45 protein-coding genes, 5 tRNA genes and 3 rRNA genes (2 of these 53 cut by a window edge) are annotated in these 56,804 nt (G+C 68.5%); 30 read left to right on the top strand and 23 right to left on the bottom strand.

Annotation, left to right across the window (positions count from 1 at the left end; all coding sequences use genetic code 11):
* Nucleotides 1-31, top strand: partial view of a DNA/RNA nuclease SfsA gene (gene sfsA, locus ACXAFN_RS06655; protein WP_474987267.1) — the final stretch only. Its footprint begins 731 nt before the window's first position; only the last 31 of its 762 coding nucleotides appear in the window; the start codon falls outside the window, past its left edge; its stop codon occupies nt 29-31.
* Between the two features lie 25 nt (nt 32-56).
* Here sfsA and ACXAFN_RS06650 read toward each other — a convergent pair whose 3' ends face one another.
* The 6 genes from ACXAFN_RS06650 to ACXAFN_RS06625 form a co-directional block, all read right to left on the bottom strand.
* Entirely contained in the window at nt 57-503 is a 447-nt protein-coding gene (locus ACXAFN_RS06650; protein WP_474987266.1) for a DUF4426 domain-containing protein, read from the bottom strand.
* Nucleotides 504-540: 37 nt separating this feature from the next.
* The gene (gene metW, locus ACXAFN_RS06645; RefSeq protein WP_474987485.1) at nt 541-1,134 is read right to left on the bottom strand and encodes a methionine biosynthesis protein MetW; all 594 of its coding nucleotides are present in this window, start codon (nt 1,132-1,134) and stop codon (nt 541-543) included.
* Nucleotides 1,134-2,291 carry a homoserine O-succinyltransferase MetX gene (gene metX / locus ACXAFN_RS06640; RefSeq protein ID WP_474987264.1) on the bottom strand — a complete coding sequence of 386 codons (1,158 nt, stop codon included), beginning with the start codon at nt 2,289-2,291 and terminating at the stop codon, nt 1,134-1,136. The genes metW and metX overlap by 1 nt, the downstream gene beginning before the upstream one ends.
* Nucleotides 2,292-2,400: 109 nt before the next feature.
* The gene (locus ACXAFN_RS06635) at nt 2,401-2,994 is read right to left on the bottom strand and encodes a YggT family protein (RefSeq protein ID WP_474987262.1); all 594 of its coding nucleotides are present in this window, start codon (nt 2,992-2,994) and stop codon (nt 2,401-2,403) included.
* Between the two features lie 34 nt (nt 2,995-3,028).
* Complete coding sequence (proC, locus tag ACXAFN_RS06630; protein ID WP_474987261.1) at nt 3,029-3,853, bottom strand: pyrroline-5-carboxylate reductase; 825 nt, start codon at nt 3,851-3,853, stop codon at nt 3,029-3,031.
* A gap of 52 nt (nt 3,854-3,905) precedes the next feature.
* Nucleotides 3,906-4,613 carry a YggS family pyridoxal phosphate-dependent enzyme gene (locus ACXAFN_RS06625; RefSeq protein WP_474987259.1) on the bottom strand — a complete coding sequence of 236 codons (708 nt, stop codon included), beginning with the start codon at nt 4,611-4,613 and terminating at the stop codon, nt 3,906-3,908.
* Between the two features lie 55 nt (nt 4,614-4,668).
* On the opposite strand from ACXAFN_RS06625, the gene ACXAFN_RS06620 reads away from it, so the two are divergent.
* Together ACXAFN_RS06620 and ACXAFN_RS06615 are read left to right on the top strand one after the other, a co-directional pair.
* Complete coding sequence (locus tag ACXAFN_RS06620; protein ID WP_474987257.1) at nt 4,669-5,703, top strand: type IV pilus twitching motility protein PilT; 1,035 nt, start codon at nt 4,669-4,671, stop codon at nt 5,701-5,703.
* A gap of 26 nt (nt 5,704-5,729) precedes the next feature.
* Nucleotides 5,730-6,872, top strand: coding sequence for a PilT/PilU family type 4a pilus ATPase (locus ACXAFN_RS06615; protein WP_474987255.1), 1,143 nt, complete (start codon nt 5,730-5,732; stop codon nt 6,870-6,872).
* 286 nt (nt 6,873-7,158) lie between these two features.
* Here the strand turns inward: ACXAFN_RS06615 and ACXAFN_RS06610 are convergent, their stop codons facing one another.
* Nucleotides 7,159-8,289 carry an anhydro-N-acetylmuramic acid kinase gene (locus ACXAFN_RS06610; protein ID WP_474987253.1) on the bottom strand — a complete coding sequence of 377 codons (1,131 nt, stop codon included), beginning with the start codon at nt 8,287-8,289 and terminating at the stop codon, nt 7,159-7,161.
* A 112-nt stretch (nt 8,290-8,401) separates the two neighbouring features.
* On the opposite strand from ACXAFN_RS06610, the gene tyrS reads away from it, so the two are divergent.
* The 6 genes from tyrS to rrf all read left to right on the top strand — a co-directional run bounded on the left by tyrS (nt 8,402) and on the right by rrf (nt 15,519).
* Entirely contained in the window at nt 8,402-9,601 is a 1,200-nt protein-coding gene (gene tyrS / locus ACXAFN_RS06605; protein ID WP_474987483.1) for a tyrosine--tRNA ligase, read from the top strand.
* 639 nt (nt 9,602-10,240) lie between these two features.
* Nucleotides 10,241-11,778, top strand: a 16S ribosomal RNA gene (locus tag ACXAFN_RS06600).
* Nucleotides 11,779-11,873: 95 nt separating this feature from the next.
* Nucleotides 11,874-11,950: transfer RNA gene (locus ACXAFN_RS06595), tRNA-Ile, on the top strand.
* A gap of 195 nt (nt 11,951-12,145) precedes the next feature.
* Nucleotides 12,146-12,221, top strand: a tRNA-Ala gene (locus ACXAFN_RS06590).
* Nucleotides 12,222-12,428: 207 nt separating this feature from the next.
* Nucleotides 12,429-15,315 (top strand): 23S ribosomal RNA (locus tag ACXAFN_RS06585).
* 89 nt (nt 15,316-15,404) lie between these two features.
* A 5S ribosomal RNA gene (gene rrf, locus ACXAFN_RS06580) occupies nt 15,405-15,519 on the top strand.
* The 16S, 23S and 5S rRNA genes sit together here with 2 tRNA genes alongside, the layout of an rRNA operon.
* A gap of 557 nt (nt 15,520-16,076) precedes the next feature.
* Here the strand turns inward: rrf and ACXAFN_RS06575 are convergent.
* From ACXAFN_RS06575 to hisC, 6 genes are all read right to left on the bottom strand, one after another.
* Nucleotides 16,077-18,224, bottom strand: a complete 2,148-nt coding sequence (locus ACXAFN_RS06575) for a TRAP transporter permease (protein WP_474987251.1) — start codon at nt 18,222-18,224, stop codon at nt 16,077-16,079.
* Nucleotides 18,225-18,343: 119 nt separating this feature from the next.
* Nucleotides 18,344-19,369 carry a TAXI family TRAP transporter solute-binding subunit gene (locus ACXAFN_RS06570; protein WP_474987250.1) on the bottom strand — a complete coding sequence of 342 codons (1,026 nt, stop codon included), beginning with the start codon at nt 19,367-19,369 and terminating at the stop codon, nt 18,344-18,346.
* A 195-nt stretch (nt 19,370-19,564) separates the two neighbouring features.
* Entirely contained in the window at nt 19,565-20,947 is a 1,383-nt protein-coding gene (locus ACXAFN_RS06565) for a sigma-54-dependent transcriptional regulator (protein ID WP_474987249.1), read from the bottom strand.
* Entirely contained in the window at nt 20,937-22,736 is a 1,800-nt protein-coding gene (locus ACXAFN_RS06560; protein WP_474987247.1) for a sensor histidine kinase, read from the bottom strand. Before ACXAFN_RS06560 ends, ACXAFN_RS06565 begins: the two co-directional genes overlap by 11 nt.
* Entirely contained in the window at nt 22,733-23,140 is a 408-nt protein-coding gene (gloA2, locus tag ACXAFN_RS06555; protein WP_474987246.1) for an SMU1112c/YaeR family gloxylase I-like metalloprotein, read from the bottom strand. The genes ACXAFN_RS06560 and gloA2 overlap by 4 nt, the downstream gene beginning before the upstream one ends.
* Before the next feature lie 58 nt (nt 23,141-23,198).
* The gene (gene hisC / locus ACXAFN_RS06550) at nt 23,199-24,254 is read right to left on the bottom strand and encodes a histidinol-phosphate transaminase (protein WP_474987244.1); all 1,056 of its coding nucleotides are present in this window, start codon (nt 24,252-24,254) and stop codon (nt 23,199-23,201) included.
* Nucleotides 24,255-24,370: 116 nt separating this feature from the next.
* On the opposite strand from hisC, the gene ACXAFN_RS06545 reads away from it, so the two are divergent.
* The 5 genes from ACXAFN_RS06545 (at nt 24,371) to mnmH (ending at nt 29,545) form a co-directional block, all read left to right on the top strand.
* Nucleotides 24,371-25,267 carry an AEC family transporter gene (locus ACXAFN_RS06545; protein ID WP_474987242.1) on the top strand — a complete coding sequence of 299 codons (897 nt, stop codon included), beginning with the start codon at nt 24,371-24,373 and terminating at the stop codon, nt 25,265-25,267.
* Between the two features lie 107 nt (nt 25,268-25,374).
* Nucleotides 25,375-25,824 (top strand): copper resistance protein NlpE N-terminal domain-containing protein, encoded by a 450-nt coding sequence (locus ACXAFN_RS06540; RefSeq protein WP_474987240.1) that lies wholly within the window; start codon nt 25,375-25,377, stop codon nt 25,822-25,824.
* 95 nt (nt 25,825-25,919) lie between these two features.
* Nucleotides 25,920-27,299: a DNA repair protein RadA gene (gene radA, locus ACXAFN_RS06535; RefSeq protein ID WP_474987238.1), complete on the top strand. Its 1,380-nt coding sequence runs from the start codon at nt 25,920-25,922 to the stop codon at nt 27,297-27,299.
* A gap of 84 nt (nt 27,300-27,383) precedes the next feature.
* Entirely contained in the window at nt 27,384-28,424 is a 1,041-nt protein-coding gene (selD, locus tag ACXAFN_RS06530) for a selenide, water dikinase SelD (protein ID WP_474987236.1), read from the top strand.
* Entirely contained in the window at nt 28,421-29,545 is a 1,125-nt protein-coding gene (mnmH, locus tag ACXAFN_RS06525) for a tRNA 2-selenouridine(34) synthase MnmH (RefSeq protein ID WP_474987235.1), read from the top strand. Before selD ends, mnmH begins: the two co-directional genes overlap by 4 nt.
* Before the next feature lie 3 nt (nt 29,546-29,548).
* Here mnmH and ACXAFN_RS06520 read toward each other — a convergent pair whose 3' ends face one another.
* Nucleotides 29,549-30,238, bottom strand: coding sequence for a type 1 glutamine amidotransferase (locus tag ACXAFN_RS06520; protein ID WP_474987233.1), 690 nt, complete (start codon nt 30,236-30,238; stop codon nt 29,549-29,551).
* A 48-nt stretch (nt 30,239-30,286) separates the two neighbouring features.
* Here ACXAFN_RS06520 and ACXAFN_RS06515 point away from each other — a divergent pair, with 48 nt between their 5' ends.
* Nucleotides 30,287-30,580 (top strand): MGMT family protein, encoded by a 294-nt coding sequence (locus ACXAFN_RS06515; RefSeq protein WP_474987231.1) that lies wholly within the window; start codon nt 30,287-30,289, stop codon nt 30,578-30,580.
* Nucleotides 30,581-30,627: 47 nt separating this feature from the next.
* Nucleotides 30,628-31,209, top strand: coding sequence for a YjaG family protein (locus ACXAFN_RS06510; RefSeq protein ID WP_474987230.1), 582 nt, complete (start codon nt 30,628-30,630; stop codon nt 31,207-31,209).
* Nucleotides 31,210-31,483: 274 nt separating this feature from the next.
* Here the strand turns inward: ACXAFN_RS06510 and hisF are convergent, their stop codons facing one another.
* The 4 genes from hisF to hisB form a co-directional block, all read right to left on the bottom strand.
* The gene (gene hisF, locus ACXAFN_RS06505; protein ID WP_474987228.1) at nt 31,484-32,257 is read right to left on the bottom strand and encodes an imidazole glycerol phosphate synthase subunit HisF; all 774 of its coding nucleotides are present in this window, start codon (nt 32,255-32,257) and stop codon (nt 31,484-31,486) included.
* A 4-nt stretch (nt 32,258-32,261) separates the two neighbouring features.
* On the bottom strand, nt 32,262-33,014 hold the full coding sequence (gene hisA, locus ACXAFN_RS06500) for a 1-(5-phosphoribosyl)-5-[(5-phosphoribosylamino)methylideneamino]imidazole-4-carboxamide isomerase (protein WP_474987226.1): 753 nt from the start codon (nt 33,012-33,014) through the stop codon (nt 32,262-32,264).
* Nucleotides 33,015-33,198: 184 nt separating this feature from the next.
* Entirely contained in the window at nt 33,199-33,840 is a 642-nt protein-coding gene (hisH, locus tag ACXAFN_RS06495; RefSeq protein ID WP_474987224.1) for an imidazole glycerol phosphate synthase subunit HisH, read from the bottom strand.
* A gap of 28 nt (nt 33,841-33,868) precedes the next feature.
* Complete coding sequence (hisB, locus tag ACXAFN_RS06490) at nt 33,869-34,462, bottom strand: imidazoleglycerol-phosphate dehydratase HisB (RefSeq protein ID WP_474987222.1); 594 nt, start codon at nt 34,460-34,462, stop codon at nt 33,869-33,871.
* 169 nt (nt 34,463-34,631) lie between these two features.
* Between hisB and ACXAFN_RS06485 the strand changes: the two genes are divergently transcribed.
* From ACXAFN_RS06485 to ACXAFN_RS06455, 7 genes are all read left to right on the top strand, one after another.
* Nucleotides 34,632-35,084 carry an acetyl-CoA sensor PanZ family protein gene (locus ACXAFN_RS06485; protein WP_474987220.1) on the top strand — a complete coding sequence of 151 codons (453 nt, stop codon included), beginning with the start codon at nt 34,632-34,634 and terminating at the stop codon, nt 35,082-35,084.
* Complete coding sequence (locus tag ACXAFN_RS06480) at nt 35,081-37,423, top strand: AsmA family protein (RefSeq protein WP_474987219.1); 2,343 nt, start codon at nt 35,081-35,083, stop codon at nt 37,421-37,423. Before ACXAFN_RS06485 ends, ACXAFN_RS06480 begins: the two co-directional genes overlap by 4 nt.
* A gap of 64 nt (nt 37,424-37,487) precedes the next feature.
* Nucleotides 37,488-38,579, top strand: coding sequence for an A/G-specific adenine glycosylase (gene mutY / locus ACXAFN_RS06475; RefSeq protein WP_474987217.1), 1,092 nt, complete (start codon nt 37,488-37,490; stop codon nt 38,577-38,579).
* 27 nt (nt 38,580-38,606) lie between these two features.
* Nucleotides 38,607-38,879 (top strand): oxidative damage protection protein, encoded by a 273-nt coding sequence (locus ACXAFN_RS06470; RefSeq protein ID WP_474987215.1) that lies wholly within the window; start codon nt 38,607-38,609, stop codon nt 38,877-38,879.
* A gap of 93 nt (nt 38,880-38,972) precedes the next feature.
* A tRNA-Phe gene (locus ACXAFN_RS06465) sits at nt 38,973-39,048 on the top strand.
* Nucleotides 39,049-39,051: 3 nt separating this feature from the next.
* Nucleotides 39,052-39,126 (top strand) — tRNA-Gln (locus ACXAFN_RS06460).
* A 90-nt stretch (nt 39,127-39,216) separates the two neighbouring features.
* Nucleotides 39,217-39,292, top strand: a tRNA-Thr gene (locus tag ACXAFN_RS06455).
* 695 nt (nt 39,293-39,987) lie between these two features.
* Here ACXAFN_RS06455 and ACXAFN_RS06450 read toward each other — a convergent pair.
* Nucleotides 39,988-40,797, bottom strand: coding sequence for a helix-turn-helix transcriptional regulator (locus ACXAFN_RS06450; RefSeq protein WP_474987213.1), 810 nt, complete (start codon nt 40,795-40,797; stop codon nt 39,988-39,990).
* 118 nt (nt 40,798-40,915) lie between these two features.
* Here ACXAFN_RS06450 and lhpI point away from each other — a divergent pair, with 118 nt between their 5' ends.
* From lhpI to ACXAFN_RS06420, 6 genes are all read left to right on the top strand, one after another.
* Entirely contained in the window at nt 40,916-41,872 is a 957-nt protein-coding gene (gene lhpI, locus ACXAFN_RS06445; RefSeq protein WP_474987211.1) for a bifunctional Delta(1)-pyrroline-2-carboxylate/Delta(1)-piperideine-2-carboxylate reductase, read from the top strand.
* An 85-nt stretch (nt 41,873-41,957) separates the two neighbouring features.
* Nucleotides 41,958-43,409 carry a Na+/H+ antiporter NhaC gene (gene nhaC / locus ACXAFN_RS06440; protein ID WP_474987209.1) on the top strand — a complete coding sequence of 484 codons (1,452 nt, stop codon included), beginning with the start codon at nt 41,958-41,960 and terminating at the stop codon, nt 43,407-43,409.
* Entirely contained in the window at nt 43,406-44,674 is a 1,269-nt protein-coding gene (locus ACXAFN_RS06435; RefSeq protein WP_474987207.1) for an NAD(P)/FAD-dependent oxidoreductase, read from the top strand. The genes nhaC and ACXAFN_RS06435 overlap by 4 nt, the downstream gene beginning before the upstream one ends.
* A gap of 156 nt (nt 44,675-44,830) precedes the next feature.
* Nucleotides 44,831-48,496, top strand: a complete 3,666-nt coding sequence (putA, locus tag ACXAFN_RS06430; protein WP_474987206.1) for a bifunctional proline dehydrogenase/L-glutamate gamma-semialdehyde dehydrogenase PutA — start codon at nt 44,831-44,833, stop codon at nt 48,494-48,496.
* A gap of 299 nt (nt 48,497-48,795) precedes the next feature.
* Nucleotides 48,796-49,794 (top strand): ectoine hydroxylase, encoded by a 999-nt coding sequence (gene thpD / locus ACXAFN_RS06425; RefSeq protein WP_474987204.1) that lies wholly within the window; start codon nt 48,796-48,798, stop codon nt 49,792-49,794.
* A gap of 71 nt (nt 49,795-49,865) precedes the next feature.
* Complete coding sequence (locus ACXAFN_RS06420; RefSeq protein ID WP_474987202.1) at nt 49,866-50,531, top strand: fumarylacetoacetate hydrolase family protein; 666 nt, start codon at nt 49,866-49,868, stop codon at nt 50,529-50,531.
* A gap of 96 nt (nt 50,532-50,627) precedes the next feature.
* Here the strand turns inward: ACXAFN_RS06420 and ACXAFN_RS06415 are convergent, their stop codons facing one another.
* The 4 genes from ACXAFN_RS06415 to ACXAFN_RS06400 all read right to left on the bottom strand — a co-directional run bounded on the left by ACXAFN_RS06415 (nt 50,628) and on the right by ACXAFN_RS06400 (nt 56,594).
* Nucleotides 50,628-52,970, bottom strand: a complete 2,343-nt coding sequence (locus ACXAFN_RS06415; RefSeq protein WP_474987201.1) for a glucose/quinate/shikimate family membrane-bound PQQ-dependent dehydrogenase — start codon at nt 52,968-52,970, stop codon at nt 50,628-50,630.
* A 183-nt stretch (nt 52,971-53,153) separates the two neighbouring features.
* Nucleotides 53,154-55,076 (bottom strand): biosynthetic arginine decarboxylase, encoded by a 1,923-nt coding sequence (gene speA, locus ACXAFN_RS06410; protein WP_474987199.1) that lies wholly within the window; start codon nt 55,074-55,076, stop codon nt 53,154-53,156.
* Nucleotides 55,073-56,032, bottom strand: a complete 960-nt coding sequence (locus ACXAFN_RS06405) for a homoserine kinase (RefSeq protein ID WP_474987198.1) — start codon at nt 56,030-56,032, stop codon at nt 55,073-55,075. Before ACXAFN_RS06405 ends, speA begins: the two co-directional genes overlap by 4 nt.
* 268 nt (nt 56,033-56,300) lie before the next feature.
* Nucleotides 56,301-56,594, bottom strand: a complete 294-nt coding sequence (locus tag ACXAFN_RS06400) for a DUF2782 domain-containing protein (protein WP_474987196.1) — start codon at nt 56,592-56,594, stop codon at nt 56,301-56,303.
* A gap of 183 nt (nt 56,595-56,777) precedes the next feature.
* On the opposite strand from ACXAFN_RS06400, the gene polA reads away from it, so the two are divergent.
* Nucleotides 56,778-56,804, top strand: the start of a protein-coding gene (polA, locus tag ACXAFN_RS06395) for a DNA polymerase I (protein WP_474987194.1). 2,739 nt of this gene lie beyond the right edge of the window; 27 of the gene's 2,766 nt are visible here — the first part of the coding sequence; it begins with the start codon at nt 56,778-56,780; its stop codon lies beyond the right edge, outside the window.

The following is a 56,804-nucleotide window of genomic DNA, read 5'->3' as shown; positions in this document are numbered from 1 at the left end:
GGTCGTCCTCGGGCGGGACCTGGTGGGCTGACGGCGCCTGGCCGGCGGAGGCGGCGTCAGCGATCGAGATAAAAGCGCTGGATGAAGCCGATCTCGGCCGGCGGGCGGTTCGGATCCGGTGTCACCTCCAGGGTGAAGCGCATCGGTTCACCTTCGCGGATGCGAAAGGTGGCGATCTGCGAGATCCCGCCGCCGGCTCGCACGGTGCGAAAGGCCAGCGGCGTCGCCTGCCGACCGCCCAGGTCGCCGATGTGGCCCTCGACCCGGGCGTTCACCGGGCGGGTCGTGCCATCCTCTCGCGTCTCCAGCACGCTGACGTTGAGCATACCGAGCCCCGGGCTGCGCCGGATGCCGACGCTCGCCGCGACTTCCGGCGTGAGGAAGCCGGTGTTAAGGGCGCTGTAGTGAACCTGGAAGTCGCCGACCTGATCGTACTGCTGGGCCTGGGCCGCCGAGGCGGCCAGCAGCAGGACCGTCAGCACGCCGGCCAAACGCTGTCGCATCCTCATCCCATGGTCCCCCCGCGGAGTGCTCCCGGGACTAGCGCCGCGTGACCCGGAAGATGGCGATTTCGCCGAACAGGTTGGGCCAGCGCCGCGAGGCCCAGTTGCCCCCCCGGCCGCCGACGCCCACGGCGCGGTCGACGATGATCAGACCCTTGTCCCGGCACAGTCGTTCAAAGTCGTTGAAGGTCGACAGGTGGATGTTGGGCGTGTCGTACCAGGCGTGAGGCAGCGACTTGGAGACCGGCATGTAGCCGCGCAGGCCCAGATAGGCGCGGTGACGCCAGTAGGCGAAGTTGGGAAAGGTGATGATGCACTCGCCGGCCACCCGCAGCATCTCGTCGAGCATGCGGTCCGGGCGGCGCAGCGCTTGCAGGGCCTGGGTCATTACCACCAGGTCACAGGCGTCGTCCTCGAAGTTGGAGAGTCCCGCATCGAGGTTCTGTTCGATGACGTTGACGCCGCGGGCCAGACAGGCGGTGATGCCCTCGGGGTCGATCTCCAGGCCGTAGCCGGTGACGCCCTTGTTCGCCGCCAGGGCGGCCAGCAGGGTGCCGTCGCCGCAGCCCAGGTCGAGCACCCGGGCGCCCTGTGGCACCCAGTCATGGATCCGTTGCAGGTCGGCGCGCATCATGGGCGGTCCTCCAGTCCCTGGTCGTGGGCCACGCGGGCCATGAAGGCGGCGAAGATCGCCTGGTAGCGGGGCTCGGGCAGCAGGAAGGCATCGTGGCCGTGGGGCGAGTCGATGTTGGCGTAGCTGACCGCCTTGCCGGCGCGTACCAGGGCGTTGGCCAGCTCCTTGGAGCGCGACGGCGGGAAGCGCCAGTCGCTGGAGAAGCTGACCACTAGGAAGGGGCAGTCGGCCGGGGCCACCGCCGCCGCCAGGTCGCCGCCGTGGGCCGAGGCCGGATCGAAGTAGTCCAGCGCCTTGGTCATCAGCAGGTAGGTGTTGGCGTCGAAGGAGGTGGAGAAGGTGTCGCCCTGGTAGCGCAGGTAGGACTCCACCTGGAATTCCACGTCATAGCCGAAGTTGAAGTCCTCGCTGCGCAGGTCGCGGCCGAACTTGCTGCCCATGGCGTCTTCCGACAGGTAGGTGATGTGCCCCACCATGCGGGCGAGCTTGAGGCCGCGACGGGGCAGGGCGCCGTGCTCGGCGTAGTGGCCTCCGTGGTACTCGGGATCCGAGCGGATGGCCTGGCGGGCGACCTCGTTGAAGGCGATGTTCTGCGCCGACAGCTTGGGGGTGGCGGCGATCACCGCGGCGTGGGCGATGCGCTCCGGATAGCTCAGCGCCCACTGCAGCACCTGCATGCCGCCCAGGCTGCCGCCGACCACGGCGGCGAAGCGCGCGATGCCCAGCCGGTCGGCCAGGCGCGCCTGGCTGTGCACCCAGTCGAGCACCGTCATCATCGGGAAGTCCGGGCCCCAGGCCGTGCCGGTCTCGGGGTTCACGCTGGTCGGCCCGGTGCTGCCGTGGCAGCCGCCCAGGTTGTTCACCGAGACCACGAAGAAGCGTTCGGTGTCGATCGACTTGCCGGGGCCGATATGGGCGTCCCACCAGCCCGGCTTGCGCTCGTCCGGCGAGTGGTAGCCGGCGGCGTGATGGTGGCCGGACAGCGCATGGCAGATCAGCACGGCGTTGGTGCCCTCGGCGTTGAGGGTGCCGTAGGTCTCGTAGACGAGGTCATAGGCCGGCAGCGTCCTGCCGCAGGCCAGGTCCAGGGGGTCGTCGAAGTGCGCCGTCTGGGGCGTCACCAGGCCGACCGAATCGCGGGGCAGCTCGGTCATCTAGTGTGTCGTGTCCAGTCGTTTTCGTTGGTGTTCGGAGCGTGCCGGGAGACGCGATGCGAACGTCGCCGGACATCACCGCGAATCCCGCATCGGGGTGAGGCGTCCTCTAGAGTCCGACCAGGGCGCCGACGACGCCGGCGGCGCGGATCAGCGAGCCCACCACGATCCCATCGAGCAGGCTGATGGCGATGAACACCACGATCGGCGAGAGATCGAGCATGCCCAGCGGCGGGATCACCCGGCGCACCGGGGCCATGATCGGTTCCACCAGCTGCATGACCAGGATGGCGCCCGGATGGCTGGCGCGCGGCGCCACCCAGCTGAGGATGATCATCACGATCAGCGCGAAGAAGTAGATCTTCAGGATGGCATTGGCCAGGGCCGCCACGGCGCCGATCGCCAGGTTGTCGACCGGTGCCATGCCGTAGCCGGCGATCTGCAGGATGGCGATGATGGCCACCAGCTTGACCACCAGGCCGGCGGCCAGGGTGGCCAGGTCGAAGCGGCCCATGACCGGCCCCAGGAAGCTCTGGAAGGGGCGCACCACCGGCTGGGTGATCTTGACCACCGACTGGCTGATGGGGTTGTAGTAGTCCGCCCGGGACGCCTGCAGCAGGAAGCGCAGCATCAGCAGGAACAGGTAGATATTGATGAGGGTGTTGACCAGCAGCAGGCCGGCGTTTCCCAGTTGACTGCCCATGGGGGGCTCCTCCGTGTCGTGTGAACCAGCCCGGTCAGCGCTTGCCGAGTTCCTCGGCCATCTCGCGGGCGCGCTCGGCGCAGGCGTCCATGGCCTCGGCCATGATACGGCGCAGGCCGGCGTCCTCCAGGTGGGAGACGGCACGTTCGGTGGTGCCGCCGGGCGACATCACGTTGCGCTTGAGCTCCCCCGGGGTCTTGTCGCTGTCCATGGCCATGCGCGCCGCGCCGAAGGCGGTCTGCATGGCCAGGCGTCGGGCGGTGTCGGCGGGCAGGCCGAGCTTGGCGCCGGCCTCTTCCATGGCCTCGAACATCAGGAAGAAATAGGCCGGGGCGCTGCCGGACACCGCGGTCACGGCCTCCAGCAGCGCCTCGTCGTCGACCCACTCGACCAGCCCCACGGCCTCGAGCAGCTCGGTGGCCAGCCGGCGCTGGGTGGCATCGACCCGCAGATTGGCGTAGAGCCCGGCGGCGCCGGCGCCGACCAGCGAGGGCGTGTTGGGCATGCAGCGTACCACGGCGAGCTCGCCGCCCAGCCAGGCCTCCAGCGTCTCGGCGGGCAGCCCCGCGGCCACCGAGATGATCAGCGGCTTGCGTGCCTGGACGGCATCGCGCATCGCGGTGCAGACGTCCTGCATGATCTGCGGCTTGACCGCCAGTACCACCACGTCGGCCCGGGCCACGGCGGCGGCGTTGTCGGTGGACGTCGTGATGCCGTACCTGTCGCGCACCGGGGCGAGCATCTCGTCGCGGGGGGAAGTGGCGGTGATGGCGTCGCGGGGATAGCCGCTGTCGATCATGCCGCCGATGATGGCGCCGGCCATGTTGCCGGCGCCGATGAAGGTGACTTGGCTTGCCATGCGTTCAGTCCTGTCTGGGTCGACGTGTAGGCGCCTTCGGCGCCGTGTTGGGTCAGGCGGAGCGCTGACGCGCCCCGAAGATGGCGGTGCCGAGCCGCACCTGGGTGGCTCCCTCGGCCACGGCGGCCTCCAGGTCGCCGCTCATGCCCATCGACAGCGTGTCCAGCGGCGCCGAGGGGAAGCGCGCTCGCAGCGCCTCCAGGGCCTCGCGCAGGCGCGCGAAGGGCGCACGCTGTGCGGCCGGGTCGTCGACCGGGGCGGGGATCGCCATCAGCCCGCGCAAGCGCAGGCGGGGCATCGCCATCACCGCCTCGGCCAGCGCCGGCAGTTCGCCGAGGGCGACCCCGGACTTCGACCACTCGTCGCTGATGTTGACCTGCAGGCAGACGTTCAGCGGCGGCATCTCGTCGGGGCGTTGATCGTTGAGCCGCCGGGCGAGCTTCTCCCGGTCCAGGCTGTGCACCCAGGCGAAGTGGCCGGCCACGTCGCGGGTCTTGTTGGATTGCAGCGGCCCGATGAAGTGCCAGACGATGTCGCCGAGGTCGGCCAGCTCTGCCTGCTTGTCCAGGGCCTCCTGGAGATAGTTTTCGCCGAAGTCGCGCTGCCCCAGGCGGTGGGCTTCGCGGATCATGGCGGCGGGCTTGGTCTTGCTGACCGCCAGCAGCCGCGCCGCGTCGGGTGTGCGGCCGGCATCGGCCAGCGCCGCCGTGAGGCGACGGCGGGCGGCGGCGAGCGAGTCGGAAAGTACCAGATCCGTCATGTCGCGAGGTCTGTCATACTAAGAGCACCTTTTCCCGGGAGCAGGGGGGAACCGCATGGATATTACCGAACTGCTGGCATTCTCGGCAAAACAGAACGCCTCGGACCTCCACCTCTCGGCGGGACTGCCGCCGATGATCCGGGTCGACGGCGACATCCGGCGGCTCAACGTGCCGGCCATGGAGGATCGCGAGGTCCGCGAACTGATCTACGACATTCTCGGTGATCGCCAGCGTCGCGACTTCGAGGAGTTCCTCGAGACCGACTTTTCCTTCGAGGTGCCCGGGGTCTCGCGCTTTCGGGTCAACGTCTTCCACCAGGCACGCGGTGCCGGGGCGGTGTTTCGCACCATTCCCTCCGAGGTCTGGAGCCTGGACGACCTGGGGCTGGGGGATACGTTCCGGCGCCTGGCCATGTTGCCGCGAGGGCTGGTGCTGGTCACCGGGCCCACCGGCTCGGGCAAGAGCACGACGCTGGCGGCGATGATCGACTACATCAACGACAACCGCTTCGAGCACATCCTCACCATCGAGGACCCGGTGGAGTTCGTGCATCGCAGCAAGCGCTGCCTGATCAACCAGCGCGAGGTGCATCGCGATACCCACGGCTTCGCGCCGGCCCTGCGCAGTGCCCTGCGTGAGGACCCGGACGTCATCCTGGTCGGCGAGATGCGCGACCTGGAGACCATCCGGCTGGCGCTGACCGCCGCCGAGACCGGCCACCTGGTGTTCGGCACCCTGCACACCACCTCGGCGGCCAAGACCATCGACCGGATCATCGACGTCTTTCCCGGCGAGGAGAAGACCATGGTGCGCTCGATGCTCTCCGAGTCGCTCCAGGCGGTGATCTCCCAGACCCTGCTCAAGCGGCAGAGCGGCGGCCGGGTGGCGGCCCACGAGATCCTGCTCGCCACCTCGGCGGTGCGCAACCTGATCCGCGAGGACAAGGTGGCGCAGATCTACTCGGCGATCCAGACCGGCGGCAACCTGGGCATGCAGACCCTGGATGCGGCCCTGTCGCGGCTGGTGGCCGACAACGAGGTGGCGCGGGAAGAAGCTCAGGCCAAGGCCCGGTCCGTGCTGACCGGCTGACGATGGCATGCGGGAGGAGAAGGCAGATGACCGCAAGAGATTGGCTGTATCAGCTGCTCGATATCATGATCGACAAGGATGCCTCGGACCTGCTGGTCTCGGTCGGCGCGCCGCCGACGCTGAAGATGGCCGGCACGCTGTGTCCCCTGGGCGAGGAGGCACTGTCCGTGGCCCAGGTCGACGAGCTGGTGGCGGCGGCGACCCCGGACAGCCATCGGCAGCGCTTCGCCGACGAGCAGGAGGCCAACTTCGCGCTTAGCCTGTCGGGGCGGGGGCGCTTCCGGGTCAGCGCCTTTCGCCAGCGCAACCAGGCCGCCATGGTGATCCGCCGCATTGCCTTCGAGATCCCGCACCTGGAGGAGCTGTCGCTGCCGGCGGTGCTCGGCGAGCTGGCCAATCTCAAGCGCGGCCTGGTGTTCGTGGTCGGGGGCACCGGCACCGGCAAGTCGACGACCCTGGCGTCGATGATTCAGCAGCGCAACGAGAGCGTCGGCGGCCACATCATCAGCGTCGAGGATCCCATCGAGTACGTGCACCCTCACCGCCGCGCGATCATCAATCAGCGCGAGGTGGGCATCGACACCGAGTCGTTCGAGGTGGCGTTGAAGAACACCCTGCGCCAGGCGCCGGACGTGATCCTGATCGGCGAGATCCGCACCCGCGAGACCATGGAGCACGCCCTGACCTTCGCCGAGACCGGCCATCTGTGCCTGGCGACCCTGCACGCCAACAACGCCAACCAGGCGCTGGAGCGGATCATCCACTTCTTCCCCCACGAGCGCCACGACCAGGTATGGCTCGACCTGTCGCTCAACCTGCGGGCCATCGTCGCCCAGCAGCTGCTGCCCACGGTGGACGGCGGCCGCTGTCCGGCCATCGAGATCCTGCTGAAGTCGCCGCTGGTCGCCGACCTGATCCGCAAGGGCGAGGTCTCCGAGGTCAAGAACGTCATGGGGCGCTCACGCGACATGGGCATGCAGACCTTCGACCAGGCGCTCTACGACCTCTACAGGACGGGGCGCATCGGCGAGGAGGTGGCGCTGGTGCATGCCGACTCGGCCAATGAGCTGCGCATGATGATCAAGTATGGCGATGGAGGCGACCGGAGGCTGGCCGAGGCCAAGGAGGCGGCCAGCCATCTTTCCTTGCGCGGCGAGGACGATTACTGAGCGTTCCTTTCAAAACCCAACCGAGGGAAGTCGTGGGCTTTTCCGGCGACAAGCCCCGACGTGTCGGACCATCGCGAGGGCGCTGTGAGCCCGTCCTTGGGCGCTACCGACGCCCGGCGGCGCTCTCGCATCCTGCTCCGCTTGCAGGACCAGTGCTGGCCATCCATGGCCAGCCCGTTCGGAGCGATGCTCCTCACCCCTGGCGTAGGACCCTCGCTTCGCCTCGTCCCCGGCACCCATTGCTATCAAGTGTCGAGAAATGTTTCAGGACATTCGGCGCGGCGTCTCAGGGGGCATAGACGCCCCCCAGCACCCGGGGGCCGGCGGCGCCGGTGACCGAGGGCAGGTTGCCGGGCAGCCCCTCGAGGCGGCGCCAGGCCAGCCAGGCGAAGGCCGCGGCCTCGAGCCAGTCCGGCGGCCAGCCGACGCTCATGGCATCCTCCAGTGGCGTATCGGGCAGGCGCCGCGCCAGGCGGGCCAGCAGGTCCGGGTTATGGGCACCGCCGCCGCAGGGGATCAGGCATTCGGCGCTCGGCGCCGCATAGCGCTCCCGGGCCATGTCGATGCCCAGGGCCACGCTGGCGGCGGTGAGCTCGGCCAGGGTCGCCTGGACGTCTTCGGGGCGTTCGTGCCCGCCCAGGTGTGCCTCCAGCCAGTCGAGATGGAAGACCTCGCGCCCGGTGCTGCGCGGCGGCGGGCGATGGAAGAAGGGCTCGGCGAGCAGCCGCTCGAGCAGGCCCTCGTCCACGCGGCCCGAGGCCGCCCAGGCGCCGTCCGCGTCGTAGTCGCCGCCGCGGTGGCGGGCGTGCCAGGCATCCAGCAGGGCGTTGGCCGGCCCGCTGTCGAAGCCCAGTGGCGCCCGCTCGTCCTCCGCCGGCGGCAGCAGCGTCAGGTTGGCGAAGCCGCCGAGGTTAAGCACCAGGCGCCATTGCCCTGGGGCGCGAAACAGTGCCTGGTGGAAGGCCGGCGCCAGGGGCGCGGCCTGGCCGCCGGCGGCCAGGTCGCGGCGGCGGAAGTCGGCGACCACCGTGCAGCCGGTGAGCTCGGCCAGTCGACTGGGGTTGTCGAGCTGCAGGGTATAGGCGGGCCCGCCGTCGTGGCCCCAGGGCGCGTGCTCGATGGTCTGGCCATGGCTGCCGACCGCGGCGATGTCCGCGGCCGCCAGGCCCGTCTCGGCCAGTAGCCCGCCCACGGCCTCGGCCTGCAGGGCGCAGAAGGCGTCTTCCGCCGTGGCCAGCTCGGCGAAGCTCGCCCGCTCGGCGTGGCACAGCCGCCACAGGCCATCGCGCAGCGTCGACGGCATCGCCGCGCCATGAGTCGCGACCAGGCGCGGCGGGCTCGAGGGCGAGATGTCGACCAGGGCGGCGTCGACGCCGTCGAGACTCGTGCCGGACATCAGGCCGATGAAGTAGGGCATAAGGGCTCCCGGTAGGGCTCAACCGTTGGTGGTTGGCATGGTAACATCACCGATCATTCCCAACGTCCATCGTCGCCCCGAACGGGCCGCCCTGCCGAGTGGAGAGGAGAGCATGACCGATGTCGCCGACGCGCTAGCGTTGCTCAAGCGTGGTACCCACGAGATCCTGCTGGAAGACGAGCTGGAGAAGAAACTGGCCTCCGGCCGCCCCCTGCGCATCAAGGCGGGCTTCGACCCCACCGCCCCGGATCTGCACCTGGGGCACAGCGTGCTGCTGACCAAGATGCGCCAGTTTCAGGATCTCGGTCATACGGTCATCTTCCTGATCGGCGACTTCACCGGCCGCATCGGCGACCCCACCGGCAAGAACGTCACGCGCAAGCCGCTCACCGAGGACGAGGTCAAGGTCAACGCCGAGACCTACAAGGCCCAGGTGTTCAAGATCCTCGATCCCGAGAAGACCGAGGTGCGCTTCAATGCCGAGTGGTTCTCCGCCATGAGCGCCGCCGACATGATCGAGCTGGCCGGGCAGAGCACCGTGGCGCGCATGCTCGAGCGCGACGACTTCGAGAAGCGCTATCAGGCCGGTCAGTCGATCTCCATCCATGAGTTCCTCTACCCGCTGGTGCAGGGCTATGACTCGGTGGCCCTGGAGGCCGATGTCGAGCTGGGTGGTACCGACCAGAAGTTCAACCTGCTGATGGGGCGCGAGGTGCAGAAGCATTTCGGCCAGTCGTCCCAGGTGGTCATCACCATGCCGCTGCTGGAAGGCCTGGACGGCGTGCAGAAGATGTCCAAGTCGCTGGGCAACTATGTCGGCGTCGACGAGGCGCCGGGCACCATGTTCAACAAGCTGGTGTCGATGCCCGATAGCCTGATGTGGCGCTATTTCGAGCTGCTCTCCCTGAAGAGCAACGAGGAGCTCGAGGCGCTCAAGCGCGACATCGAGGACGGAGCCAACCCCCGCGACGTGAAGATGGAGCTGGCCCGTGAGCTGATCGCCCGCTATCACGGCGAGGAGGCCGCCGCCAACGCCCACCGCAGTGCCGGCAACCAGCTGGCCGATGGCGAGCTCCCGGAAGACCTGCCCGAGGTGGCGGTCGACTTCGAGGGCAGCGAGCAGGCGCCCATCGCGGCGGTGCTCAACCGCGCCGGGTTGACCAAGAACAGCGCCCAGGCCAAGGACATGCTCAAGAATGGTCGGGTCAAGGTCGATGGCGAAGTCGTGGAGCCGAGCACCATGTTGGATACCGGCAAGAGCTTCGTGATCCAGGCCGGCAAGAAACGCTACGCCAGGGTCTCCATCGCCTGACCGACCGCCGGGTCAGGCAGCAGTGAACGCCCGCCTCGTGCGGGCGTTCGCGTCTCCAGAGCACCCTTTTGGTTATCCACAGCCGGTCCGGGGCCGAGGCTTTGTGGATAGCTGCGGCGGGGCGATATCGCACCCTCGTCATCCCCGCGACACGATTCGGTAAAAAAGTCCTTGCGTGGTGCCGGGAGAATCCGTAAAGTACGCATCCGCTGCCGGCGACGGGCAACGTTGCAGGCGGTGATGAGTGGCGAAAGTGCTTGTTTTGCCGAGGGTTTTTCGAAGCGTTTCGAAATGGCCTGGTTGACAAGCGCAGCGGATTCGGTAGAATGCGCCCCACTCGATCGGAGGTCGGCTCGCAGAGTTGGAGCCACTGTTTCGGTCGCCCGGTTCGCTTCGAATGCAGCGAAACGCAGGGTTGACTTGAGGTGCCGATCACGTAGAATACGCCTTCCTCGCAGGGCGCCGGGCCAAGCGGCACGGCAATGCGAGATGCTCTTTAACAATCGATCAGGTAATTCATGTGGGCGCTTGTCGAGAGGTTCGGTGACCAGTCACTGAATATCAAGGCAAGCGACTCGTCAAACGAGACGTTTGAACCTTGAGCCAAGTTTGGTGCACTCAATGCACTATCAAGCTTTTAAACTGAAGAGTTTGATCATGGCTCAGATTGAACGCTGGTGGCAGGCCTAACACATGCAAGTCGAGCGGAAACGATGGAAGCTTGCTTCCAGGCGTCGAGCGGCGGACGGGTGAGTAATGCATAGGAATCTGCCCGGTAGTGGGGGATAACCTGGGGAAACCCAGGCTAATACCGCATACGTCCTACGGGAGAAAGCAGGGGATCTTCGGACCTTGCGCTATCGGATGAGCCTATGTCGGATTAGCTAGTTGGTGAGGTAATGGCTCACCAAGGCCGCGATCCGTAGCTGGTCTGAGAGGATGATCAGCCACATCGGGACTGAGACACGGCCCGAACTCCTACGGGAGGCAGCAGTGGGGAATATTGGACAATGGGCGAAAGCCTGATCCAGCCATGCCGCGTGTGTGAAGAAGGCCCTCGGGTTGTAAAGCACTTTCAGTGAGGAAGAACGCTTGTGGGTTAATACCCTGCAAGAGAGACATCACTCACAGAAGAAGCACCGGCTAACTCCGTGCCAGCAGCCGCGGTAATACGGAGGGTGCGAGCGTTAATCGGAATTACTGGGCGTAAAGCGCGCGTAGGCGGCTTGATAAGCCGGTTGTGAAAGCCCCGGGCTCAACCTGGGAACGGCATCCGGAACTGTCAGGCTAGAGTGCAGGAGAGGAAGGTAGAATTCCCGGTGTAGCGGTGAAATGCGTAGAGATCGGGAGGAATACCAGTGGCGAAGGCGGCCTTCTGGACTGACACTGACGCTGAGGTGCGAAAGCGTGGGTAGCAAACAGGATTAGATACCCTGGTAGTCCACGCCGTAAACGATGTCGACTAGCCGTTGGGGTCCTCGAGACCTTTGTGGCGCAGTTAACGCGATAAGTCGACCGCCTGGGGAGTACGGCCGCAAGGTTAAAACTCAAATGAATTGACGGGGGCCCGCACAAGCGGTGGAGCATGTGGTTTAATTCGATGCAACGCGAAGAACCTTACCTACTCTTGACATCGAGCGAACTTTCCAGAGATGGATTGGTGCCTTCGGGAACGCTCAGACAGGTGCTGCATGGCCGTCGTCAGCTCGTGTTGTGAAATGTTGGGTTAAGTCCCGTAACGAGCGCAACCCTTGTCCCTATTTGCCAGCGATTCGGTCGGGAACTCTAGGGAGACTGCCGGTGACAAACCGGAGGAAGGTGGGGACGACGTCAGGTCATCATGGCCCTTACGAGTAGGGCTACACACGTGCTACAATGGCCGGTACAGAGGGTGGCAATACCGCGAGGTGGAGCTAATCTCATAAAGCCGGTCTCAGTCCGGATCGGAGTCTGCAACTCGACTCCGTGAAGTCGGAATCGCTAGTAATCGTGAATCAGAATGTCACGGTGAATACGTTCCCGGGCCTTGTACACACCGCCCGTCACACCATGGGAGTGGACTGCACCAGAAGTGGTTAGCCTAACTTCGGAGGGCGATCACCACGGTGTGGTTCATGACTGGGGTGAAGTCGTAACAAGGTAGCCGTAGGGGAACCTGCGGCTGGATCACCTCCTTAATCGACGACGTCACCGACCCTCGGCAAGTGTCCACAATGAATTACCTGATCGGCCAGAGCAAAGACTGTTTGGGTATAGACCCAGCGTGACCAATGGGTCTGTAGCTCAGTTGGTTAGAGCGCACCCCTGATAAGGGTGAGGTCGGCAGTTCAAGTCTGCCCAGACCCACCATTCTCTCGCTCAGTTGGTTGGAGCGCACCCCAGGGTGTCAAAAAGAGAAGGGTGAGGTCGCCGGGTTTTTTCAAGTCTGCCCAGACCCACCAAAATTTGTGTAATACGTCGTTGCTTTCCAGCGCGTGTAGCAGGCTACACGTCGGCGAAAGCGCCTCGTCTTGCTCAAATTTCCTGTTTCTACAGGGCGTCAGAGGGGCCTTAGCTCAGCTGGGAGAGCGCCTGCCTTGCACGCAGGAGGTCAGCGGTTCGATCCCGCTAGGCTCCACCATTCTCCCGACAGTCGATGACCGTTTCGTGACCAGTGGCAAGCGTTATCGCTAGCGTTTCTCACTGTTCTCTGAACAGTTGCTCTTTAACAATGTGAATCATGCTGACAAAGTCCCTTTCCTACCCGGGAAAGGGCATGAGATACGTCTCAAGCGTATCCGGCAATTGTCGTTGTTGTCATCGCGGATCAGACCCCTTGGGGTTATATGGTCAAGCGATGAAGCGCATACGGTGGATGCCTTGGCAGCCAGAGGCGATGAAGGACGTGGAAGCCTGCGATAAGGCTCGGCGAGGTGGCAAACAACCTGCGACCCGGGCATTTCCGAATGGGGAAACCCACTCAGGGTAACCTGAGTATCCTGCACTGAATCCATAGGTGCAGGAGGCGAACCGGGGGAACTGAAACATCTAAGTACCCCGAGGAACAGAAATCAACCGAGATTCCCCCAGTAGCGGCGAGCGAACGGGGACCAGCCCTTAAGCGGGTGACAGGTTAGGCGAATGAGTTGGGAAACTCAGCGATACAGGGTGATAGCCCCGTAGTCGAAAGCCTGATCCCGTGAAATCGAGTAGGTCGGGGCACGTGAAACCTTGACTGAAGACGGGGGGACCATCCTCCAAGGCTAAATACTCCTGGCTGACCGATAGTGAACCAGTACCGTGAGGGAAAGGCGAAAAGAACCCCGGAGAGGGGAGTGAAATAGATCCTGAAACCGTATGCGTACAAGCAGTGGGAGCACTCTCGTAGTGTGACCGCGTACCTTTTGTATAATGGGTCAGCGACTTATATTCAGTGGCGAGCTTAACCGTATAGGGGAGGCGTAGGGAAACCGAGTCTTAACTGGGCGACCAGTCGCTGGATATAGACCCGAAACCGGGCGATCTATCCATGAGCAGGTTGAAGGTTGAGTAACATCAACTGGAGGACCGAACCAGGATCTGTTGAAAAAGATTTGGATGACTTGTGGATCGGAGTGAAAGGCTAATCAAGCCCGGAGATAGCTGGTTCTCCTCGAAAGCTATTTAGGTAGCGCCTCACGTATCACCGCCGGGGGTAGAGCACTGTTTCGGCTAGGGGGTCATCCCGACTTACCAACCCGAGGCAAACTCCGAATACCGGTGAGTGCAGCGTGGGAGACACACAGCGGGTGCTAACGTCCGTTGTGAAAAGGGAAACAACCCAGACCGTCAGCTAAGGTCCCGAAATCCTGGTTAAGTGGGAAACGATGTGGGAAGGCTTAGACAGCTAGGAGGTTGGCTTAGAAGCAGCCATCCTTTAAAGAAAGCGTAATAGCTCACTAGTCGAGTCGGCCTGCGCGGAAGATGTAACGGGGCTCAAACCAGGTACCGAAGCTACGGGTGCATCGAATGATGCGCGGTAGAGGAGCGTCGTGTACGCCGACGAAGGTCCATTGAGAAGTGGGCTGGAGGTATCACGAGTGCGAATGCTGACATGAGTAACGATAAGGGGAGTGAAAAACTCCCCCGCCGGAAGACCAAGGGTTTCTGTTCGACGCTAATCGGAGCAGAGTGAGTCGGCCCCTAAGGCGAGGCCGAAAGGCGTAGTCGATGGGAAACGGGTCAATATTCCCGTACCTCACTGTATTGCGATGGGGGGACGAAGAAGGCTAGGTGAGCCAGGCGTTGGTTGTCCTGGTGAAAGTCAGTAGGCTGGGGAATCAGGCAAATCCGGTACCCCAAGGCCGAGAGACGAGACGAACAGACTACGGTCTGGAAGTCATCGATGCCACGCTTCCAGGAAAAGCCTCTAAGCTTCAGATACAGTGGGACCGTACCCCAAACCGACACAGGTGGTCAGGTAGAGAATACCAAGGCGCTTGAGAGAACTCGGGTGAAGGAACTAGGCAAAATGGTGCCGTAACTTCGGGAGAAGGCACGCCGCATTAGGGTGAAGGGACTCGCTCCCAGAGCCCGACGCGGTCGAAGATACCAGGTGGCTGCAACTGTTTATTAAAAACACAGTACTCTGCAAACGCGTAAGCGGACGTATAGGGTATGACGCCTGCCCGGTGCCGGAAGGTTAATTGATGGTGTTAGCTTCGGCGAAGCTCCTGATCGAAGCCCCGGTAAACGGCGGCCGTAACTATAACGGTCCTAAGGTAGCGAAATTCCTTGTCGGGTAAGTTCCGACCTGCACGAATGGCGTAATGATGGCCACGCTGTCTCCACCCGAGACTCAGTGAAATTGAAATCGCAGTGAAGATGCTGTGTACCCGCGGCTAGACGGAAAGACCCCGTGAACCTTTACTACAGCTTCACACTGGACGCTGATGTTGCTTGTGTAGGATAGCTGGGAGGCTTGGAAACCCGGTCGCCAGATCGAGTGGAGCCAACCTTGAAATACCAGCCTGGCATCATTGGCGTTCTAACTCAGGTCCGTGATCCGGATCGAGGACCGTGTGTGGTGGGTAGTTTGACTGGGGCGGTCTCCTCCCAAAGCGTAACGGAGGAGCACGAAGGTACCCTCAGCACGGTTGGAAATCGTGCAATGAGTGCAAGAGCATAAGGGTGCTTAACTGCGAGACAGACACGTCGAGCAGGTACGAAAGTAGGTTCTAGTGATCCGGTGGTTCTGTATGGAAGGGCCATCGCTCAACGGATAAAAGGTACTCCGGGGATAACAGGCTGATACCGCCCAAGAGTTCACATCGACGGCGGTGTTTGGCACCTCGATGTCGGCTCATCACATCCTGGGGCTGAAGTCGGTCCCAAGGGTATGGCTGTTCGCCATTTAAAGTGGTACGCGAGCTGGGTTTAGAACGTCGTGAGACAGTTCGGTCCCTATCTGCCGTGGGCGTTGGAGATTTGAGAAGCGCTGCTCCTAGTACGAGAGGACCGGAGTGGACGTACCTCTGGTGTTCCGGTTGTCACGCCAGTGGCATTGCCGGGTAGCTATGTACGGACGGGATAACCGCTGAAAGCATCTAAGCGGGAAGCCCCCTTCAAGATGAGATCTCCCCGAGGCCTCGAGCCTCCTGAAGGACCCAGCAAGACCAGCTGGTTGATAGGTCGGATGTGGAAGCGCTGCAAGGCGTTGAGCTAACCGATACTAATTGTCCGTGAGGCTTGACCATATAACACCCAAGTGGTCTGTCGATGACAACAGACGACGCCGGATACGCGAGACGCATCTCGTCAGCATGATTTGCATTGCCCTTTTTCGCCTGACGACCATAGCGTGCGGGAACCACCTGATCCCATGCCGAACTCAGCAGTGAAACCGCTCAGCGCCGATGGTAGTGTGGGAGTTCCCATGCGAGAGTAGGTCATCGTCAGGCATCTATTCCGAGAAAACCTCGAGCCCACAAGGCTCGGGGTTTTTTCATGCCCGGGCGAAAAGATCCGGCAGCAGACAGGCTGCATGGCGGGCGGCCTGGGGCCGGGGAGCTTCCCTGGAGAGCACCGGGGCGCCGGCCGCCGGAGGGCCGGCCCGATCATCGTCAGGCATCACTTCCGAGAAAACCCCGGGCCGAATGGCCCGGGGTTTTTTATGTCCGAATGGTAAGCCGCCCTGGTCCTTGCCAAGAAACCTTTAGGCCGTATGGCTCGGGTTTGTCATGCCTAAAGGACGGGTCGGGTGATGGGCGATTCGGCCATGGCCGGCATCTCTCCGAAAAGCCCTCGGGCCGAAAGGCTCGGTTCGCTCCATGTCTGGCCGTTGCCGTGGGATCGGCAAGTGCATCGATGGGGAGGGGCGTCGAGCCGACCGACCTTGGGCGCTTCCTTGGGGGGCGCACGACGAGGGAGCCTGCGGGATAGCTGTCGCCATCGGGCGTGCAAAAAAACAGGCCTCCGGCGAATGCCGGAGGCCTGTTCTTCGTCTACCGGGAGGGGCTTATCCGGGCTGGACGGTCGCCGCGAGGGGTGCCGCGTGCCGACCCTGGCGATAGCTCCACAGCAGCACCGCGACGAAGATGGCCAGGCCGAGCAGGTCCAGGGCCAGGTTGCCATGGGGCCACAGCATCAGCGCGCCGATCGGGAACATGCCGAGGCGTAACCACCAGGGCAGCTCGTGTTCCAGGTAGCCCTCGAGCCCGGCGATGATGGCGTAGATCCCGAACGCGGCGAACACGAACACCGTGACCATGTCGAGCGCCGAGCCAGTGATCAGCGGCGACCACACGAACAGCAGCGGGATGATGTACAGCCCCTTGGCGATCTTCCAGGCGGTGAAGCCGGTACGCATCTGCGGCGTCTCGGCGATGGCCGCCGCGGCGAAGGCGGTCAGGCACACCGGGGGAGTGACATTGGAGTCCTGGGACAGCCAGAAGATCACCATGTGGGCCGCGACCAGCAGCATGGTCAGGGTGTGCGGCGACAGCGCCTGCTCGTAGAGCTGGCTGCGGAAGTTGTCCGGCACCACCGACAGCAGCTCCCTGGCCGAGGCGGCATCCATCGGCGCGTTCAGGGCGGCCAGCTGGTCGGGTGCGGCCAGCATGAAGATGGCCCTGGCCTGTTCGGGGAGCTGGCCGCTCATCAGCAGGTCGATCAACTGATCCTGGGCCATCAGGCCGTAGAGCGCCGGCGCCGACAGGGTGCCCAGCACGATGTAGGCCGCGGTGACCGGCAGGCCCATGCCCAGCACCAGGGAAGCCACGGCGATCAGCACCAGGGTGATCAGCAGGCTGCCGCCGGCCCAGTCGGTGATCATCAGCGAGAAGACGTTGCCGATGCCGGTGGTGGAGACCACATTGACGATCAGCCCGACCGTCATCAGCAGGATGGCGGTGGTGATCATGTTGCGGGCGCCGAGCGACAGGGCCTCGAGGATGGCGCTGACGGTCATCGGCGTCTTCGACAACCAGGAGGCGGCCACCACCGAGAGGATGGCGATACCCGCGGCATAGGTGGGCGTGAAGCCGTAGATCAGGGCCGCGACCAGCACCACCAGCGGCAGCAGGTAGTGCCAGCCGCCCTTGAGCACGGTCGCAAAGCTCGGAGCGTCCTCGTCGGCCAGTTGGTGGGCATGGCTGCGCTTGGCCTCGATGCGCACGAACATGGCGACGGAGATGAAGTACAGCAGCGCCGGCAGGGCGGCGATGCCGATGATGGAGAGGTATGAGACCTGGGTGTAGGACGCCATGATGAAGGCGCCCGCGCCCATCACCGGAGGCATCAACTGGCCACCGGTGGAGGCGGCGGCCTCGACGCCGGCGGCGAAGCGCGCCGGGAAGCCGGCCTTGCGCATCATCGGGATGGTGATGACGCCGGTGGAGACGGTGTTGGCGACGCTGGAGCCGGAGACCGAGCCCATCAGGCCGGAGGCGAAGACGGCCACGAATCCCGGTCCGCCGACGAAGCGTCCGGCGGCGCAGCGCGCCAGCTCGATGATGAAGTCGCCGGCCCCCGAGCGCACCAGGAAGGCGCCGAACAGGATGAACATGAACACGTACGACCAGGAGATGCGGGCGATGGAGCCCAGCATGCCCTCGCCGCCCATGTAGCTCCGGAACAGCACGGTTTCCCAGCTCAGCCCGGGGAAGTTGAACACCCCGCCGACGTACTGGCCCCACCAGGCCACGTAGGTCAGGGCGACCAGGCACAGCGCCGGGATGAACCAGCCGGTGGTGCGGCGGGCGAATTCCAGTATCAGGCCCAGGGCGACGATGGACACGACCCAGTCGGCGGTCGAGAAACGCACGCCGCGGTCGTAGAGCGCATCCTCGAAGGCGATCAGGTAGAGCGCGCAGCCCACCGCCGCCAGGCCCAGCAGGATATCGACCACCAGCACCAGCCGGCGTCGCGACGGCTTGGCGGTGTGGAGCATCGGCACGGCCAGCGCGCACAGTAGGCCGAACAGGCCGAAGTGCAGCGCGCTGGTCCAGACCTCGGACAGGGTGCTGAAGGTGTTGAAGTAGAGGTGGGTCAGGGCGATGACGATGGTCAGGCCGAACAGCAGTCGCCCCAGCCAGGGGTGATCGAGACGCGCCGGGGCCTCGCGGGCCGACTCGTCTCGGACCTCGCTTGCGGGTGTGGTGTTCATGGAAGCTCTCCTGGAGCGGACGGCGGCGGCCAGAGGTGAAGGTCGCTACCGTCGACAGTGCCTCGAGTGGCCGCCGAACCCCGTTCCCGGGGATCGACGGCGGGTCGCGGGACGGGTCGTCAGTCGGCGATCAGGGCGGCCGGAATCTCCAGCCCCTGCTCCTCGAAGAAGCGGGCCGCGCCGGGGTGCAGCGGCATCGGCAGGCCGTCGAGGGCCTTCTCCAGCGCCATGGCGCGCGTGGCGGGGTGGATGTTGTTGAGGAACGGCAGGTTCTCGTACATCGCCTTGGTGATCTGGTAGACGTCCTCGTCGGGCACCTCGGCATTGACCACCAGGATGTTGGGCTGGGCGATGGTATGGATGGCCTCGTCCTGGCCCGGATAGGTGTCGGCGTCGATCCGGTAGGGGCTCCAGACCGGGAACTCCTGGTTGATGCGTGCCAGCTGATCCTCGCTGACATCCAGCACGCTGATATCGTCGCCCATGTTGGCGAAGGCACTGGTGACCGCCGAGGCCGGGGCGCCGGCCGGGATGTTCATGCCGTCGATGTTGCCGTTCTGCATGGCTTCGGCGCTGGCGCTGTAGCCCAGGTAGGCCAGGTCCATTTGCTCCGGGTCGATGTCGAGACCGGCAAGAATTTGCCGACCGGAGCCTTCGGTGCCGGAGTTGCGCGCGCCGATGGAGAAGCCATGGTCATACAGGCCGGTCAGGTCGTCGATGGTGCCGGTATCCACCAGCTCGTTGCGCACCACGAAGTGTTCGACGTTCTGCCACAGCATGGACACCGAGCGGATGTCCTTGTAGGCCTTGGGCACCGGGCCGCTGCCGTTCCAGGCCCAGGCGCCGTAGAGGGCCTGGATGATGCCGAACTGCGCCTCGTCGGTATCCATCAGGCGCAGGTTCTCCGCCGAGCCGGCCGAACTGATGGCAGAGACCGAGAGGCCATGGGTGGGCTCGAGCTTGACCCGCACCAGGGTCGAGAGGGCGACGCCGACGGGATAGAAGGTGCCACCGGTGGTAGCCGTGCCCATGATGTACTGACCGCCGCCTTCGCTGGACTCGGCGGAGGCCACGGATGCGCCCAGGCCGAGCGCGGTGGCGGTGGAGAGGGTCAGGGCGAGTTTCAGGAACTGGCGTTTTTGCATACGAGCCTCCGTCGCAAGCGAGTTATTTTGATGACTGGCTCGCTGATATAGCGACAAGCCTGCCAACAAGAGGCTTTTGCTTTTTCTTCAGTATGTTGGGGCGATCAAGGGGGCGTCGTTCGGGAGCGTCCGCCCGGTTGTCGGCCATTTCTTGCCGATGCTGAACGGCATCGTCGGCAGGAAATGGCCGATCCGTCAGGCATCGCTCGGGTCGGTGGACTCGGGGGCTTCGGGATCGAGGAAGGCCTCGCGGCGCAGCCCGTGCCGGAGCATCTTCTGGTTGAGGGTTCGCCGGGGCAGTTCCAGCTCTTCCATCACCGCCTGGATATTGCCGCCGTGCCGACCCAGGGCGGCCCGCAGCAGGGCGCATTCGAAGGCGGCGACCTGGGCGTTCAGCGAGCCGGGCTCGCTCTCCCCGCCCTCTTCGAGCCCGGGAATCTCGAGCCCCAGCACGAAGCGGGTGGCGGCATTACGCAGCTGGCGCAGGTTGCCCGGCCACGGCTGCCGTTCGAGGGCCTGGAGCAGCGCGGGAGTCGCCTCTGGCGCGTCGCGCTCGTGGACCGCGGCGGCCTGTCGGCAGAAGTGGCCGAACAGCGTCGCGACGTCCTCGCGGCGTTCCCGCAAGGCTGGCAGGCGCAGCTCGGTGATCGCCAGCCGATAGTAGAGGTCCTCGCGGAATCGTCCCTCCCGCACCAGGGTCGGCAGGTCGGCCTTGGCGGCCGCCACCACGCGCAGGTCCACCGGGCGCACCGCGTTGCTGCCCAGCGGCGTGATCTCGCCCTCCTGCAGGGCGCGCAGCAGCTTGACCTGGGCGCTCAGCGGCAGCGACTCGACTTCGTCGAGGAACAGGGTGCCGCCGCTGGCATGCTCCAGCTTGCCGATGCGCCGGCCGTGAGCCCCGGTGAAGGCACCTTTCTCGTGGCCGAACAGCTCCGACTCGACCAGCTCGGGGGCCAGGGCGCCGCAGTTGAGGGCCACGAACGGGGCCTCGCCGCCGGGGCCGAACTCATGCAGGCAGCGGGCGACCACCTCCTTGCCGCTGCCGGTCTCGCCGTAGACCAAGACGTTGGCCCGCACCGGGGCCAGTGTCTCGAGCTGGCGGCGCAGGGCCACCATGGCCGGCGCCTGGCCCAGCAGGCGGCTCGCCAGGTCGCCCTGGCGGAGGGTCCGCCTGAGGCGCTCGTTTTCCCGCGCCAGTCGTCGCTGTGCGAGGGCGCGGCGCACGCACTCCTCGAGGCGCTCCGGCGCGAAGGGCTTCTCCACGAAGTCCCAGCAGCCGGCCTGCATGGCGGCGACCGCCATGGGCACGTCGCCGTGGCCGGTGATGAGCACCACCGGGGGCGGCATCTCGAGCGCCTGGACGGCATCGAGCAGCGCCAGGCCGTCCATGCCCGGCATCTTGACGTCGCTGACCAGCACGCCGCAGGGGGCGTCGTGACGCAGGGCTTCGAGGGCCGGCGTCGCGGCGTCGAAGGTGCGCACCGCCAGCTCCGAGACCTCCAGCCACTGGCTCAGCGACTCCCTGACGTCCGGGTCGTCGTCCACCAGCCACACGGGGAGAGTGTCTTCAGTCGGCATCCTGGGGATCTCCTGCGGATGAGGGCGGTGCCGTGGCGAGGGGCAGGGCGACCTCGAAGCAGGCGCCGCCCCGCTCGAGATTGGTGGCGGTGATGCGGCCCTCCAGGTCCTGGACGATGCCGAAGCAGATGAACAGCCCCAGCCCCAGGCCGTCGCCCACCGCCTTGGTGGTGAAGAAGGGATCGAAGAGGCGCGACAGGATGGCCTCGTCGATGCCCGGACCGTTGTCGGCGATCCGCAGCGTCATGCTTTCCTCGCCGGCCGCCAGGGCGATGGCCAGTCGCGACCGCTCGACCGGCGCCAGGGCATCCAGGGCGTTGCGCAGCAGGTTGGTGAGCAGCTGCTCGATGCGCAGCGCATCGCCGAGGACGGGTCGACCCGGCGCCTCGCCATGCTCGATCACCACCTCGACGCCCTGGCGGCGAATGCGCTCGTCGAGCAGCTCCAGCACGAAGGTCAGGCGCTCTTCGAGATCGATGGGTTCGCGGCTGCCGCCGCGGCGAGCGAACAGCCTGAGCTGACGGATCAGCGCATCCTGACGATCGCACAGCGACTGGATGCGCGTGAAGTTGCTCGCGGCCGCCTCTTCGCGGCCCTTGGTCAGCAGGCGAACGCCGTTGGCGGCATAGGTGCGAATGCCCGAGAGCGGCTGGTTCAGCTCATGGGCGATGCCGGCCGCCATGGTGCCGAGCGAGGCCAGCTTGCCGGCCTGTACCAGCTCCTCCTGGGCCTCCTGCAGCGCCCGGGTGCGCTCGATGACCCGCGATTCGAGCCGCTCGTTGGCCTCGCGGACGATGCGTGCCTCGCGGTCCCTCAGGCGATGGCGCTTCTGGCGTTCGCGCAGCCACAGCGCGAGCAGCACCAGCACCAGGCTCGCGCCCGCCGCCGCCAGGAAGGCGTTGCGGGCGTCCAGGTAGAGCGGTCGCATCGGCACCAGGTAATGCATGGTCCAGCCCAGCCGCCGCTGCTCCCGCGACAGGTCCAGGTAGCGCTCGCTGACGGAGCCGCCGCCGATCGTCAGCGAACCGTCGGCCAGCACTCGGCCGAGCCGTTCGAGAGGCCGCTCGAGGAACTGGCGCTGCTGGCGGATCTCGTCCATGGCGGCGGGGGCGATCGGGGCGAGGGTTCGGTACCGCCAGCCGGGTCGGCTGGAGAGGATCACCACGCCGTTGGCGTCGGAGAGCAGCACCGTCTCCCCGGCGCGGCGCCAGCTCGCCTGCAGCGATTCCAGCGCCACCTTGATGGCCACCACCCCCACCGCCCGGCCGTCGGCGGCCGAGGTCACCGGCGCCGAGACGAAGTAGCCCGCGCGTTCGGTGGTGCTGCCGATGGCGAAGAACTCGCCCGCGCCCTCGTCCAGGGCATCCTGGAAGTAGGGGCGGAAACCGTAGTGGTGGCCGATGAAGCTGTCCGCGGTGGCGTGGTTGCTGCTGGCCACGGTATGGCCTCGCCGGTCGAGCAGGAAGATGGCCTCGGCCCCGGCGTCCGCAGCGACCCGCTCGAGATAGCGGTTGGCGCGTTCGAGGACGGCGCCCGAGGCATCGTCCGCCGCCGCGCGAATCCGCGGCTGGCCGGCCAGCAGCCTCGGCAGGTAGGCGAAGCGCGCCAGGGCGCCCTCCAGGGTGGTGGAGTACAGCGACAGCCGGTTATCGGCATGCTGGCGGGCGACCTCCAGCGACTGCTGGAACTGCCACTGCCAGGCGCCCCACCACAGGGCGGCCGCCAGCAGGCCGGTGGCGCTCAGCAGGGCGATGCGCCAGGGGCGCGTCACGGTGGCCGTGGCGTTCACGGGGCGGCTTCGTACAGCTCGATGGGGGTGCCGTCTGGATCGCTGAAGAAGGTGAAGCGGGCGCCGGTGATCTCGTCGATGCGGATCGGCTCGGGGGAGACGCCGCGGGCCTCGAGCAGGGCCACGCAGGCATCCAGCTCCGGCGTGGCGAGCGCCAGATGGCGCAGGCCGCAGGCCTCGGGATAGCTGGGGCGTGGCGGAGGCGTGGGAAAGGAGAACAGCTCGAGGCGGATGCCGCCGGGCAGGCGCAGGTCGAGCTTGTGGCTGTCACGGGCCTCGCGATAGGTCTCGTGGAGGATCTCGGCGTCCAGTACCTCGAGGTAGAAGCGCCTGGCCCGCGGATAGTCGGCGGTGATCAGGGCCACGTGATGCACGCCGCCCAGCGGCAATCGTTGCTCGCTCATGGAATGACTCGTCGATGGGGAGCGGGCGGGGCGATGCGCCCCGCCGGGGAAACTCGGCTCAGCGGCAGAGGCCTTCCAGGACCTCGACCAGGCTGTCCATCTCGTCCTCGGTGCCGATGGAGATGCGCAGCCAGCCGCTCAGCGCCTCGGTGTTGAAGTGGCGGACCAGGATGCCGCGCTCGCGCAGGCCGACGAACAGCTGGGCGGCGTCCTGCGACGGATGGCTGACCAGCAGGAAGTTGCTCTGCGACGGCAGCACCCGGAAGCCCAGGCCCTCGAGGCGGGTGCGGGTGCGCTCGCGGGTGGTGATCACCGCCTCGCGGCAGGCCTCGAAGTGCTCGCGATCCTCCAGCGAGGCGATGCCGATGGCGCTGGCCAGGCTGTCGATCGGATAGGAGTTGAAGGAGTCCTTGACCCGCTCGAGCCCCTCGATCAGCTCCCGCGAGCCCACCGCGTAGCCGAGCCGCAGGCCGGCCAGGCTGCGCGACTTGGAGAAGGTGCCGGTGACCAGCAGGTTGGGGTAGCGCTCGACCAGCGGCACGGCGCTCTCGCCGCCGAAGTCCACGTAGGCCTCGTCGACCAGCACCACCGACTCGGTGATGCGCTCCAGCAGGCCGGCGATCGCCTCGCGGTCGTGGCCGTGGCCGGTCGGGGCGTTGGGGTTGGCGAAGATGGCGCCGCCGGCGTCCGGCGAGAAGGCCTGGAGGTCGACGCGCCACTCGGCGTCCAGCGGCAGGGCGCGACGCTCCACGTCATAGAGCCGGCAGTACACCGGATAGAAGCTGTAGGTGATGGCCGGCATCTCCAGCGGCCGGTCGTGGCAGAAGAAGGCCTGGAAGGCCAGGGCCAGCACCTCGTCGGAGCCGTTGCCGACGAACACCTGCTCCACCTCGACGCCGAGGTCCCGGGCCAGGGCCTCGCGCAGGGCGCGGGACTCGGGATCGGGGTAGCGGCGCAGGTGGTCGGCCGGGAACTCCCGCAGCACCGCCTCGACGCCCGGCGCCGGCGGATAGGGGTTCTCGTTGGTGTTCAGCTTGACCAGACGCTCGCGGGGCTGCTCGCCGGGGACGTAGGGCGTCAGCTCGCGGACCTTGGGGCTCCAGAACTTGCTCATTCTTCACTTCTCGGGTCGCGGGGCAATGCGGCCATGGTCGCCCGCCCGGGCCCCCCGCGCAAGCCGGCCTCCGTGGTAGGCTGTGCCGCATCGATTCGCCTGCTAGGAAAGCCCCGATGATCGGTCAGATCCTTGCCTCGCTGCTGCCGGTGTTCCTTATCGCCGGCTGCGGGACCCTCTACGGCCGCTATCGGCGCCCCGACATCCGCAGCCTCAACACCCTCAACATGGAGCTGTTCGTGCCGCTGCTGGTGTTCGCGGTGCTGGCCGACCGCGAGGCACCGCTGACCGACTACGCGCGCCTGGCCCTGGCCGGCCTGGTGGTGGTGCTCGGCTCGGGGTTGCTGCTGTGGCCGCTGGTTCGGCTGCTGGGCCTCGAGGCGAAGACCTTCCTGCCGCCGATGATGTTCAACAACGCCGGCAACATGGGCGTGCCGCTGATCGTGCTGGCCTTCGGCGAGGCGGCGCTGCCGGCCGCGGTGGTGCTGTTCATCGTCGAGATGCTGCTGCACTTCTCGGTGGGGCTCTATCTGCTCGATCCGCGCACGCCGCTGTGGCGGCTGCTGCGCATGCCCATCGTGCTGGCCAGCCTGGCGGGGCTCGGCGTCAACCTGGCCGGCGTGTCGCTGCCCGGCTGGCTGCTGGAGGCCATGGACATGCTGGGCGGGGTCTGCATCCCGCTGATGCTGTTCGCCCTCGGCGTGCGGATGCTCGACATCGACTTCGACGACTGGCGCAGCGGGGCGCTCGGTGCCGTGCTGTGCCCGCTCTCCGGGCTGTTGCTGGCCTGGCCGCTGGTCGCCTGGCTGGAGCTGTCCGGCGTCGCGGCGGCCGCGCTGTGGGTGTTCGCCGCCCTGCCGCCGGCGGTGCTCAACTACCTGGTGGCCGAGCAGTATCGCCAGGAGCCCCATCGGGTGGCCTCGCTGGTGCTGATCGGCAACCTCGGCAGCCTGGTGGTGATGCCGCTGGTGCTGTGGCAGGTGTTCGAGCACGTCAGGCCGATGGCCGGCTGAGGGGAACCCGACGGCGGATCGGACTGTCCGCTACTACCACGAGAGGTTATGCTGTGGGGCAGGCTGCCGCGAAGGCGGCGTCATGCCCATTGGTTAGGAGGACGAAGATGCAAATCAGGACGTTGCTGGCCGGCTCCGCGATGCTTGCCCTGCTGGCAGGCTGTGCGGGCGGCCCGGGCGGGCAAGCCACCGAGCCCGGAATGGATACCGCAGAAAGCACCTATCAGGGCACCCTGCCGTGCCGTAACTGCGAGGGGATCGACCTGGACGTGACCCTGATGGGCGATGCCCAGAGCACCGCCGCAGAACGGACCTTCGATCTCGAGGCCTCCTACCGGGGCCATCCGCAGAATCCGCCGGACGAGAACTACGCGGGCAACTGGCAGGTGCTCGACGGCACCGCCGACAACCCCGAGGCCACCGTCTACGAGCTGACGCCCCAGGGCGAGGGCCAGACCTACTACTTCCTGCGCCTCGACCCGCAGACCCTGGAGCTGATCGACCCCCAGCGTCGCCGCTTCCAGAACAACGAGATGCTGCGCCTGAAGCGCCTGTGAGGCGGTCGGTCACGTAGCCGAGAGGGGCGACCGGTCGGTCGCCCCTCGTCGTTGGGCCTCGGGCCCGCCATCCAGAACTTAGCCCCGGACCTCCCATGGCCAAAGCGAAAAGCGCCTTCGTGTGCACCGAGTGCGGTGCCGAATACCGCAAGTGGCAGGGCCAGTGCGCGAGCTGCCGCGAATGGAACACCCTGAGCGAGGTGCGGCTGTCGGCCGCGCGACCCGGGGCCGGCAGCGCAGGCGGCGCGGCGGCGCGTGGCGGCTACGCCGGGGCGGTGTCCCGGGAGGTGGTCGACCTGGCCAACGTCGACCTCAGCGAGGTGCCGCGGCTGTCCTCGACCTTCGAGGAGTTCGACCGGGTGCTGGGCGGCGGCCTGGTGCCGGGCTCGGCGGTGCTGCTGGGCGGCCATCCCGGCGCCGGCAAGTCGACCCTGCTGCTGCAGACCGCCTGCAAGCTGGCCCAGCAGCGCAGCGTGCTCTACGTCACCGGCGAGGAGTCGCTGTCCCAGGTGGCGATGCGCGCCCACCGCCTGCAGCTGCCCACCCAGGGCCTGAAGATGCTGGCCGAGACCAGCATCGAGACCATCCTCGGCGTGGCCGAGCGCGAGCGGCCGGACATCCTGATCATCGACTCCATCCAGACCACCCACCTCGAGGACATCGCCTCGGCGCCGGGCGGGGTGGCCCAGGTGCGCGAGTCCGCCGCGGCGCTGACCCGCTTCGCCAAGCAGTCCAGCACCGTGCTGCTGCTGGTCGGCCACGTCACCAAGGACGGCACCCTGGCCGGCCCCAAGGTGCTCGAGCACATGATCGATGCCTCGCTGCTGCTCGAAGGCGGCGCGGACTCGCGCTTTCGCACCCTGCGCGGCCAGAAGAACCGCTTCGGCGCGGTCAACGAGCTGGGCGTGTTCGCGATGCTCGAACACGGCCTCAAGGAGGTGAAGAATCCCAGCGCCATCTTCCTGTCGCGCACCGAGGAGCAGGCCCCGGGCAGCCTGGTGATGGTGGTCTGGGAGGGCACCCGGCCGATCCTCGTCGAGGTCCAGGCGCTGCTCGACGACTCGGCGCTGGGCAATCCGCGACGGGTGGCGGTGGGCCTCGACCAGAACCGCCTGGCCATGCTGCTGGCGGTGCTGCATCGCCACGGCGGGCTGTTCACCGGCGACCAGGACGTCTTCCTCAACGTGGTCGGCGGGGTCAAGGTGCTCGAGACCAGCGCCGACCTGGCGGTGCTGATCGCGGTGGTATCGAGCCTGCAGAACCGGCCGCTGGCCCGCGAGCTGGTGGTGTTCGGCGAGGTGGGGCTGTCCGGCGAGATCCGCCCGGTGCCGAGCGGCCAGGAGCGCATCGTCGAGGCCGCCAAGCACGGCTTTCGCCGCGCCATCGTGCCCCGCGCCAACGCCCCCAAGCACTCCCCCGAGGGCATGGAGGTGGTGGCCGTGGACAAGCTGGCCGATGCCCTGGAGGCGTTGTAGTGTCGCGGCGAGCGTGAAATCGGCGTTCAGCGACGGGGCGGGGGCTCTGTGTTGTAGAATGCCGGTAAAGACGCCAAGGAGACCGTGATGAGTGCCATTCGCCTGACGCAGTACAGCCATGGCGCCGGCTGTGGCTGCAAGATCGCCCCCGACGTCCTCGACGGCATCCTGGCCAAGGCCGGGCCGGGCGCCAGCCACTCGCGGCTGATCGTCGGCAACCAGGGCCGCGAGGACGCCGCCGTCTACGACCTGGGCGACGGCCGCGGCATGATCGCCACCACCGACTTCTTCATGCCGATCGTCGACGACCCCTTCGACTTCGGCCGCATCGCCGCCACCAACGCGATCAGCGACGTCTTCGCCATGGGCGGCTCGCCGGTCATGGCGCTGGGCATCCTCGGCTGGCCGATCGACACCCTCGGCCCGGATATCGCCGGCGACGTGGTGGCCGGTGCCCAGGCGGTCTGTCGCGAGCTGGGCCTGGCGCTGGCCGGCGGGCATTCCATCGATGCCCCGGAGCCGATCTTCGGCCTGTCGGTCAACGGCCTGGTCGACCTCGAGCACCTCAAGCTCAACAAGGGCGCCCAGGTCGGCGACCTGCTCTACTTGACCAAGCCGCTGGGCGTGGGCCTGCTGACCACCGCCGAGAAGAAGGGGCTGCTCCAGCCCGGCCACCAGGGCCTGGCGCGGCGCACCATGCTCGAGTCCAACCGCATCGGCACCGAGCTGGCGAAGGTTGCCGGCGTGCACGCCATGACCGACGTGACCGGCTTCGGCCTGGCCGGCCACCTCAACGAGGTCTGCGAGGCCAGCGGCGTGGCCGCGCGGATCGACTTCCGCCGCCTGCCGCGCCTGGCCGAGGCCGAGGCCTACCGTCGCCAGGGCGCGGTGCCCGGCGGCAGCCGTCGTAACCGCGATGCCCTGGGCGCGGCGCTGCCGGCCATGGACGACGCCCACTGGCAGTGGCTGTGCGATCCCCAGACCTCCGGCGGCCTGCTGCTGTCGGTGCATCCCTCCTGGGAGGACGACGTCGAGCGGGTCGGTCGCGCCCACGGCCTCGAACTCGCGCCCTTCGGCGAGATCGTCGCCGAGCGCGGCGCGGCGCGGCTCGAGGTGAAGGGGTGAGCCTGCCGCTGGTCGAGCCGGATCTCGAGCTGCTGCGCGAGGGGCGCACCCTGATCGACGTGCGGGCCCCGGTGGAGTTCGCCCATGGCGCCTTGCCCGGGGCGATCAACCTGCCGCTGATGGACGACGCTGAGCGCCATCTCGTCGGCATCGAGTACAAGCAGCACGGCCAGCAGGCCGCCATCGAACTGGGCCAGCGGCTGGTCGGCGGCGGGCTCAAGGCCGCCCGGGTGGCGGCCTGGCGGCAGGCGCTGGAGCAGCATCCCGACGCCATCGTCTACTGCTTTCGCGGCGGGCTGCGTTCCCAGGTCGCCCAGCAGTGGCTGGCCGAGTCCGGCATCACCCGGCCGCGCATCCGCGGCGGCTGGAAGGCCATGCGCCAGGCGCTGTGCGCGCGCATCGACGCCGCCGCCGAACAGCCGCTGCTGGTGGTCGGCGGGCTGACCGGCTGCGCCAAGACGGCGCTGATCGACGCCCTGGATCAGGGGCTGGACCTCGAGGGCTGCGCCCGCCACAAGGGCTCGGCCTTCGGCCGCCATCCGCTGCCGGCGCCGTCGCAGATCGACTTCGAACACGCCATGGGCCGGCGGCTGCTCGAGCTGCCGGGGCCGGTGGTGCTGGAGGACGAGTCGCGCCACATCGGCTCGGCCAACGTGCCGCTGACCTTCTGGCACGGCATGGAGGCCGCCCCGCGGGTGCGCGTCGAGATGCCGCTGGACTGGCGGCTGGCGCAGATCCACAAGGACTACATCGACGACCTGTGGGCGATCTATCGCCACCAGTTCGGCGACTGGCTGGGCTGGGCGCTGATGCGCAAGCAGCTGGCCGGCGCCCTGGCGCGGCTCAGGAAGCGCCTCGGCGGCGCCCGGCTGGCGCGCCTGCAGCGCTTGCAGGAGCTGGCCTTCCGCGAGCACGAGCGCGGTAACCGCCAGGCCCACGAGGCCTGGCTGGCGCCGCTGCTCACCGAGTACTACGACCCCATGTATCGCTACCAGCTCGAGAAGCATGACGACCAGCGCTTCCTCCATGTGGGCGACTGGGACAGCTGCCTGGCCTTCGCCCGGGACTGGGTCGCCGAGGCGGAGCGGCGGGGCGTGTCCCGCGCCGCGACCCCGGCCTGAGCCTCAGGCCGTTCGGGCGCTGCGCAGCCACTGGCTCATCAGCCGGTCGAGCAGCGGCGCCAGGCGGTCGAAGCGCCTGGGATCGGCGAGAATGTCGTCGCGCTCCTGGCGATGCGGGCTTGCGGCATCGCCCTCGGGGCGCGGCAGGTGGTCGAGCATGGCGGTGATGCTCGCGGCGGTGGCCTCCAGGTGGCAGAGCAGCCCCACCACGCGGCCGGCGTCCCAGGCGAAACCCTGCTGCGGGCTCGCCGCCGTGCCGCCCAGGGGCAGGGCGTCCTCGGGCAGGGCGAACACCTCGCGGTGCCAGGTGAAGGCCTCGAAGCGCTCCGGCAGGTCGAAGGGGCTGGCCTCGGCCAGGGTGACGGCCTGCCAGCCGGTCTCGGCCAGGGTGCCGCGGGACACCGGGGCGCCCAGCGCCTCGGCGATCCGCTTGGCGCCATGGCCGATGCCGAGCAGCGGGGTGCGGCCGTCGAGGGTACGCTCGATCAGCTTGCGCTCGCCGCGCGCCCAGTCGGCGGGCGGCTCGCCCTCGGGGGCATCGAGCACGATCAGCGCGTCGCCGTCGCCGGGCCGCGGCGGCAGTTCGCCCTCATCGAGATGAAAGACGGTGTGGCTGTGGCCCATGCTGTCGAGCCAGTCGCCGAGCCGGGCGGGTCCCAGGTTGGGGCTGTGCTGGAGCAGGTGAACGTGCATGCGGGCGACCTCGCCGATATCAGCCATATATGAGGAAAGGCAGGGTACATGAAGGCGGCGCTCAAGGAACAGATACTCACCGTGCTGGCCGAGATCCCGCCGGGGCGGGTCACTACCTACGGGCGCATCGCCGCCATGACCGAGGGGGCCACGCCGCGGCTGGTGGCCCGGGCCCTGCGCGAACTGCCGTCCGGGCACGGCCTGCCGTGGTTCCGGGTGATCACCGCCTCGCGCAAGCTGGCCGACCATCCCGGGGCGGACGAGCAGCGCCGCCGGCTGATCGACGAGGGCGTGGCGTTCGATGCGCGGGGCAGAGTGGCCCCTGAACGGCTCTGGCCTTGAGTGAGCACAGGGACGATGCTGAGACAGCGATATTCCAAGGAGAATCCATGAGCGGTTTCTTTCAGCGCCTGCAGGCGCTTCCGGCGCGCCGTCAGCAGGCCTTCATGGCGGCGCTTTGCGAGCGGCTGTTGCCCAACTATGCCTTCTACGCCGAGGCCACCGGCCAGGGCGACCCCAGGGCGCTGCGCGCCGTGCTCGACCTGGTCTGGGAGCGGCTGGCGGTCAAGGACGCGCGCATCGACTTCGAACGCCAGGCCGAGAAGCTGGCCGCCCTGGAGCCGCCGGCGGAGGACGACAGCTTCGGCGCGCGTCGCGCCCTGGAGGCGGTGGTGGCGATCTCGTCGCTGCTCGACACCCTGCGCGGCGAATCGCCCGAGGCGGTGCTGGAGGTCAGTCGCACGTCCCGGGGCGGCGTGCGGGCCTTCATCGAGCTGACCGAGGGCGAGGACGACGACCAGCGACTCGCCGCCCTGGTACGCGAGCATCCGCTGATGGAAGACGAGAACGACTTTCAGGACGCGGTACTGGAGGCGGTGGAAGGCGAGCTCGACCGCGAGGGCCTGAAGGCGCTGCGCCGCCTGGGCCGCAACGAGGGCGTCAGCAACCTGGGACTCGGCGGCGAGGAGTAATCGCGCGCGCCGGCCAGAACGACGAAGGGCTCACCCGGAGGTGAGCCCTTCGCTTGTTTCAAGAACAGGAAAAGCGAGGATTTATGTCGCGAGCGATGAGAGGCTGATCGCCGCCGGAGCACAGCTCCCGGAGTGTAGCCTGCTACATGAGGAGAGTGACCGGGCCGGCGCACCGGCACCGCCGGCGGTCAGGATTGCTAGGTTCGTTCCCGACGAACCTACGCACTTCCTACATCCCTGTAGGTCGTCGAGCGCAGCAATAAATCCCCTTTTCCTACAGCCGCATCTCGATCCCGCGCTCGGCCATATACCGCTTGGCCTCGGGGATGGTGTACTCGCCGAAGTGGAAGATGCTGGCCGCCAGCACCGCGTCGGCGCCGCCGTCCTTGACGCCTTCCACCAGATGGTCGAGGTTGCCGACGCCGCCGGAGGCGATCACCGGCACGCTCACCGCTTCCGAGATGGCGTGGGTCACGCCGATGTCGAAGCCGGTCTTGGTGCCGTCGCGGTCCATGCTGGTCAGCAGCAGTTCGCCGGCGCCCAGCTCGACCATCTTCTGTGCCCACTCCACGGCGTCGAGCCCGGTGGGGCGGCGGCCGCCGTGGGTGAAGATCTCCCAGCGCGGCGCCTCGCCATCCGCGGAGACCCGCTTGGCGTCGATGGCCACCACGATGCACTGGCTGCCGAAGCGCTCGGCAGCCTCATGCACGAACTCGGGGTTGTGCACGGCGGCGGTGTTGATCGACACCTTGTCGGCGCCGGCATTGAGCATGGTGCGGATGTCATCGCAGGTACGGATGCCGCCGCCCACGGTCAGCGGGATGAACACCTCGCCGGCGATGCGCTCGACCATCTCCACCGTGGTGCCGCGATCCTCGTGGCTGGCGGTGATGTCGAGGAAGGTGATCTCGTCGGCGCCCTGCTGGTTGTAGCGCTTGGCGATCTCCACCGGGTCACCGGCATCGCGGATGCCGACGAAGTTGACCCCCTTGACCACCCGGCCGGCGTCGACGTCCAGGCAGGGGATGATGCGCTTGGCGAGTCCCATGATGTCAGCTCCCGTCGCGTTGGCCGGTGAGTTCGTCGCACAGCGCCTGGGCCTCGGCCACGTCCAGGCTGCCCTCGTAGATGGCGCGGCCGGTGATGGCGCCCAGGATCCCGGGCTCGCCGGCCGCGATCAGCGCTCGCAGGTCGTCCAGGTTGGTCACCCCGCCGGAGGCGATCACCGGCAGGCCGCCCTCGCGGGCCAGCTCGGCGGTGGCCTCGACGTTGACGCCGCCCATCATGCCGTCGCGGGCGATGTCGGTGTAGACGATCGAGGACACGCCGTCGTCGGCGAAGCGCTTGGCCAGTTCGGTGGCCTTCAGGGTCGAGACCTCGGCCCAGCCGTCGGTGGCCACGAAGCCGTCCCGGGCGTCGAGGCCGACGATCACGTGGCCGGCGAAGGCCTGGCACATCTCGGTGACGAAGGCCGGTTCCTTGACCGCCTTGGTGCCGATGATGACCTGGGAGACGCCGGACGCCAGATAGTGCTCGATGGTCTCGGCCGAGCGGATGCCGCCGCCGATCTGGATCGGCAGGTTCGGGTAGGCGCGTGCGATGGCGGTGACCGCCTCGCCGTTGACCGGCTCGCCCTCGAAGGCGCCGTTGAGGTCGACCAGGTGCAGGCGGCGGGCGCCGGCCTCGACCCAGCGCGCGGCCATGGCCACGGGGTCGTCGCCGTAGGTGGTGGCATCGTCCATCCGGCCCTGCTTGAGGCGGACGCACTTGCCGTCCTTGAGATCGATGGCGGGGATTACCAGCATGTCCAGTCCTCTACGGGCGCTTCGAAGGGCCCTGTTGTCGGGGCGCGTCAGCGGGCGCCCTGAAAGTCAGTTGTCGGGGCGCGGCAGCGGGCGCCCGGAAAGCCAGTTGTCGTGGGCGCGGCAGCGGGCGCCCGGAAAGCCAGTTGTCGGGGCGCGGCAGCGGGCGCCCTCGGCAGCACGTCGCTCAGGGCGTCCACTGCACGAAGTTTTCCAGCAGCCGCAGGCCGGCCCGGGAGCTCTTCTCGGGGTGGAACTGCACGGCGAAGGTGGCGTCGCGGCCGGTGGCCACGTGGGCGGTGATGCGGCCGTAGTCGGTGGTGCCGAACACCTGGGCGTCCTCGTCGGCCTCCACGTAGTAGCCGTGCACGAAGTAGAAGTGCTCGAGGTCGTCGATGCCCTCCCACAGCGGGTGCTCGTGGCGCTGGCGCATCAGGTTCCAGCCCATGTGCGGCACCTTCAGGCGATGTTCCATGTCGTCGCGCATGTCGATCGGGAAGCGCCGCACCTGGCCGGGCATGAAGCCCAGGCAATCGATGCCGCCGTTCTCCTCGCTGCGCTCGTGGAGCATCTGCTGGCCGACGCAGATGCCGAGCAGCGGCTTGGCCTGCTGGGCCAGCAGCTCCTCGACCAGGCCGCGCAGCTCGGTGCGCTCGAGTTCGCCCATGCAGTCGCGGATGGCGCCCTGGCCGGGCAGCACCAGGCGAGTGGCGCCCAGGATGCGGCGGGCGTCGCGGGTCACCACCACGTGCTCGTGGGTGACGTGCTCCAGTGCCTTGGCGACGGAATGCAGGTTGCCCATTCCGTAGTCGATGACGGCAATGGTCATGGGACGCTCCTCGTATCGGTCGGCGGGATCACAGGCTGCCCTTGGTGGACGGCATCTGGCCGGCCATGCGCGGGTCTTCGGCGGCCGCCATGCGCAGCGCGCGGCCGAAGGCCTTGAAGATGGTTTCCGCCTGATGGTGGGCGTTGAAGCCCTTCAGGTTGTCGATGTGCAGGGTGACCCTGGCGTGGTTCACGAAGCCCTGGAAGAACTCCCAGAACAGCTGGGTGTCCAGGCGGCCGATGCTGGCGCGGGTGAATTCGACGTCCATGAACAGCCCCGGGCGCCCGGAGAAGTCTACCACGACCCGCGACAGCGCCTCGTCGAGCGGCACGTAGGCATGGCCATAGCGATAGATGCCGCGCTTGTCGCCGATCGCCTGGTCGAAGGCCTGACCCAGGGTGATGCCGAGGTCCTCGACGGTGTGGTGATCGTCGATGTGCAGGTCGCCCACCGCCTTGATGTCCAGGTCGATCAGGCCGTGGCGGGCCACCTGGTCGAGCATGTGGTCGAGGAAGGGCACGCCGGTCTCGCAGACCAGCTTGCCCTCGCCGTCGAGGTTCACGGTGACCGTGATCTGGGTTTCCTTGGTGTCGCGGGTGACCGTGGCGATACGCTCGGACATGTCGGGTCTCCAGCGCCTGGGCGCGTGTCGAAATGGGGCCGCCATCGGGCGGGGGACGGGGCGGCCCCGCCGTTGCAAGGCTGCCATTATAGTGAAACGCTACCCCCATTCGCTACAATGCCCCCACCATGCGGCAGGCCCGCCCTGCCAAGCCTCAGGAGATACCTGCATGCCGGTCACGCTACAACGCGTCGATCAAGCGACCTGGGACGCGGACGCCCAGGTCCGCCATGACCTGATTCGCATCTACGCCGATGCCCCCGCCGAGCGCCTGCCGGGCACCCCGGAGGCCTTCGTCGGCGAGCACCTGGCGGCCGAGCGCTTCTTCTGCTGCGCGCGCTTCAACGACCGCCTGCTGGGGGCGCTGGCCGTGTCGCCGGACGACGAGGCCTGGTGGCTGTCGCACCTCTGCGTGCGCCAGACCACCCGGCGGCGGGGCGTCGGCTCGCGACTGCTGGCGCTCACCGGCGAGGCGGCCCACGCCGACGGCCAGCGCCTGCGGGTGCTGGCCTCCCAGCTGCCCATGGCCGACCAGGTGCTGCTGAGCCGCATGGGCTACCGGATGACCCAGGCCGGTAGCTATTTCGAACTGGATCTCTCGCCCAAAGGAGCCGGGCAATGAAGCGAATTCTGCGGACCCTGCTGGCCGCCATCGGGGTCCTCGGGCTGGTACTGGTCGGCGCGGTGGTGTTCATCACCACCTTCTTCGACCCCGAGGACCTCAAGCCGCGACTGGTCGAAGTGGTGCGCGAGCACAGCGGCCTGGAACTGGAGCTGGACGGCCCGCTGAGCTGGTCCTTCTATCCGCGCCTGGGGGTCGGCGTCGAGGCCGCCGAGGCGCGGCTGCCCAGCCAGGCCGCCGACGCCGCTCCCTTCGCCGCCTTCGACCACGCCGAGGTCAGCCTGGCCTTCGCCCCGCTGCTGCGCGGCGAGATCGCCATCGATGGCCTGACCCTCGACGGCCTGGCGCTGAACCTCGAGCGCGACGCCGAGGGCCGCGGCAACTGGCAGACGTTGATCGAGCGGCTGCGCAGCCGCGGCGAGCAGGCCGAGTCGGTACTGGCGCCGGCCAGCGCCGGGCCCAACCCTTCCTCCGATGCCAGCGGCCTGGACGTGGCGCTGAACATCGCCAGCGTGCAGGTCCGCGATGGCCGCATCGACTATCGCGACGCCCAGGCCGGGCAGGACCTGCGGCTCAAGGGCGTCGACATCACCGGCAGCAACGTCAATCCCGACCAGCCCTTCCCGCTCAGTGCCAGCCTGGAGGTTGCGCTGCGCGACGATCTCGCCGCCAAGGCGCCCTGGCTGACCAGCCAGCTGAACCTGGAGACCCGTGTCAGCCTGGGCCTCGCCGAGGGTCGCCACCGGCTCGAGGAACTGTCGCTGTCCTCCGATACCCGGCTATGGGGCGACGAGGACGCCCAGCAGGCCCAACTCGACGCCGACGAACTGGTGCTCGACCTGTCCGGCGATCGCCTGCAGCTGACCGGCAGCCGGCTCGAACTCGGCCTGCTGGATCCGCGGCTCGGCGAGAAGCGCCTGCCGCTGTCGCTGGCCTTCGCCCTGGACGCCGACCTGGCCGCCCAGACCGCCCAGCTCCGCGAGCTGGCGCTGACCGGCCCGGACGGCCTGAAGCTCGAGGGCCAGCTCGCCTTCTCCGAGCTGGTCGAGGCGCCGGCCTACGAGGGCCAGCTGCGCCTGGCCGAGCTCTCGCTGCGGCCCTGGCTGGTGCGCCTCGGCATCATGCCGAGCATGGCCTCCACCGCCGCGCTGGGCGAGGTGGGGCTGACCAGCCCGATCGAGGGCGACCTGGAACGTTTCAGCCTGGACGGCCTGACCCTGGCGCTGGACGGCAGTACCTTCAACGGCCGCCTGGGCGGCCGCTTCGACGGCGCCCGGTTGGTGGCCGACCTGCAGGGCGATCGCCTCGACATGGACGACTACCTGCCGCCGGGCGACACCGCGGACGCTGCGGCCTCGGGCCCCGGCCTGCCGGGCATCGGCCGCGCCCTGGCCCAGGACGGCAAGGGAGCACTGCTGCCGGCCGAGTGGCTGGCCGGGCTCGACCTCGATGCCAAGCTGAGCCTCGGCCAACTGGTGCTGATGCGACAGACCTTCAGTGACGTCCAGCTGACCCTCGCCGGGGAAGATGGCCGGCATCGTCTCGAGGCCTTCGAATCCGGCTTCCACGACGGCCAGCTGTCGGCCACCGGCGAACTGAACGCCCGCGAGACGCCGCTGCGCTGGCGGCTGGCGCCCCGGGTCGAGGGGCTGCGCCTGGGCTCGCTGCTGGCCTCGCTGAGCGACGACCCGGCCGCGGTGGAGGGGCGTCTCAACGCCGACGGCGAGCTCGAGACCCGCGGCAACAGCACCGCCGAGCTCAAGCGCGCCCTGAACGGCCGGCTGGCCACACGGATGGCCGAGGGCCGCCTCACCGGTGTCAACGTCTCCCGGGAGCTGTGCACCGCCACGGCGCGGCTGGAGGGCGAGAGCACCAGCCGCGACTGGGCCGCCGATACCCACTTCCAGCGCGCCGAGGCCAGTTTTCGCATCCGCGACGGCGTGGCCGAGAGCGACGACCTGGCCCTGGCCATGCCCGGCATCGCCCTGGGGGGCGATGGCCAGCTCGACCTGGCCAGCGAGCGCTTCGACCTGCACGCCGACGTCCGCTTCACCGGCGAGGACGTCGACGCCGCCTGCGAGGTCAATCCGCGGTTGGTCGACGTGCCCTTCCCGGTGCGCTGCGAGGGCCGGCTCGACGGCGACAGCGCCGAGTGGTGCCGCTTCGACCGCGAGGCCTTCCAGTCCACCCTGGGCGAGCTGCTGCGCCGCGAGGCCACCGAGCGCGCCGACGAGAAACTGCGCGACAGCCTCGGCGATGCCGTGGAAAAACTCGATGAACGCCTCGGAGAAGATTCTCGTCGGGAACTTCGTGACACCCTCGAGGGTCTGTTCAAGTGAGCAAGCAAGAGCCAGTCCTGCGCCGACCCTCGCGTCGGCGCTTTTTTTCGTGCCGAGATTGCCCATGACGGAGACGCCACCCGCCATCCTGTCCCCCGCCACCTTCCAGCAACGCCTGCTCGACTGGTTCGATGTCCACGGTCGCCACGACCTGCCCTGGCAGCACGATCGCACCCCCTACCGGGTGTGGGTCTCGGAGATCATGCTCCAGCAGACCCAGGTCGCCACCGTGATTCCCTATTTCGAGCGCTTCATGGCGCGGTTTCCGAGCGTCCATGAGCTGGCGGCGGCGTCCCAGGACGAAGTGCTGCACCTGTGGACCGGGCTCGGCTACTACGCCCGCGGGCGCAACCTGCACAAGGCCGCCCGGGCGGTGGTGGACGAGCACGGCGGCGACTTCCCGGTGCACAGCCTCGACGCCATGGCCGCGCTGCCCGGCATCGGCCGTTCCACCGCCGGGGCGATCATCGCCCAGAGCACCGGCGAGCGGGCGGTGATCCTCGACGGCAACGTCAAGCGAGTGCTCACTCGCCTGCATGCCGTGGCGGGCTGGCCGGGGCGCCCCGCGGTGGAGCGCGAGCTGTGGAGCCTCGCGGAGCACTACACGCCCGAACGTCGGGTGGTCGACTTCACCCAGGCGATGATGGACCTCGGCGCGACCCTGTGCCGGCGCGGCCAGCCCGACTGCGAGCGCTGCCCCTTCGGCGACGTCTGCGTGGCCCGGGCGCGCGGCGAGCAGAAGCGGTTTCCGGAATCCAAGCCCAAGAAGGCCATTCCCACCCGCACCACCACCATGCTGCTGCTGCAGGACGGAGCGGGGCGGGTGCTGCTCGAGCAGCGCCCCTCCAGCGGCCTGTGGGGCGGCCTGTGGAGCCTGCCGCAGTTCGAGGCATCGGGTGACCTGCGGGCCTGGCTCGACCAGCACGCCCCCGGCGCGAGGCTGGAGGCACCCTGGGAGGCCTTCACTCACGTGTTCAGCCACTTCCGCCTCGAGATCACGCCCCAGCCGGCGCGGGTGAGCCGCCTCGACGGCGTGGGCGAGACGCGGCGCTGGTTCGACCCCGCCGACCCGGACAGCATCGGCCTGGCCGCCCCGGTGAAGGGCTTGCTGGAAGCGCTGCGCCCCTTCACCCTGAGCGTCCAGGACGCCCCCTAACTCCCGTCATCCCAGGAGCCATCATCGATGAGCCAGACCGTCTTCTGTCGCAAGTACCAGCAAGAGCTCGAGGCCCTGCCGTTCCCGCCGCTGCCCGGCAAGAAGGGCCAGGAGATCCAGGCCAGCGTTTCCAAGCGCGCCTGGGAAGAATGGCAGGCCCTGCAGACCCGGCTGATCAACGAGAAGCATCTCAACATGCTCGAGCCCGAGGCCCGCGAGTACCTGATGGAGCAGCTCGAGCGGTTCCTCGACAACGAGCCGACCGACCAGGCGGAAGGCTATGTGCCCCCCGAGCGATAGCCGCCTCGACACCCGCTGGCCACTCCCAAGGTTCTGAAACGGAAAGGGTTGACGCCAGCGGGCCTTTAGGGTTTAATACGCACCGTTGGCGAGGGCCAGATAGCTCAGTCGGTAGAGCAGGGGATTGAAAATCCCCGTGTCGGCGGTTCGATTCCGTCTCTGGCCACCATGTTGGGGTATAGCCAAGCGGTAAGGCACCGGTTTTTGGTATCGGCATGCGCAGGTTCGAATCCTGCTACCCCAGCCACGCCAACCTAAGTTCTGGAAAGACCGTGGACATTGTTCACGGTCTTTCTGCTCAGAGGCCTCGGCCTCCGCGCTGATGGCAAGTGCCGTTGCCGGCATAGCTCAGTTGGTAGAGCAACTGACTTGTAATCAGTAGGTCCCGGGTTCGACTCCTGGTGCCGGCACCATTAAAGTGCTTCAAAATCAGTGCGATAGAGCAGACATGAAACCGCCAATCGAGGCGGTTTTTTTGTGGGTGTCCACAAAGTGTCTACGCGACCTTGCCACCGCCATCCCCTGGCATAAAAAAGACCCGCCGGGACGGGCGGGTCTTCAAGCGCTTACGCAAGCGGGGAGCCACGTAAGCCCCCAAAGCCTACCCATCCCCTCTGCGCGGCGAGCCCAGGAAATGCAGTAATCGGCGCCGGCTGTTCGCGCTCAAGTCATCAGGATCTTGGCCGAGCCCATGCGATGCATCGCTGCGTTAACCACAGCGAAAGCCTCCCACAAGGAAGCGCAAGCGTGCAGGTTAAAGGCCGGATAAGAGGCGCGCGATCTGGCCCTAGCTTAGCGAAAACGCCGAGCACCGCGTTCGCTGGTCTATCCTCCTCGCGCGGCCGAACCGGGGACGAACAGAAAAAAGGCCCGCCAACCGGCGGGCCAACCTCGCGTTAATATGGACTTCCCATTTCCCCGTCACGAAGTCACCTTAGCCCCATCATGTTGCAGCCATATGACGGCGTGATGGACCGGCTCCGGATTGCGGCCGTCGTGTCCGTATCCGGGCTCCCGGAATCTGCCCTCATCAGCCGTCCTGCGCAGTGCCTTTATCCACACCCCCATGCACTTCGAGATATCCACCCGCAATTCTATTGGCGGACCGTCAGGGCGCGACGGTAACGGCGCCCTGGCGGCGTTCCTCGCTGGGCGAGCGGCCGGTCCGGCGGCGGAAGGCCCGCGAGAAGGTCGAGGCGTCGGCGAAGCCCAGGTCGAGGGCGATTTCGCCGACCGGGCGCGCGGTCTGGCACAGCCAGTAGCGGGCCCACTGCAGGCGTCGCTGTAGCACGTACTGCTGCGGGGTCACGCCGAACTGGCGCTGGCAGAGCAGGTGCAGCTGGCTCTGGCCGAGGTGCATGGCCTCGGCCAGCGCCTGGTTGTCCGGCGGCAGGTCCAGGCGTTCGTCGATGAAGGCGTCGAGGGCCCGAGCGGGCAGGCGTGGGGGGCGTCGGGCCGCCGGAGCCTGCCCGCCGAGCAGCTGGCTGAAATGGCCGACGAACAGCAGCGCCAGCTGGTGGTTGATCAGCGCCGCCTGCTGCGGCGTCTGCACGGCGCGTAGCCGGTCGACGGCGTAGTCGACCAACGGCACCAGCGTCGGCGGCAGGGCCAGCGCCCGGGGCTCGGCGAACAGCGACTCGCGCAGGTCGAGGGCACAGCTCTGCTCCAGGGAGGCCAGGCAGGGGTCGTCGCGGTCGAGGTCGATGACCAGCACCTCGCTGTCGTCGCCACATCCTCGATAGCGGTGCGTCTCGCTCATCGGCAGGATCGCCGCCCGGCCCAGCGCCAGGCGCTCGCTGCCGCGGCTGAACTCGTAGTCCATCGCCCCGCGCCAGCCCAGCATCAGCTGGGGGTAGTCGTGGCAGTGCTCGCCGGCGGTGCGGGCGATGCGGTTACAGCGAGCCTGGGTCTGTGACATCGGGTCCCCCTCGGGGCCGGCGATTGCGGAGCCTGGAACAACGATTGCGGAGGCCGGGCCAAGAGCCCGTCGGCGGGGGCCCATAGACTGGCCCGGGCACCGTTGAAAAGAGGCTGACATGTATCTCGACGCCGAACAAGTCACCACCAGTCTGCCCTGGGGCGCGCTGGTGGCAGCGCTGGACGATATCTTCACCCGCACCGTGCATTCGCCGGTGCGCCATCATCATCACCTGAGCGTGCCGGGGGATCCGGACGCCACCCTGCTGCTGATGCCGGCCTGGATCGAGGGCCAGTACCTCGGCGTCAAGCAGGTCAACGTCTTCCCCGGCAACAGCGGCCGCGGCCAGCCGGGCCTGACCGGCCACTACCTGCTGAGCTGCGCCCGCACCGGCCACCACCTGGCCCAGTTCGAGGCCAACGAGCTGACCGCTCGGCGCACCGCCGCGGCGTCGGCGCTGGCCGCCCGCTACCTGGCCCGCGAGGACAGCCGCGAGCTGCTGATGGTGGGTGCCGGGCGCATGGGCCGCCGGCTGATCCCGGCACACCGCGCCGTGCGCCCCATCGAGCGGGTGCGCATCTGGGATATCCACGAGGCCGGCGCCCAGGCCCTGGCCGCGGAGCTGCGCGACGAGGGCCTGGATGCCCAGGCGGTGCCGGCGGATGGCCTGGCCGAGGCCGCCGGGCGGGCCGACATCATCAGCTGCGCGACCCTGAGCCCCGCGCCGCTGATCCACGGCGAGTGGCTGACGCCGGGCACCCACCTGGACCTGGTCGGCAGCTTCACGCCCTTCATGCGCGAGGCCGACGACGAGGTGATGCGCCGCGGCGCGGTGTTCGTCGACACCCGCGAGGGTGCGCTGAGCGAGACCGGCGACCTGATCGACCCGATCGCCAGCGGCGTGATCGGCGAGGGCGACATCCTCGCCGACTTCCCCGACCTGTGCGGCGGGCGCCATGCGGGCCGGGCGGCCCTGGCCGACCCCGAGGGCGCGATCACCGTCTTCAAGTCGGTGGGCGCCTCGGTGGAGGACCTGGCCGCCGCCATCCTGGCCTACGAGCGCTGCCGCGACTGACCCCGCGATCCTCGCCTCCTGCGACACGATGACAACGACAAAGACAACGAAGGGCGGGCCCGTCCCGCCCGAGGAGCCCCTCACGATGAACGATCATGCGACCCCGGCCATCCCGGTGCCGCGCCTGCCGCTGGCGCTGATCCCGGTGGTGCTGACCATCGCCCTGCTGGGCGTGCAGATCTTCTATTACGACGACTTCACCCCGCACATTCCGCTGGCCATCGGCTTCGGCATCACCGCCCTGGTCGGCTGGCTGCAGGGCTATCGCTGGAAGGACATCGAGGCCGGCGCCTTCCAGGTGCTGCACGTGGCGATGCCCTCCATCGCCACCCTGATCATCGTCGGCATGCTGGTGGGCACCTGGATCGCCAGCGGCACCGTGCCGATGCTGATCTACCTGGGCCTGGAGATGATCGACCCAGGCTGGTTCCTGGCCGCGGCCATGCTGATGTGCTCGATGGTCTCGCTGTCGATCGGTTCCTCCTGGACCACCGTCGGCACCGTGGGCCTGGCGCTGATGGGCATCGGCGATGCCTTCGGCGTGCCGCTCTACTGGACCGCCGGGGCGGTGGTCTCCGGCGCCTTCTTCGGCGACAAGATCTCGCCGCTCTCCGACACCACCAACCTGTCGCCGGCGGTCACCGAGACCAACATCTTCGACCACATTCGCTACATGCTGCCCACCACCGTGCCGGCGATGCTGATCGCCCTGGCGGTGTACGCGGTGGTGGGCGGCGCCGAGGGCGGGGCGGGCGACTCTCTGACGCGCATCGAGACCATCAAGCAGGGCCTGGCCGACGGCTTCGCCATGGGCCCCTGGCAGCTGCTGCCCCTGGCGGTGGTCATCGGCCTGGCCTTCTGCAAGGTGGCACCGATTCCGGCGCTGTTCACCGGAGTGATGCTGGGTGGCGGCGTGGCCATCCTCACCCAGGGCGCCAGCGTCCACGACGCCCTGACCTTCGCCCACAGCGGCTACAGCGTGGTCACCGGCAGCGAGACCCTGGACAGCCTGCTCAACCGCGGCGGCGTGACCTCGATGACCTGGGTGGTGACGCTGATGATGTTTGCCCTGGCCTACGGCGGCGCGCTCGAGCGCACCCGCTGCCTGGAGGCCATCGTCGGCGCCATCATGAAGCGCCTGAAGGGCTTTCGCGGGTTGCAGACCAGCGCCATCCTGACCTCCATCGCCACCAACGTGGTGTCCGGCGACGTCTACCTGTCGATCGCCCTGCCGGGGCGCATGTACAAGCCGGCCTACGACGCGCTGGGCTATTCGCGCCTCAACCTGTCCCGGGCCATCGAGGAAGGCGGCACCCTGGTCTCGCCGCTGGTGCCCTGGAACGCCGGCGGCGCCTTCGTGATCGGCGCCCTGGGGCTGACCGTGAGCGCCGGCGACTTCAGCGCCCTGCTGTACATCCCGCTGGCCTTCGCCTGCTGGCTGTCGCCGCTGTTCGGCATCCTCTACGCCCAGCTGGGCTGGTTCTCCCGGCGCGCCGAGCCCGGGCAGGCCACGGCCGCGGCAGGGGAGCGGGCATGAGCCGCATCGCGGTGATCGGCGCCGGGGTGGTCGGCATGACCGCCGCCCTGGCCCTGCAGCGCCGTGGGCACGCGGTCAGCGTGTTCGACCCCCGGGGGCCGGGGGAGGGCGCCTCCTTCGGCAACGCCGGCTTCCTGGCCACCGAGCTGATCGACCCGCTGTCGAGCCCGGCGAGCCTGCGCCAGGCGCCGCGGCTGTGGCTCGCCCCCCACGGCGCCCTGGCGCTGCCGGCCCGCTACCTGCCGCGCCTGGCCCCCTGGCTGGCACGCTTCGTGGCCGCCGCCCGGCCGGGCCAGGTGGAACGCGGGCGGCGGGCCCTGGCGGCCCTGAACGGCGCCGCGGTGGCGGCCTGGCGGCGCTGCCTGGTCGACCTCGGCGCCGAGGACGAGCTGGTGGCCTCGGGCTACCTGCAGGTGTGGGCCTCCCCGCGGGGGCGGGCCGCCGCCCGGGACCGGATGGACGCCCTGCGCCGCTGGGGACATGCGGTGGAATGGTGTGAGGCGGCCGAACTCCGCGCCCTGGAGCCGGGCCTTGCCGGTGCGCTCAGCCATGGTCTCTATTTTCCCGCGGCCCACCAGGTGCGCGATCCCCATGCCCTGGTGTGCCGGCTGGCCGGGGCCTTCGAGGCCCGCGGCGGCATGCTGCATCGAGAGGGGGTGACCCGGCTGGCGCCCCGGGGCGAGGGCGTGCGGTTGTACACCGACCACGGCACCCGGGACGTCGAGCGCGTGGTGGTCGCCGCCGGCGCCTGGAGCCATCGCCTGGCCGCCGGGCTCGGCCTGAAGATCCCGCTGGAGACCGAGCGCGGCTACCACCTGACGCTGCCCGGGCGCGGCCAGGCGCTGCGACGGCCGGTGGGCTCGGCGGAGCGCCGCTGCGTGATGACCCCCATGAGCGGCGGGCTGCGCATCGTCGGCTTCACCGAGCTAGGCGGGCTGGCGCTGCCGCCGCGGGCGCGCCGCTACGCCTCGCTTCGCCGCCATGCTCGGGCGCTGCTGCACGATCCCGCCGGGCTCGGCGACGGCGCCGAGGAGTGGATGGGCTTCCGGCCGACGCTGCCGGATTCGCTGCCGGTGATCGACGTCCATCCGGACCATCCGTCGGTGGCCTTCGCCTTCGGCCACCAGCATCTGGGGCTGACCCAGGCGGCGATCACCGCCGAGCTGCTCGCCGCCCGCCTGGCCGGCGAGACGCCGGCCCTCGACCTCGCCCCGTTTCGGGTGACCCGCTTCGCGGGGCGCGAGACGGGGCCGCGCCGGCCCTGAACCGAGCGCGCCGGCGGCCGTTCGCCGCCGCGTTGGCGACCGCGACGGGCATAACCCGCACTCGGGCGCCTACGCTAGATGAGTGACTTTCGATAACGACGACGCCATCCGCACCGCAGCAGCGGCGATGCATGGCGCGTTGCCAGGAGATCGACCATGAACGAAGCCAACCTTCATCCCCACGATGCCGTGAGCGAGCTGCGCTCGCGCATCCGCGCCCACTACGACGTCGACGAGGCGGAGGTGCTGCGCGGGCTGGTCGAGCGCATCGAGCTCTCGGAGGAGCAGCGCCGCCGGGTGGCCGAGGCCGGCGCCAACTATGTGACGCGGGTACGCGAGGAGACCTCGCCCAGCATGATGGAGGCGTTCCTGGCCGAGTACGGGCTCTCCACCGCCGAGGGGGTCGGCCTGATGTGCCTGGCCGAGGCGCTGCTGCGGGTGCCCGACGCCGAGACCATCGACGACCTGATCCACGACAAGATCGAGCCCTCCGACTGGGGCGCCCACCTGGGGAAGTCGTCCTCGTCGATGGTCAACGCCTCGACCTGGGCGCTGATGCTCACCGGCAAGGTGCTGGAGGAGGATCCCAAGGGTCCGGTGCGGGCGCTGCGCGGCCTGGTGCGCCGCATGGGCGAGCCGGTGGTGCGCACCGCGGTCGGCCAGTCGATGAAGATCCTCGGCCGCCAGTTCGTGCTCGGCCAGACCATCGAGGAGGGCATGAAGAACGCCCGCGAGCTCGAGAAGCAGGGCTACACCTATTCCTACGACATGCTCGGCGAGGCGGCGCGCACCGACGACGACGCGCTGCGCTATCACCAGGCCTACGCCAGGGCGATCGCCGCCATCGCCAAGCAGGCCAAGGGCGACGTGCGCGGCAGCCCCGGCATCTCGGTGAAGCTCTCGGCGCTGCACCCGCGTTACGAGACCACCCACCGTGAGACGGTGATGCGCGACCTGGTGCCGCGGGCCCGGGAGCTGGTCCGCCAGGCCGCCAAGGCCAACATCGGCTTCAACATCGACGCCGAGGAGCAGGATCGGCTGGACCTGTCCCTCGACGTCATCGAGGCGCTGCTGGCCGACCCCGAGCTGGCCGGCTGGGAGGGCTTCGGCATCGTGGTGCAGGCCTACGGGCGGCGCGCCGCGCCGGTGATCGAGGCGCTCTACGAGATGGCCCAGCGTCACGACCGCAAGATCATGGTGCGGCTGGTGAAGGGCGCCTACTGGGACACCGAGATCAAGCTGGCCCAGGAGATGGGCGTCGCGACCTTCCCGGTGTTCACCCGCAAGGTCAACACCGACGTCAGCTACATGGCCTGTGCGCGCATGCTGCTCGAGCGGCGCGACCGCATCTACCCGCAGTTCGCCACCCACAACGCCCACACCTGCGCCGCCGTGGTCGCCATGGCCGGCGACGACAAGGACAGCTACGAGTTCCAGCGCCTGCACGGCATGGGCGAGTCGCTGCACCACATCGTCAAGCAGTCGGAGGGCACCCACTGCCGCATCTACGCCCCGGTCGGCGCCCACCGCGACCTGTTGGCCTACCTGGTGCGCCGGTTGCTGGAGAACGGCGCCAACTCGTCCTTCGTCAACCAGGTGGTGGACACCTCGATTCCCGCCAGCGAGGTGGCGAAGGATCCGCTGGCCGGGTGGGAACACCTGGGCGACGCCATCGCCAACCCGACGATCCGCCGGCCCGGCGAACTGTTCGCCCCGGAGCGCAAGAACTCCCGCGGCTACCGGATCAACGAGCCGGCCTCGATCCTGCCGCTGCTGTCGGCCCGCGAGGCCTTCGCCGACGCCACCTGGACCGCCGCGCCGATGCTCGCCGGCGCTCCCGCGCCCCGGGGCAGCGCGCGGGAGGCGCTGTCGCCGGCCGACGGGGCGCGGGTGGTCGGTCAAGTATACGAGGCGACCGCCGAGGAAGTGGCGGCGGCGCTGGACGCCGCCGAGGACGGCTACCGCGAGTGGTCGGCCCGGCCGGTGGCCGAACGCGCCGAGGTGCTGCGTCGCACCGCCGACCTCTATGAGGAACACATGGCCGAGCTGACGGTGATCGCCACCCGCGAGGCCGGCAAGATGATCCTCGACGGCATCGCCGAGGTGCGCGAGGCGGTGGACTTCCTGCGCTACTACGCCAACGAGAGCGAGCGGCTGGAGGCCGAGGAGCCGGGCGAGGCGCGCGGCGTCTTCGTGTGCATCAGCCCCTGGAACTTCCCGCTGGCCATCTTCACCGGCCAGATCGCCGCGGCGCTGGCGGCGGGCAACGCGGTGCTCGCCAAGCCCGCCGAGCAGACGCCGCTGATCGCCGCCCGGGCCGTCGAGCTGATGCGCGAGGCCGGGCTGCCGGAGGCGGCGCTGCAGCTGCTGCCCGGCGACGGTCCCACGGTGGGCGGGCCCTTGACCAGCGATCCGCGCATCGCCGGGGTCTGCTTCACCGGCTCGACCGAGGTGGCACAGCTCATCCACCGGGCGCTGGCGAAGAACGCCGGCCCGGAGGCGACGCTGATCGCCGAGACCGGCGGGCTCAACGCCATGATCGTCGACTCCAGCGCGCTGACCGAGCAGGCGGTCCGCGACATCCTGATCTCGTCCTTCCAGTCGGCCGGCCAGCGCTGCTCGGCGCTGCGCATGCTGTACGTCCAGGAGGAGGCGCGGGAGCGGCTGCTGACCATGCTCGACGGCGCCATGGACGCGCTGTCCATCGGCGACCCCTGGAACACCGACACCGACGTCTCGCCGGTGATCGACGCCGAGGCCCAGGCCGACATCGGCGCCTATGTCGAGGCGCAGCAGAAGGCCGGCAAGGTGCTCAAGACGCTGCCCGCCCCGGACGGCGGCACCTTCGTCAGCCCGGCGGTGGTCGAGGTCGGCGGCATCGAGGATCTGGAGCGCGAGATCTTCGGCCCGGTGCTGCACGTGGCCACCTTCAAGGCCCGCGACATCGACAAGGTGGTCGATGCGATCAACGCCAAGGGCTACGGCCTGACCTTCGGCCTGCACACCCGCATCGACGATCGCGTGCAGCAGATCGTCGAGCGGATCCATGTCGGCAACATCTACGTCAACCGCAACCAGATCGGCGCCATCGTCGGCTCTCAGCCGTTCGGCGGCGAGGGGCTGTCGGGCACCGGTCCCAAGGCCGGGGGGCCGCTCTACGTGCCGCGCTTCCGACGCACCGATGCCGTCGAGCACTTCGACGCGCCCCAGGGCGAGGCCATTCCCACGGCCGACCTGCAGGCGGCGCTCGACGGCCTGGATGCTCGCCACTGGGCGGCGCGGCCGGACCGGGTCGAGGTGCTGCGCCGCGCGCTCTCCGGACGCCGCGGGATGATCCGCAAGGCGCTGGCCGAGGCCGCCGCCCTGGACATGACGCCCCAGACCCTGCCGGGGCCGACCGGGGAGAGCAACCGGCTGTCGCAGTATCCCAAGGGGCCGGTGCTGTGCCTGGGGCCGACCCTCGAGATCGCCGTCGCCCAGGCGGCGCAGGCGCTTGCCGCGGGCTGTCCGGCGCTGATCGTCGCCCCCGGGGCGGACGGCGAGGTGCGCTCGCTGAGCGCCGCCGGGGCGCCGGTCGCGGCCTTCGACGGCACGGTGGCGGCGGAGACGCTCACCGCCCTGACGGGCATCGTGGCCGTGGCCGCCGCCGGGGGCGGCGACTGGACCCGGACGCTGCGCCTGGCGCTGGCCGAGCGCGACGGCCCCATCGTGCAGCTGGAGACCCAGGTCATCGCCCCGACGCGCTACGTGGTGGAGCGCCACCTGTGCATCGACACCACCGCCGCCGGCGGCAACGCCAGCCTGCTGGCGAGCGCCGAGTAGGCGCCTCGCCGGCGCTCCGACGGTCGCCCCGGGGCGCGGCAAGGCCCCGGGGCGTCGCCACGCCACCCGCCTGACGCGGCACCGCCGTGCCCCACTCGGACCTGCAGCAGCCCGGCCCCACGGCCGGGCTCCTCGCTTGCCGGGTGCTCGAGCGCTGGCGCCGGGACATCCGGCCCTTGAAAGACCGCGGGGCCATCACCACCTCTCCGACGCGGGTCCTCCCCGGCCCGCGCCACGGCCGAGCGCCGTCGGTAACGAGTTCGAATCTGAAACCCTTCCGACTGCAAAGGAGGTAGTGGATGTCAGTGCAGACATCGTCCGACCGACCGCTGCAACAGGCGACCCCGTTCGACATCGTCGATTCTCCGGATCCCGAAAGCCGGGTGCGCAGCGCCCCGCGGCCCGGCGACGATCCCTATCCCACGCGGCTTGCCGAGCCCCTCGACCTGCCCTGGCTGAATCGCCGGGAGCCGGTGGTCAAGGGGCGCGACCGGCAGGGCCCGCTGTCCCCGGTGCAGCTCGATGCGTTCGAGCGCCAGGGCTTCCTGTTCGAGCCGGACTTCCTGCGCGGCGACGAGCTCGACGAGCTGCGTCGGGCGCTCAGGCAACTGCTCGAGCACGACGCCTATCGCGAGCGCGACTTCAGCATCACCGAACCCCGGGGCAAGGAGATTCGCTCGCTGTTCGCCGTGCACTGCCTGTCGCGGGTCTTCGGGCGCCTGGCCCATGACCCGCGCCTGACCGGCCGCGCCCGGCAGATCCTCGGCGGCGAGCCCTACATCCATCAGTCGCGCATCAACTACAAGCCCGGCTTCGAGGGCAAGGGCTTCAACTGGCACTCGGACTTCGAGACCTGGCACGCCGAGGACGGCATGCCGGCCATGCACGCGGTGAGCGCCTCCATCGTGCTGACCGACAACCACGCCTTCAACGGCCCGCTGATGCTGGTGCCGGGCTCGCATCGGGTGTTCGTGCCCTGCCTCGGCGAGACCCCGGAGGATCACCACAAGCAGTCGCTCAAGACCCAGCAATTCGGCGTGCCGGGCCGCGAGGCGCTGCGGCGTTTGATCGAGCGTCACGGCATCGAGGCGCCCACCGGGGCCGCCGGCGGCCTGCTGCTGTTCGACTGCAATACCCTGCACGGCTCCAACGCCAACATGTCGCCGGACCCGCGCAGCAACGCCTTCTTCGTCTACAATCGTCGCGACAACCGCTGCGTCGAGCCCTTCGGCGCCGCCAAGCGCCGCCCGCGCTTCCTGGCTCATGATCCCGACGAGCGGTGGACGCCGGAGGCCTGACGCCGACGGGCCGGCACGCGTAGACTGAGGGCAGAGCCGTTCCCGTTCCGTCAGCCAGGAGTCACCTCGTCATGCGTTTCGTACCCCGCTTCACCGATGGCCGGGCCTTCCCGCAGCCGCTGGGCAAGATCGTCTGCGTCGGCCGCAACTACGCCGATCATGCCAAGGAACTCGACAATCCGGTGCCCAGCGAGCCGCTGCTGTTCATCAAGCCGGCCACCAGCGCCGTGAGCCTGGAAGCGACGATCGCCGCGCCCTTCGCCCGGGGCGAGGTGCATTTCGAGACCGAACTGGCGCTGCTGGTGGGCGAGACGCTGACCGACGTCGATGCCGCCGAGGCGGAGCGTGGCATCGTCGGCATTGGTCTGGCGCTGGACCTGACCCTGCGCGACGTCCAGGGCCGGCTCAAGGAACAGGGCCATCCCTGGGAGGTGGCCAAGGGCTTCGACGGCGCCTGCCCGCTGTCGGCCTTCCTGCCGCTCAGCGAGGTGCCCAACTGGAGCGCCCTGGCCTTCACCCTGGCGGTGGACGGCGAGGAGCGCCAGCACGGCCACGGCGCCGACATGCTGTTCCCGGTGCCCGAGCTGGTGGCCGAGATGAGCCGACACTTCACCTTAGAGCCCGGCGACGTGGTGCTGACCGGCACGCCCGCCGGGGTGGGTGAGCTGCCCCGCGGCGCCGAGCTCGAGCTGTCGCTGACCGGAGGGCTGGAGATCGCGACCCGGGTGATCGACTGACGCGGCGCGACTTGCCCGCAAACGACGAGGCCCCCGCCGGCATGCCGACGGGGGCCTCGTCGTGTGCGGGCGCCTGCGCTGAGACGCCCTGGCCGTTTACTGCCGGGGCAGCTTGTAGGCCATCACGTAGTCGCCGATGGTGGTACCGATGGAACCGTGCCCGCCGGCCACCTGAACGACCATCTGTTCGCCCTGGCTGTTGAGATAGGTCATGGGCGTGGCCTGACCGCCGGCCGGCAGGCGCGTCTCCCACAGCTGCTCGCCGGTACCGACGTCATAGCCGCGCAGGTAGTCGTCCACGCTGGCGGCCAGGAAGGCCACGCCGCTCTCGGTGATCACCGGGCCGCCGATGCCGGGCACGCCCATCTCGATCGGCAGCGGCAGGGCGGTCATGTCCTCGACGGTGCCGTTCTTGTGCTGCCAGGCGACCTCGCCGGTGCGCAGGTCGGTGCCGGCCACGTAGCCCCAGGGCGGTTGCTGGCAGGGCACGCCGAACGGCGACAGGAAGGGCTTCATCTCCACCGCATAGGGAGCGCCGGCGTTCTCGTTGAGGCCCTGCTCGCCCTGGTTGGTCTCGCCCAGGTCGGCGCCTTCCTTGGGCACCAGGGTCGAGGTGAAGGCCAGGTACAGCGGCATGCCGAACATCACCTGGCGCCTCGGGTCCACGGCGATGCTGCCCCAGTTGAAGACCCCGAAGTTGCCCGGGAAGACGATGGTGCCCTGCTCGGAGGGCGGGGTGTACTGGCCCTCGTAGCGCAGCGACTTGAACTGGATGCGACACATCAGCTGGTCGAACGGCGTGGCGCCCCACATGTCCGCCTCGCGCAGGGGGGGCGGCCGGAAGCTCAGGCTCGAGATCGGCTGGGTCTCGGCGGCGTAGTCGCCCTCGATGGTGCCCTGGGGCGCCGGCTGCTCGGAGATCGGCAGGATCGGCTCGCCGGTCTCGCGGTTCAGCACGTAGACGTCGCCCTGCTTGGTGGGCACCACCAGCGCCGGCTGGGTGCCCGCGTCGGTCTCCAGGTCGAGCAGGCTGGGCTGGGCCGGGGTGTCCATGTCCCACAGGTCGTGGTGCACGAACTGCTGGACCCACTCCACCTGGCCGGTCGCGAGGCTCAGCGCCACCACCGAGCTGGCGTACGTCTCCTCGGCCTCGCTGCGGTACATGCCCAGCTGGTCCGGGGTGCGGTTGCCCATCGGGAAGTAGATCAGCCCCAGCGCCTCATCGGCGCTGGCGATCGACCAGCTGTTGGGGGAGCTGGTGGTGTAGGTCTCGCCCTCGGCGATCGGCGCGGTGTCGTCCGGGTTGCCGGCATCCCAGTTCCACACCAGCTCGCCGGTCTTGGCGTCGTAGGCGCGGATCACGCCGGAGGGCGACTCGACGGCGTAGTTGTCGTTGACCGAGCCTGCCACCACGACCTTGCCGTCGGCGACCACGGGGGGCGAGGTGGAGTAGTAGAAGCCGGCCTGCTTGAACGGCATGTTGTGCATCAGGTCCAGCTCGCCGTTGTCGGCGAAGTTGGCGCAGCGCGCACCGGTCGCCGGATCCAGCGCCAGCAGGCGGGCGTCGGAGGTGGGCAGGAACAGCTGGGCGTCGCACTGCATGGCGTCCAGGTTCTCCGCCGGGCCGTCGGCCACCTGCGCGTCGAGGTCATCGGGGTCGCCGGAGGCCGGCGGCAGGTAGGAGACGCCGCGACAGGTCTGGTGCTGGCGCGAGCTCTCCGCCGGTACCTGGGCGTCGTAGACCCACTGCTCCTCGCCGCTGTCGGCGTCCAGCGCGATCAGCCAGTTGTGCGGGGTGCACAGGAACAGCGAATTACCCACCTTCAGCGGCGTGGCCTCGTAGGTGGTCTCGCCGACGTCCTCGGGACCCTTCACGTCGCCGGTCTGGTACTGCCAGGCCAGCTCCAGGTCGCCGACGTTCTCGGGGGTGATCTGCTCGAGCGGCGAGAAGCGCTGTCCCAGGTTGCTGCGCCCGTAGGCGTGCCAGCCGTCCTGCGGGCTGTCGCCGAGGTCGGCGTTCTCGGCCACCACCTCGCGGTTGAGCTCGCCGTCGATGCGGTGGGCGTCGACGCTCAGGCTGGCCAGCAGGCCCACGCCGATGATCGCCCACACCGGCAGCAGCACGGCGGTGCCGGTGCGGCGTCCGCCCTTGGCCGGCCACAGCAGCGGAATGGCGAGCACCAGGAACAGGCCCAGGCGGGTGGCCAGGGGCCACCAGTCATAGCCCGATTCCCACAGCGCCCAGGCGGCGGTCGCCGCCAGGAACAGGGCGTACAGCGTCTGGGCGGCCGGGCGACGCGAGCGGATCATCGCCCCGACCACGATCAGCACGATGCCGGACAGGGCGTAGTACCAGCTGCCGTCGAGGGTGATCAGCCATAGGCCGCCCCCCAGCAGGGCCAGCCCCACCAGCCAGAAAATGAGGGAGAGAATGAACATGATCCCAGCTCCTTGCCATGAATCGCGGGTTTGTTACATGGTAAATCATTAGTGTGCGAATTAAAATGCCGGGCGTCGGCATCCTCGAGGCCTCCCGTCCCGGGAGGCCCAGAGTCTTCACTATGGCCTAATGCAGGAAAACCGTCAGTGACGGTCGACCCTCGGCGCCGCGGCGCCGAGGGGTCACTCCAGGTAGGTGTAGCCCTCGAGGCCCTCGGAGAGGTCGTCGAGGAAGCGCGCCTGCTCGTCGGCCTCGAGGCCGCTGGCGGCGAGCTGGTCGGCGAGTCGGCGGCGCAGCACCTCGGCGTCGAAGTCCACGTAGCCCAGCACGTCGGCCACCCGGTCGCCGCGGCGCACGTGGTCGACGCACCACTCGCCGTTGGCGTCCAGGGCCGCGTCCACCGAGTCGGTGTCGCCGAACAGGTTGTGCAGGTCGCCGAGGATCTCCTGATAGGCGCCGACCAGGAAGAAGCCCAGCAGGCGTTCCTCGTCGTCGTCCCACTCGGGCAGCGGCAGGGTGGCCTCGACGCCTTCGCCGTCCACGTAGCCGTCGATGCGCCCGTCGCTGTCGCAGGTGATGTCCTGGATCACCGCGCGCCGCGAGGGCGGCCGGTCGAGGCCCGACAGCGGCAGTACCGGGAAGATCTGGTCGATGCCCCAGACGTCGGGCACCGACTGGAACAGCGAGAAGTTGACGAACAGCTTGTCGGCGAGCTTCTCGGCGAGCTCGTCGTGGATCTCGCGGTGGGCGCGGTTGCGCGGGTCGAGGCGCTCGCGCAGCCGGGCGCAGGCGGCGGTATAGACGCCCTCGCCCTCGGCGCGGGCCTCGAGCCCGGCCAGGCCCATCACGAAGCGGTCCTGGAGCTCGCCGATGGCCTGGCCGAGGTCGTGCCAGGCCTCCACCAGCCCGCGTGGGGCCTGGGTGGCCTGCAGGGCGTCGTGGACCCGCCACAGCTCGGCGACCTGGGGATCGCCCTGGACCCGGGCCGGCGGCGCCTGGATGTCGGGGCGCTCCTCGCCGATCACGTTGGTGACCAGCACCGCGTGGTGGGCGGTCAGCGCCCGGCCCGATTCGCTGATCAGGTGCGGGTGGGGCAGCCCCTCGGCCTCGCACACCTGGGCGAAGGCCGCCACCACGTTGCGGGCGTATTCGCGCATCGAGTAGTTGATCGAGCAGAAGCTGCGCGAGCGGGTGCCCTCGTAGTCGATGCCCAGCCCGCCGCCCACGTCCACGGTGTCCACCGGGGCGCCCAGCGCCACCAGGCTCTGGTAGAAGCGCGCGCACTCGCGCAGCCCGCGCTGGATGTCGCTGATGTTGGCGATCTGCGAGCCCAGGTGGAAGTGCACCAGCTGCAGGCTGGCCAGGGCGTCGGCCCCGCGCAGGCGCTCGACCACCGCCTGGATCTGCCCGGCGGTGAGGCCGAATTTGGACTTCTCGCCGCCGGTGTTCTGCCACTTGCCCTTGCCCACCGAGGCCAGCCGGGCGCGCAGGCCGATGCGCGGCGCCACGCCGAGACGTTCGGCCTCCTCGAGGATCAGCGGCAGCTCGGAGAGCTTCTCCACTACCAGGTAGACGCGGTGGCCGAGCTTCTCGCCCATCAGCGCCAGGCGGATGTATTCGCGATCCTTGTAGCCGTTGCAGACGATCAGCGAGGGGCCGTCGCCGGACAGCGCCAGCACCGCCAGCAGCTCCGGCTTGCTGCCGGCTTCCAGGCCGACCCGGTCGCGGCCGCGCTCCTGGGTGGCCAGGATCTCCTCGACCACCCGGCGCTGCTGGTTGACCTTGATCGGGTAGACCGCGGTGTAACCGCCGTCGAAGCCTTCCTCGCCCATGGCGCCGTCGAAGGCGGCGCACAGCTGCTCGACACGGTCGTGGAGGATATCGGTGAAGCGGATCAGCACCGGCAGTCGCAGCCCGGCCTCGCGCAGCCGGGCGACCAGCGGCGAGAGCGCGAGGGCGGGGCCATCGTCCTCGCCGCCGTGGGGGCGCACCAGGGCCTGGCCGTCGTCGGCCACGTCGAAGTAGCCGCTGCCCCACTGGTCGATGTTCCAGGTATGCCGGGCACGGTGGGCGGGGCCGGCCATGCTGCCCATGGCCAGGCTCATTGGCCGGCCTCGGGCAGGGGCAGGGCGCCGTCGGCGATGCGCCGCTCGAGCACGCTGCGGAAGGCGTCCGGATCATGCGGCGTGAGATCGTGGGCCGGCGGGTCGACGTAGACCACCAGCAGCCGCGACAGCCAGTAGCGCAGCGCGGTCAGGCGCAGCATCATCGGCCAGGCCTCGCGCTCGGCGCGTTCCAGCGGGCGCCGCGTCTGGTAGGCGGTGAGGATCGCCTCGTAGCGCGCCGGATCGAGCCGGCCGTCGTCGTCGCTGGCCCAGTCGTTGATCACGATGGCCAGGTCGAACAGCAGGTCGCCGGTGCAGCCGTTGTAGAAGTCGATCAGCCCGCCGAGCCGGTCGCCGTCGAACAGGGTGTTATCGCGGAACAGGTCGCCGTGGATCGCGCCCTGGGGCAGGTCCGGGCTTTCCTCGAAGAACTCCTGGTAGATCTCCACCTCGTTCTTCATTAGCGCCTGGTCGTCGGGCGAGAGGTAGACCAGCACCTTGTGGTGCATGGGCAGCAACCAGTGCAGGTCGCGCGGGTTGGGGCGGTGGCCCGGGAAGTGGCGCGAGACCTTGTGCATGCGCCCGAGGGCGTCGCCCAGCGCCCGGCACTGGTCCAGGTTGGGGGCCTTGGGGTGTTTGCCAGGCAGGCGCGGGAACAGCAGCGCCGGCTTGCCGGCCAGGCTGTGCAGGGCGATGCCGTCGAGGTCGTGCAGCGGTCCGGGCACCGGCAGGCGGTGCTCGTCCAGGTAGTCCAGCAGCTCGACGAAGAACGGCAGCTCCTCGTGTTCGCCCTGCTCGAACAGGGTCAGCACCAGCTCGCGGCGGTCGGTGGTGACGAAGAAGGTGCTGTTCTCGGTGCCGGCGGGCACGCCCTGGCAGGACACCAGGGAGCCAGCATCGAAGCGGCTCAGGAACGCCTCGACCTGGGAGTCGGTCAGGGGGGTGAATACAGCCATGTGTCTCTCGCCCGGGTATGCGAAGCCGCCTATTGTAGCGGCTTGGCGGCGCGATGCACGAGCCAGGTAGGAAGGGTGGCAACGTCATGGGGCATGGCTGATCCGGCGACAGGTCTGCGAGGGGCGCTATGAACCCATCCGTGGGCGCTACTTTGGCCATCCATGGCCAAAAACCCCCTCTACGACCTGTCCCCGGCGCTTCCGTCATTGCCGGCTGCGGAAATCTTGAAGCGGGATGCCAGTCCGGTGCTGCCTGGTTGCCCCGGCGTCAGAAGCGCTTGAGCACCCACTCGGGCACGGCGATGCGTTGGCCGTTCTGGCGCTCGAAGTCGCCGTCGCCGTCGCGGTCGACCAGGTAGTAGGAGGGCCCCGCGGCGGGCCGGACCTCGATGGCGTAGAGCGCCCCGTTGACCCGATACTCGCGGATGGTGCGGTCCTCCTCCTGGCGGATGGTGACATCCGGCTCGACGTCGGCGCTGGACTGGGCCAGGGTCGGCAGGGCGACGGTGAGCAGCGCCAGGCCGGCCAGCGGCGCGAGTAGCGCGGAGCGTATGAGGTTCATGGTGTTCTCCTGACCATGGGGTTGCCCCCAGTGTATGCCTTCGTCGGAGCTGGGCACAGCTCGGCGCGGCAAATCGCGCCGGCAATGCGTATCATGAACAGCCAGGATCAGGGCCGGCGGTTCGCCCGCCGCCGTCGCCCTCGTCACACACTTCATCGCCCAGCCTGCAAGGGATGCCGATTCATGGCCGATACCCCCATCGTTCTCGTC

It is taken from the genome of Halomonas sp. ABH4_019 (genome assembly GCF_056159885.1).
The sequence above is the reverse complement of the archived record's forward strand: the minus strand, read 5'-3'. Positions and strand labels throughout refer to the sequence as shown.

Bases quoted from the DNA above. Each gene is read 5' to 3' on its own strand.
- ACXAFN_RS06650 (WP_474987266.1), bottom strand. From the start codon at position 503: ATGCGACAGCGTTTGGCCGGCGTGCTGACGGTCCTGCTGCTGGCCGCC.
- metW (WP_474987485.1), bottom strand. From the start codon at position 1,134: ATGCGCGCCGACCTGCAACGGATCCATGACTGGGTGCCACAGGGCGCC.
- metX (WP_474987264.1), bottom strand. From the start codon at position 2,291: ATGACCGAGCTGCCCCGCGATTCGGTCGGCCTGGTGACGCCCCAGACG.
- ACXAFN_RS06635 (WP_474987262.1), bottom strand. From the start codon at position 2,994: ATGGGCAGTCAACTGGGAAACGCCGGCCTGCTGCTGGTCAACACCCTC.
- proC (WP_474987261.1), bottom strand. From the start codon at position 3,853: ATGGCAAGCCAAGTCACCTTCATCGGCGCCGGCAACATGGCCGGCGCC.
- ACXAFN_RS06625 (WP_474987259.1), bottom strand. From the start codon at position 4,613: ATGACGGATCTGGTACTTTCCGACTCGCTCGCCGCCGCCCGCCGTCGC.
- ACXAFN_RS06620 (WP_474987257.1), top strand. From the start codon at position 4,669: ATGGATATTACCGAACTGCTGGCATTCTCGGCAAAACAGAACGCCTCG.
- ACXAFN_RS06615 (WP_474987255.1), top strand. From the start codon at position 5,730: ATGACCGCAAGAGATTGGCTGTATCAGCTGCTCGATATCATGATCGAC.
- ACXAFN_RS06610 (WP_474987253.1), bottom strand. From the start codon at position 8,289: ATGCCCTACTTCATCGGCCTGATGTCCGGCACGAGTCTCGACGGCGTC.
- tyrS (WP_474987483.1), top strand. From the start codon at position 8,402: ATGACCGATGTCGCCGACGCGCTAGCGTTGCTCAAGCGTGGTACCCAC.
- ACXAFN_RS06575 (WP_474987251.1), bottom strand. From the start codon at position 18,224: ATGAACACCACACCCGCAAGCGAGGTCCGAGACGAGTCGGCCCGCGAG.
- ACXAFN_RS06570 (WP_474987250.1), bottom strand. From the start codon at position 19,369: ATGCAAAAACGCCAGTTCCTGAAACTCGCCCTGACCCTCTCCACCGCC.
- ACXAFN_RS06565 (WP_474987249.1), bottom strand. From the start codon at position 20,947: ATGCCGACTGAAGACACTCTCCCCGTGTGGCTGGTGGACGACGACCCG.
- gloA2 (WP_474987246.1), bottom strand. From the start codon at position 23,140: ATGAGCGAGCAACGATTGCCGCTGGGCGGCGTGCATCACGTGGCCCTG.
- hisC (WP_474987244.1), bottom strand. From the start codon at position 24,254: ATGAGCAAGTTCTGGAGCCCCAAGGTCCGCGAGCTGACGCCCTACGTC.
- ACXAFN_RS06545 (WP_474987242.1), top strand. From the start codon at position 24,371: ATGATCGGTCAGATCCTTGCCTCGCTGCTGCCGGTGTTCCTTATCGCC.
- ACXAFN_RS06540 (WP_474987240.1), top strand. From the start codon at position 25,375: ATGCAAATCAGGACGTTGCTGGCCGGCTCCGCGATGCTTGCCCTGCTG.
- radA (WP_474987238.1), top strand. From the start codon at position 25,920: ATGGCCAAAGCGAAAAGCGCCTTCGTGTGCACCGAGTGCGGTGCCGAA.
- ACXAFN_RS06520 (WP_474987233.1), bottom strand. From the start codon at position 30,238: ATGCACGTTCACCTGCTCCAGCACAGCCCCAACCTGGGACCCGCCCGG.
- ACXAFN_RS06515 (WP_474987231.1), top strand. From the start codon at position 30,287: ATGAAGGCGGCGCTCAAGGAACAGATACTCACCGTGCTGGCCGAGATC.
- ACXAFN_RS06510 (WP_474987230.1), top strand. From the start codon at position 30,628: ATGAGCGGTTTCTTTCAGCGCCTGCAGGCGCTTCCGGCGCGCCGTCAG.
- hisF (WP_474987228.1), bottom strand. From the start codon at position 32,257: ATGGGACTCGCCAAGCGCATCATCCCCTGCCTGGACGTCGACGCCGGC.
- hisA (WP_474987226.1), bottom strand. From the start codon at position 33,014: ATGCTGGTAATCCCCGCCATCGATCTCAAGGACGGCAAGTGCGTCCGC.
- hisH (WP_474987224.1), bottom strand. From the start codon at position 33,840: ATGACCATTGCCGTCATCGACTACGGAATGGGCAACCTGCATTCCGTC.
- hisB (WP_474987222.1), bottom strand. From the start codon at position 34,462: ATGTCCGAGCGTATCGCCACGGTCACCCGCGACACCAAGGAAACCCAG.
- ACXAFN_RS06485 (WP_474987220.1), top strand. From the start codon at position 34,632: ATGCCGGTCACGCTACAACGCGTCGATCAAGCGACCTGGGACGCGGAC.
- ACXAFN_RS06480 (WP_474987219.1), top strand. From the start codon at position 35,081: ATGAAGCGAATTCTGCGGACCCTGCTGGCCGCCATCGGGGTCCTCGGG.
- mutY (WP_474987217.1), top strand. From the start codon at position 37,488: ATGACGGAGACGCCACCCGCCATCCTGTCCCCCGCCACCTTCCAGCAA.
- ACXAFN_RS06470 (WP_474987215.1), top strand. From the start codon at position 38,607: ATGAGCCAGACCGTCTTCTGTCGCAAGTACCAGCAAGAGCTCGAGGCC.
- ACXAFN_RS06450 (WP_474987213.1), bottom strand. From the start codon at position 40,797: ATGTCACAGACCCAGGCTCGCTGTAACCGCATCGCCCGCACCGCCGGC.
- lhpI (WP_474987211.1), top strand. From the start codon at position 40,916: ATGTATCTCGACGCCGAACAAGTCACCACCAGTCTGCCCTGGGGCGCG.
- nhaC (WP_474987209.1), top strand. From the start codon at position 41,958: ATGAACGATCATGCGACCCCGGCCATCCCGGTGCCGCGCCTGCCGCTG.
- ACXAFN_RS06435 (WP_474987207.1), top strand. From the start codon at position 43,406: ATGAGCCGCATCGCGGTGATCGGCGCCGGGGTGGTCGGCATGACCGCC.
- putA (WP_474987206.1), top strand. From the start codon at position 44,831: ATGAACGAAGCCAACCTTCATCCCCACGATGCCGTGAGCGAGCTGCGC.
- thpD (WP_474987204.1), top strand. From the start codon at position 48,796: ATGTCAGTGCAGACATCGTCCGACCGACCGCTGCAACAGGCGACCCCG.
- ACXAFN_RS06420 (WP_474987202.1), top strand. From the start codon at position 49,866: ATGCGTTTCGTACCCCGCTTCACCGATGGCCGGGCCTTCCCGCAGCCG.
- ACXAFN_RS06415 (WP_474987201.1), bottom strand. From the start codon at position 52,970: ATGTTCATTCTCTCCCTCATTTTCTGGCTGGTGGGGCTGGCCCTGCTG.
- speA (WP_474987199.1), bottom strand. From the start codon at position 55,076: ATGAGCCTGGCCATGGGCAGCATGGCCGGCCCCGCCCACCGTGCCCGG.
- ACXAFN_RS06405 (WP_474987198.1), bottom strand. From the start codon at position 56,032: ATGGCTGTATTCACCCCCCTGACCGACTCCCAGGTCGAGGCGTTCCTG.
- ACXAFN_RS06400 (WP_474987196.1), bottom strand. From the start codon at position 56,594: ATGAACCTCATACGCTCCGCGCTACTCGCGCCGCTGGCCGGCCTGGCG.